The organism is Streptomyces sp. NPDC002328 (assembly GCF_042890065.1).
In the GTDB taxonomy this organism is placed as follows: domain Bacteria; phylum Actinomycetota; class Actinomycetes; order Streptomycetales; family Streptomycetaceae; genus Streptomyces.
This window is the reverse complement of the sequence record NZ_JBIARQ010000006.1, coordinates 113,114-170,784: the sequence shown is the minus strand read 5'-3', so window position 1 is coordinate 170,784 and position 57,671 is coordinate 113,114. Positions and strand designations below refer to the sequence as shown.

Below are 57,671 nucleotides of genomic sequence, written 5' to 3'. Positions count from 1 at the left end.
GCCGCCCTCCCGGCCAACCCCACCGTCGACGACGTCGTCGAGATGAACCGCGCCGCCCACCGCTGAGACACCCGACGCGGCACTCGTGCATGCAACGGACACGAGCGGCAGCGCCGGCACGCCACGAACGAAGACGAACACGAAGAGCGCACAGACCCCCGCGCTGCAGACTGCAGCTTTGGCACGCCGCTGCCTGCGGGCATCCGCAAGCCTGTCGGCACCCGCAGGGTGCGTCCGCAGCCGCGGCGGCCTCCGCGCAGCGCAGCATGGCAGATGACTGCGCGCCACGGAGAGGAACCACCTTGCCCGGCACCGCATCACCCTTCACCGACATCGCACGCTCCCGACGCTCCCCCCGGCGGTTCCTGCCCACCGCTCTGTCCCCTTCGGACATCCGCGGCGTGCTGGAAGACGCACAGACGGCCCCCTCGAACAGCAACACCCAGCCGTGGACGGTGCACGTCGTCTCGGGTGCGGCGCGGGACGCTCTGGGCAAAGAGCTGCTCCGGGCCGAGGAGGAGGGGCGGACCTCCCCGGATTTCACCGACGGCTACGGCGAGGGCCTCTACCTCGAGCGGTCGCGGGCCCTGGGCGCGAGTGTCTACCGGGCCCGGGGCGTCGAGCGCTCGGACCGGGACGGCAGGAGGGCGGCGGTCCGCGAGAACCTGGAGTTCTACGGCGCTCCCCATGCCGCCTTCCTGTTTATGCCGGCACTCGGCGACGGGGTGCGGACGGCCGGCGACATCGGCATGTACGCGCAGAACTTCCTGCTCTCGCTGGCGACCCGGGGGCTGGCCGGTATCCCGCAGACCGTACTCGGCGTCTACGCCGACACCGTCCGCGAGTTCCTGGGCGTCCCCGCGGAGCTCAAGCTGCTGTTCGGCATCTCCTTCGGCTTGGCAGACCCGGCGGCACCGGTGAACACGCTCCGCACGGAGCGGGTTCCGCTGCAGCGGAGCGTGGTCCTGCATGACACCCCGGGAGTCCTCGACAGGCCGTAGTTCCTCCGCCCGCAGGAACCAACCGGTCACCTGGGCGCGGGCCGCCACTCGACCGGCCCGCGCCCGGCGCCCGCACAGCCCTTGACAATACGGAGCGTTCCTCCGAATTGTCGATGAAGTAATCGGAGGAACTCTCCGTTTCCCGTCGCCCGGTCTGGAGGAGTAACCGTGACAAGCCGACAGATGATCCTGGGAATGCAGTTCAGCGGCGGATACGGGTCCGCACCCGGGGCCTGGCGGCTGCCGGGGGCGAACCTGTACAGCTACACGGACATGGACCAGTTCGTGCGTTACGCGCAGGCCGCCGAGCGCGGCAAGGTCCAGCTGCTGTTCATCGCGGACACCCCGGTCCTGGACGTCGACCTCGACCACCATGCCCCGCACCACATGATCGACCCGCTGCTGATCCTGACCGTCCTCGCGCGCGAGACCGAGCGGATCGGCCTGGTCACCACCGCCTCCACCACGTTCACCGAGCCCTACAATCTCGCCCGCCAGTTCAAGGCCCTGGACGTGATCAGCCATGGCCGGGCCGGCTGGAACGCGGTGACCACCTCCGATCCCGCCGCCGCGGCGAACTTCGGCGCGACGATCCCGCCGCGCGCGGAGAAGTACGAGCGTGCCCACGAGGTCATCCAGATCGTGCAGGGGCTGTGGGGCAGTTGGGAGAAGGACGCCTGGCTGCTCGACGTCGACGGCAAGCGGTTCGCCGACATGGAAAAGATCCAGCCGGTCAACCTGCAGGGCAAGCACGCCGCCTCCCGCGGCCCGCTGCCCATCTCCCCGTCCGAGCAGGGCCAGCCGGTCATCTTCCAGGCAGGCGGCGGCAGTTACGGCCTGGAACTCGCGGGCCGTTACGCCAGCGGCGTCTACGCCAACCCGTACACCATCGAGGACGCCCGGGCCCAGCGCCAGGCCCTGCGGGACGCCGCCAAGCGTGCCGGACGCGACCCGGACGAGGTGAAGATGCTCGCCGGCTTCATGCCGACCATCGCCCCCTCCCGCCAGGCCGCCCTTCAGCGGCGCCGCTTCCTGGACGAGGTCGTCGACCTGAACCAACGCGTCCGCTACCTCGGCGCCATGATCGGCCTCCCGCTCGGCCCCGGCCAGCTTGACGAGCCGCTGACCGCGGACCAGCTCGCCGACGCCATACCCAGCCCGCACGACCCGCGCTCCGCCCGCGCCCTCGAAGTGGCCCGGGAAGGCTGGACCCTGCGCGACATGCTCGCTCACGGCGTCATCGACTACCACCCGGTGGTCGCCGGCACCGCCGCCGACGTGGGCGACCACATGCAGCAGTGGTTCGAGGCAGGTGCCTGCGACGGCTTCTCGATCGCCGTCGACAGCTACCACGACGGCTTCGACGCCTTCGTCGACCAGGTCGTCCCGATCCTGCAGGAACGCGGCCTGTTCCACGACGACTACGAAGGCCCCACCCTGCGCGAGAGCCTCGGCGCCCACGACCAGTACGGCCTCGACCCGCGCCTCACGAAGCCGGGCCCGGTTGCTGAGTAGGCCGCCAGAGCATGCGCCGTGAACTGTCGCTTTGCGTAAGTGACTTCGCAAGCTCAACTCGCCATAGTGGTGCAGGTCACATGAAATGCGTCTCGCCATTCGAGACGCCTGGGGGGCGAGGCGTCCGGAGTGGCCCCCCAAGTGGGCGGATGTGGTCGCCGTGCCTCGACTTAGGGCACGCGGAGGGCACGGAACCCCCGAATTGGACTAGACAACAAACAAACCCCAGGCCGCTGACCTGGGGTTTCATCATGGAGCGGGTGACGAGAATCGAACTCGCGCTCTCAGCTTGGGAAGCTGATGTTCTACCATTAAACTACACCCGCGTAAGACGCCGGCCGGGCCGGTGTCCGATTGCCCCGTCACTCTACCCCATGGCAGGCGTCGGGTGCTGGAGCCAGGGAGTCTGAGGGCGTTTCAGGGGTGGGATCCGGGTACACGAGGCCGGAGTTGGGGCGTACGGTGGTGGCCGTCGGTGAGGGGTCCGGCGGGGCTTCCGGGTCCCGGAGTGCCGCCTGTGAGAGCGTCCCGATCGTCCCGTAATGTGGCTTTCGTTGTCCGGCGAGCAACAGCCGGACGCGGCTCTTGGGGAAGGGACTTCAGGACTTGATGGAGCGCACCGTCGTCCGCTGTGCCGATGGGCACGTGTTCAGCACCACTTCGTTCCCGATGCAGCAGGCCGAGCGCCTCGGCCCCGGGCGGCTCGTCCGGTGTCCTCGCTGTGCGCGGCTGCGCAGTGTGGTGCCGGTGGCCCTCCAGGGGGCCGTGGGCAGCGGCAGGAAGCAGTAGGGGAGAACCCCGGGAACAGCAGTGGCTGTCTGGCGCGCGGAGCCGTCCGATTGTGGTCGGTCCGCGCGCCTTGCGTATCCTCGGGGCGTGCTTCTCTCAGACAAGGACATCCGGGCCGAGATCGACGCCGGGCGGGTACGGATCGATCCCTACGACCATTCCATGGTGCAGCCGTCGAGCATCGACGTACGGCTCGACCGATACTTCCGGGTGTTCGAGAACCACCGGTACCCGCACATCGACCCCTCCATCGAGCAGGCGGACCTCACGCGGCTCGTGGAGCCGGAGGGGGACGAACCGTTCATCCTCCACCCCGGCGAGTTCGTGCTCGCCTCGACGTACGAGGTCATCACGCTCCCCGACGACCTCGCCTCCCGGCTGGAGGGCAAGAGCTCCCTCGGGCGGCTCGGGCTCGTCACCCACTCCACCGCCGGGTTCATCGACCCGGGGTTCTCCGGGCACGTCACCCTGGAGCTGTCCAACCTCGCCACCCTGCCGATCAAGCTCTGGCCCGGTATGAAGATCGGGCAGCTGTGCATGTTCCGGCTGAGCTCGCCCGCGGAGTACCCCTACGGGAGCGAGCGGTACGGCTCCCGGTACCAGGGCCAGCGCGGGCCCACCGCCTCCCGCTCGTTCCTCAACTTCCACCGGACCCAGGTGTGAGCGACGGCACGACGGACGCCTCCGCGTCCACCCCCGAACCCGTACGGGAGACCCTGACGTACGAGCGGTTCGGCACCGCCGTCCGTGAGCTCGCGCAGGCCGTGGCCGACGACGGGTACGAGCCCGACATCGTGCTCTCCATCGCCCGCGGCGGCGTCTTCGTCGCCGGCGGGCTCGCCTACGCCCTCGACTGCAAGAACATCCACCTGGTCAATGTGGAGTACTTCGGGCTTGCCGCATAGCATGCGCCGCCCGGCCTTGGCAAATGTGCAGGTGAGACGGGCTGTCAGGTTGATTGGATCTTACTGTTCGTTGGCGTCGATTGCCGCTGATCATGGTTCATGTGCTGAGCAGGTGCTGACCCCTCGGGGCCCCGCGCGTACTGACCGGGGGTCGTGGGTACGGTCGTGCTTGTGTCCGGTGTGCGTCGGGTTGGTCACCCGTGAGCGTGCGCTAGGGAGCTGGTACGGGCATGGCGGTTGACGCTGCTCGCACGGATGAGGGGTTCACGTCGGCTGGGGCCGCGCGGTTATTACGTTCTGCATGCCGGACGGCTGGGCTCGATGACAGAGGCGCTGAGCTGATCCGCTTGGGGGAGAACGCCCTGTTCCGGCTGGCCTCGGTGCCGGTGGTCGTGCGCATCGCGCGAGGCAGGGAATGGCTGTGCACGGCGCGCAAAGAGGTTGCTGTGGCCCGCTGGCTGGCGGCGGAGGGGTTCTCGGCTGCCCACATGGTCGAAGATGTGGAACAGCCGCTCTTGATCGACGGGCACCCGGTGACGTTCTGGCACCTGATCGTCGAGGGTGACCGCAGGGCTACGTACGGGGAGCTGGGCGGCATTCTGCAGGATCTGCACTCTCTCACTATTCCCGCCGGCCTCGACCTCCCATCGTTCGATCCCTTCGGCAAGCAGGAATTGCGGATCGAAAAGGCTGCGATTCCGGAGGATAACAGGGCCTTCTTGCGGAAGCGGTGGCGTGAGCTTCGAGGCAAGTAAGCAGAGCTGCGGTTCGAGTCACCCAAGGGGACCCAAGGGGCCCGTCCACGGGGATGCGCATGTGCAGAATCTCATGGTGGATGACCATGGCCAGGTGATACTGATCGACTTCGAGGCATTCTGTTTCGATCATCCTGAATGGGACCTCATGGTGACGGCGGTCGAGCATCAAAGTCTCGGCTGGCAAACCGATGGGCAGTACGCCGATTTCGTCGCCGCGTACGGGCGGGATTTGCACGACTGGCACGGGTTCGACACCATGCGGGGGCTGCAAGAGTTCGGCATGGCTAAGTGGCTGATGCAGAACGTTGGGGAGAGCGAGGAGACTGCCGCTGAGTACCGGCGGCGTATCGCTGGCCTGCGAGACGATCATGGACCTCGGGATTGGCGTCCTTGGACGCTCTAACGGCTCCTTCGGCCGCCTGCACACCCGTTGATAGTAGCGAGCTGATAATGCACGGAGCGTCTCGTGCTCCTTTAAAGGGCGAGAGGTGGCGAGTCTCGCCGCGGCGGCGACAGCCCGCCGTGACGCCAACGCGGTGGGGGTAGAACGCCAGTGCAGCCGCCAAGAGCGTCACGGGCTTTCAGGATGGCCACACGCACGGACGGACCACCCGGCAAATTGGGTCAAAAGGCTCCTTTCTTAAAGGGTTCAGCTCGGAGAAGCTCATAACTGTCCCGCAAGTTGCGCGAACTGTGCGCGAGGACGTGGGGATGCTGATTCAATGCGTAGGTATGACACTCGCGGCAAGTTGGTATACGAGCTCCGCGCTCTGGGCTCTCTTGGTTCCAGCAGTCGTTGCGGTGGTGGTGGCAGTCTTCCAAGCATGGGCCAACCTGCGCACTGTGCGACCTAAGAGGCGGCTAAGTTACTGCCTCCGAAAGAGCACGCCACTGCTGAATTCGCCGGGAGTTGCTGCAGGGTCGCTTGCCGTGATCCACGGATCAGTACGACTTGATGAGCCTCATCTCGTTGAAATCGAACTTCGGAATGATGGCCGTAAAGCAGTAACTGACGGAGATTTTCACAACGAAGAGCCGATCGCATTTGATGTCGGGGCTCCTATCGTTGCCGTTATAAAAAAGGAATCTTCGCCGGCATCGAGGCGCATTCCCGCCGCAACAACCGTCGGGAACGTCCTTGAAGTGGCACCATGCCTTTTGTCTCCACGCCAAACGGTGTCCTACTCGCTGCTCGTAGATGGCGAAGTGGTTCAGTTGGGCGTGCAAGAGTCGTTAGTTGACATTCCCGTAGTGGAACGTCAGCCGGTCCCGTCGACCCGGCCGAATGATAACTTGCCTATTAAAACGTCGAGTCTTCTCGTCGTCGCGGGCGTTGCGGTTATGTTTGGAATCGTCTGTCTTATGGCGCTTCCCTCGGCCGTCGCAGCTCGGAATCAGGAGACGTATGAGAAGCGGTGTATGGAGAGGGCGAAGACTGAATTTCCTTGCCCGCTGCCGAGTAGTCTCCTGTCTACGCACGCTACTCAGTCCACTCGCTCGCCGTGACTAGAAGTAAAGTGCGGCGGACACGACGCAGGGCATCATCAACTGCTGTCAGTCGTCCTTGTCCAGTCGGGCGAACGCGTCGTTCACTTTCTCGTTGAAGGCGGCCACGGCGGAGCTCGTGGCATGTGCGCCAGCCTCGCGCTGGAAGGCACGCATTGAACCGCGTCGGCATACCACAGGGCGGCTTGCCCGGCCGGGGGAGCCGTCTCGGCCGCGAGGGCGAACCCGCGCTTTCGTAGCTTCGCTCTGCGTCCCCCGATAGCGTCCGCGTACTGTTCGGCAAAGGTCATCGGTCCGGTTCCCTTCCGGGGGATGCAGGCATAGAAAAGGCCCTGGTTGTCCGGGGCCGTTGTGCGGTCTTCTATGCCTAGGTTCTATCCCGCCAGGGGTGGCGGAATCAAGGAGGGTGTTTAAACGGCCAGGGGTCGAGCGGGGAAATGGAAAAGCCCTGGTCGAAGTCCGGGGCCCATGTGGGGGTCAGCATTTCCCCCTCTGTCTATTCCTTGTCAGTCGCTACCAGGTCACCGAGGTGCGCTATCGTTTTCATCGCGTGCCGGTGAATGCTTTGATTGTATTCCTTTGAGGTGTATTCGGTTTTCTCGTCACCAGCATCCTCGGGAGCCATCAGCATGAAGAGCGGTTCGCGGCCGCCAGTACCTACAGGGATCATCCGGAAGCCGGACCGGTACAAGAACGGGCCGCGTTCCTCCCAGGTTTCCATGGTTTGCCACTTCTGCCGGTAGGTCGTTCCAGTGCCGTGCTCTTGCCAGTGACCGGGCTTGTACGGCCCGGCCTCCAGCTCCGGCAGCAGCGTTGCATTTTCTTCCTGAGACTCGACCAGGGAAGCGACGACAGTAGGACTCTTAGCCGTTTTGATTGCGGTCAGTAGGTTCGCGTTGGCCGCTTTGAGTTCCTGGATTTGCTTCCGGTGATCGGTTCCCGGAATCCATACGCGGGTTGTTACTTCTTTGTCTCCGATCCGATGCAGGAACCCCGATTCGAGTTCCGAGAGGAGTAGTTCGCGTGGCCACGATGCTTGGTAATCGCAAGCCTTGCCGTTAAGAATTCGTGAGCCGCACCTGTAGTAGTGGCTAACCCTGGTGCCGACCACCTCGCCCTTGCTGGTTTTTTTGTTTACCCTCTTGTCTGGATAGAGCTTAACTGCGCAGGGGCAGAGAAATAGGCCGGACGTCGGATCGGAGTTCCGCCTAGTTCCACTCTTGGCTTCCTTGTATCCGTCCAGGATCTTTTGGAGGCTTGCGTATTCTTCGTCTGTGAGAATCGGCTCAGCCCACTGGACGGGCCTCCCCTTCTTTAGCAGGGGCTCGCCGTTATGCAATGCGATTCCCTTGAGGGTCGGCTTCCGGAGGATGGCACCCAGAGCCGAGGATGCCCAGACGCTTCCCTTGAGTATGGTTTGAGTGCCCGCCTTCTGCTCGGCGGCGTTCACGGACCGCTGATAGTCCTTCGAGGTGAGTATCCCCCGGTCATTCCAGTCGCGGCAGATCTTTCCCATGGAATCGCCCTGATTGACGATTCGGTCGTATGCCTCTCGAACGAGCTTGGAAGTAACCGGGTCAAGGAAGAGCTTGTATCTGATCTTTCCGTCTTCCATGGGGACCGGAACTGGCCGATACCCGAAAGGCCAGATACCCCCGCCCCAGAGTTCAGCCTGCCGGAAGGACTCAGCTTGCCCTTTTCGCTTCCGAGAAACGGCCTGCCGATACTCGGCGGCCTGGGATGCCTTGACGTAGGCAATTAGACGTCCGGTAGTCGTGTGGATGTCCAAGGCTGGGTCATCAAGGCAGATGATCTCTTTGCCGCCCTGGTGACACTTCTCCGCGAACTGCTCCCAGTGCCACTGTTCCCGAGTGATTCGGTCCAGCGCCGTCACGACAATGGCGTCCCACTCATGCCAGAGGGGTTCTCCCATCCACTGGCCCAGCTTCGGCCGGTCATCGAGGTTCACGGCCCCGGACACGGTGGTGTCGACCACGTCGGCCACGGTCACGGTCCCGGTCCCGGCGAGGGCGTCGTCTATCTCGGTCCTCTGCCTGTCGAGGGCCGAGCTTGTCTCTGTGTCACGGCTGATCCGTCGAGCCTTGAGAACCCTCATGCCGGCTTGTAGACGTGGGTACATCCCTGCCATGCCTGACCTCTCCCTGCGGCGTCCGCTCCCCGGTGGCGCGGACTGGTCGAGAGTCCATGGTAAGTCGTTCAGACCGATGAGTGGATCAATTTTCCGTGGAATGTCTTGCCTCCGCTACATAAGTCCGGGGAAGCGGCCAAGTCGAACACGGAAGCGGTCTGACCTGCGGAAGGCGTTACGCGTGACTCCGATGGCCTCGTGACACCAGCTCGATCTTGATCGGAGCCGCGGTTTCGAGGTCGAGGGTGTCACCTTCTTCCTCTGCTTCTGGATCGTGGGGATGATCGACCGCCAACACGATCAACATGGTGTGGGGCCTCGGAAGCCACCCCACGTCTGCCGGTGGGTCGAAGCGACCGACATCGGTGATCCGAACGAGGGTCTCGGGGATGCCCACCAGGCAGGCGTCGTCGGTTTCCGGGTGTCGTGGGCTCGGGTCGACTCGAAAGAGTCCGCCCCACTCACCGTTGTCGGAGGTATGCGGGATCGCCCTGCGGCCGTTCCACCGGATCTCAGAGTCCGGATCAATCTGTGCCCATGGCCACTCGACCGTGATGTCGAACGGAGTCACCTGGGCGACTCGCATGCGTGTTGGTGGGCAGCTGACCAGTAAGTCGTCGCCAACCTGGAACTGCCGTCGACGGTCGCCTTCGCCCATGGTGTAACGCTGCCTTCACAGGTGGTACCGCCGCAAGCCGCCACGATGGGGCCGCTGGTAGACGCCACAGCCGGCCATCTGCCTACTGAGCACTCCAGTTGCCGGACGGCACTGGAGTGCTCAGTCACCTCGTTGATGACGTTCAGTCGAGCCAGCGGACCTTGTCCCCGATACGGACATGGCCGGGTTTCTCGACCGCCGCGTACACGCCGAGGGTGTTGCCGAGCTCGCGGGCGACCCAGCGCAGCACGGCGCGGTCATGCGGGACCGTCGGAGTCTCCTTGGTGATCATCACGCAGCGGTCGCACCCCTCGGTGAAGCGCAACCGCAGTGTGCCGATGGCCATCCGGCGGCCGATCCAATCGTGCTCGGGGTACCCGGTGGCGTGGTCGCCGGGCATGTCGTCGAGCACCAGGTTGGGCCGGAACCGGCTGGCGTCCATCACACTGTCCGGCAGCGTCGAGCCGAGGCTGCGCAGCGCCGTCGTCGTCAGTACATGGAGCGCGGCGTCAGGCCGGTGCGGCTGGTGCTCGACCAGCGTGACGTTGGCCTGTACAGCCGCACTGAGCCGACCGGCAGCGTCAGGCGCATCGGAGCGGAACCGTCGGCCGTCCGGCAGGACCAGCTCGGCCACGCCCGGCCCGAGGGTGACCGCCCGCAATCGCATGAGCGCCGGAACAGCACCGGCCCAGGTGACCTCTTCCCGCTCGTCGTGGACGGCGATGCCCCGGTCGCCCTCGATTCCGAGCACACCGACCGTGGCCGCGGTCAGTCGCTCACCACCCACCGACTTCACCGGATACCGCCACAGTTGGTCGACCCGCATCCATCGCCCCCTTCATCCCAGCGGTCCGGCGACCGTGGTCGACGGCTGTCCGGGCAAGCACAGCGACGATCACCGTACTGGGGGTCATGCCGTCGTTCCACCGCCGCCTGGCTGTGACGTCTACCAGCGGCCCGCACCCTGGTAAGCAGCATCCGAAGGGATTCCTGAGCAAAACCACTAACAGTTGAAGACCCTGGAGCGTCGAGCCTCCCGTCGTCCGGCGGGACGGCCAGGTCCTCGACGCCTGAGCAGCGACGCCGTCGCCGACCGCCGAGCCGGCGGCCGGGCCGACCATGACGAAGGGGGCTCCCGCCTGCGCGGGCAGCCCCCTTCGCTCACTGCACCTCAAACGCGGCGCGAGCGCCCGCCTAGAACGTCCCCAGCTTCACGATCGACAGCAGGGCCACCAGCTGGATCGCCGACGCCCCCAGCGCCTTCGGCCACGGCAGGTCGTGGGAGCGGCTGACCATCAGGGTCAGCAGGACGCCGCCCGCGACCCACGTCGCCCAGCCCAGCAGCTGGACGAACGACGCGTCGCCGCCGAGGAACATCGCGACGATCAGACGCGGGGTGTCCGTGAGGGACATGATCAGCATGGAGAGGCCGACCGTCGGCTGCCACGCCCCGTCGCCGCCGAGCTGGCGGGCGAGGGTGTGGGTGACGACGCCCAGGATGAAGGCGCTCAGCACCATCGCGACGCCCGTCGTCAGGACGATCGGGATCGCGTTGGACAGCGTCGCGTTGATCGTTTCCTGGCGGGTGTCGTCGAAGCCGAAGACCGCGAGCAGCCCGTAGAGGAAGGTCACGATGAGGGCGGGGCCCCACATCGTGTAGTCCCGCATCTGAAGGAACGTCTGGTTGGGCGACAGCACGACGCCCTTCAGCAGCTCCTTCCAGGGCAGCCGCGGCCCGATCGGAGCCGCCGGGGCGGCGCCGCCGGCCTGGTACGTACCCCCCTGGTTGTACTGGTCATGCTCGTCGATCGAGAACGCCTGGGTGTGACCGGGGTTGTTCGCCGCGTAGGGGTCGTGCGGGGCGCCCGCGCCGCCGTGGGCGCCGTACGGGTCGTCACCCCCGAAGTACTCGGGTTCGCCGCCCTGGCCACCGCCCTGGCCGCCGTACCCGCCGCCCGGACCGCCGTAGCCGCCGCCCTGACCGCCGTACCCGCCGCCCTGGCCACCGGCGTTCGCCGAGGGCCACTGGCCGCCGCCCGCGCCTCGTCCTGCGCCGCCGCCCGGGCCTCCGCCGCCGTAGGGCGGTTGCTGGCCGCCCCCGCGGTACTGCGGCCGCTGAGGCGTCGCGGGGGAGCCGTACGAGGGCCGCCCCTGGGGCGCCTGCTGCCCGTACGGAGGGTCTTGGGGTCGCGCTTGCGCAGCGCGGCCGTTGCGGCCGCCGCGTCCGATCCTGAATCCAGCCACGCTTCGAACGTACCTGGTCCCACGGAGCTACGTGCCGACCCCTACCGTCCGGTACCGGCTTTGCGGCCGACCTGTGACATCCCCTAGGGGCCACCTAGGGGGGTCCCGGGAGGGCCGGCCCCTAGGTGGCCCCTAGGGCGGCGGAGACCCGTCAACAGCCGTGCCCCCACGTCCTCCAGGGGGCGTGGGGGCACGAGCAGTCGCTTCAGATCAGCTCACCGGATGCGTGCGGCTCCGGCTCGCTCACGGGCCGCAGCTCCGGCTCACTTCACCGGCTGCGGCTCCGGCTCGCTCTCCGTCTCCTCCGTGCCCGCCGGGGGCTCGTCGTCGACCGGGGTCTTGACCGACTCCAGGAGGAGCTGGGCGACGTCCACGACCTGGATGGACTCCTTGGCCTTGCCGTCGTTCTTCTTGCCGTTGACGGAGTCGGTGAGCATCACGAGGCAGAACGGGCAGGCGGTGGAGACGATGTCGGGGTTGACCGACAGGGCCTCGTCGACGCGCTCGTTGTTGATGCGCTTGCCGATCCGCTCCTCCATCCACATCCGCGCGCCGCCGGCGCCGCAGCAGAAGCCGCGCTCCTTGTGGCGGTGCATCTCCTGCTGGCGCAGGCCCGGGACGGCGCTCATGATCTCGCGCGGCGGCGTGTAGATCTTGTTGTGCCGGCCCAGGTAGCAGGGGTCGTGGTAGGTGATGATGCCCTCGACCGGGGTGACCGGGATCAGCTTGCCCTCGTCCACCAGGTGCTGGAGCAGCTGGGTGTGGTGGATGACCTCGTAGTCGCCGCCGAGCTGCGGGTACTCGTTGCCGAGGGTGTTGAGGCAGTGCGGGCAGGTGGCGACGATCTTCTTCGCCGACTTCGGCTTCTTCGACTCGGGGGTCACCTTCCCCTCGTCGTCCGTCTCCTCGCCGAACGCCATGTTCAGCGCCATGACGTTCTCCATGCCGAGCTCCTGGAAGAGGGGCTCGTTGCCGAGACGGCGGGCGGAGTCACCGGTGCACTTCTCGTCGCCGCCCATGATCGCGAACTTGACGCCCGCGATGTGCAGCAGCTCCGCGAAGGCCTTCGTGGTCTTCTTGGCGCGGTCCTCCAGGGCGCCCGCGCAGCCCACCCAGTACAGGTACTCGACCTCGGACAGGTCCTCGATGTCCTTGCCGACGACCGGCACCTCGAAGTCGACTTCCTTCAGCCACTCCAGGCGCTGCTTCTTGGCCAGGCCCCAGGGGTTGCCCTTCTTCTCCAGGTTCTTGAGCATCGTGCCCGCCTCGGACGGGAACGCCGACTCGATCATCACCTGGTAGCGGCGCATGTCGACGATGTGGTCGACGTGCTCGATGTCCACCGGGCACTGCTCGACGCACGCGCCGCAGGTGGTGCAGGACCACAGGACGTCCGGGTCGATGACGCCGTTCTCCTCGGCGGTGCCGATCAGCGGGCGCTCGGCCTCGGCGAGGGCGGCGGCGGGCACGCCCGCGAGCTGCTCCTCGCTCGCCTTCTCCTCGCCCTCCATGGTCTTGCCGCCGCCGGCCAGCAGGTAGGGCGCCTTCGCGTGCGCGTGGTCGCGCAGCGACATGATCAGCAGCTTGGGGGAGAGCGGCTTGCCCGTGTTCCAGGCGGGGCACTGCGACTGGCAGCGGCCGCACTCGGTGCAGGTGGAGAAGTCGAGCAGGCCCTTCCAGGAGAACTGCTCGACCTGGGAGACGCCGAAGACGTCGTCGTCGCCCGGGTCGGTGAAGTCGATCGGTTTGCCGCCGGAGGTCATCGGCTGGAGCCCGCCGAGCGCGGTCCCGCCGGTCGCCTCGCGCTTGAACCAGATGTTCGGGAACGCCAGGAAGCGGTGCCAGGCCACGCCCATGTTGGTGTTGAGCGAGACCACGATCATCCAGATGAACGAGGTGCTGATCTTCACCATGGCGGTGAGGTAGATCAGGTTCTGGAGCGTGGTGACGCTGAGCCCCTTGAAGGCGAGGACCAGCGGGTACGAGGCGAAGTACGCGGCCTCGTAGTGCTCCACGTGGTGGATCGCGCCCTCGAGGCCGCGCAGCACGTAGATGGCGAGGCCGATGGTGAGGATGACGTACTCGACGAAGTACGCCTGACCCGCCTTGGAGCCCGCGAAGCGGGACTTGCGGCCCGGGCGGGACGGCAGGTTCAGCAGCCGGATCACGATGAGCACGGCGATGCCCAGGATGGTCATCACGCCGATGAACTCGATGTACAGCTCGAACGGCAGGAAGCCGCCGATGACGGGCAGCGTCCAGTCGGCCTCGAAGAGCTGGCCGAACGCCTGCGCGAGGGTCGGCGGCAGGGTGAGGAAGCCGACGGCGACGAACCAGTGGGCGAAGCCCACGATGCCCCACCGGTTCATGCGCGTGTGCCCGAGGAACTCGCGGACCAGTGTCACGCTGCGCTGGTAGGGGTTGTCGGTCCGGACGCCCGCCGGGACCGGTTGGCCCAGCTTGAAGTAGCGGACGAACTGGCCGATCGCGCGTGCGAGCAGCGCGACGCCGACCACGGTCAGTACCAGCGACACGATGATCGCGGCGAGTTGCATGGGGGCTCCTCGGGCCTGCGAGGGTTTCGTCGGGTGAACTCGGCGTACGGAGTGACGCGTGCGGACGCGTTCGACGCGCGCGATGCGTACGCCGTGTACGACGAGTACCCGAAATTACTAAGCGGTAACTTATGCAGTCCGTCTGAGACTACCCCTATCTTCCGCCGCACTGTAGCCGGGTGCGGGGTGATCTGGATCGCTGAGGGTCACCTCAGAAATCCGCCCCATCCCGACCGTGTTATTCGTACCAAATTGGTACTTTCATGACTAATTTATATCCGTGCTCTACGGGATCGCCGCCGCCACCACCGCCCTGCTCCTCTCCGCCGTCCTCGCCGTGCTGCTGCGCGCGCCCGCGCTGCGTCTCGGGCTGCTCGACCGGCGGCACCGGCAGCGGCGCGTTCCGCTGTCCGGGGGCGTGGCCGTGGTGCTGGCCACGTGTCTGGTCGTGGCCGCCGGGGAGTGGACCGGCTTCGCTCCGCTCCGGGACGGGATGGGCGCGCTGCTCGCCGCGGGCGCCGGGGTCGCCGTCCTGGGGCTGATCGCCGACCTGTGGCGGCTCAAGACGTGGTTCCTCGTCCTCGGTACGGCGGTGGCGGCGGCCTTCGTCGTGCCGTACGGCGACACCGGCACGCTCGCGGGGATCGCGGCCGTCGGCTGGATCGCGTGCGTGGCGCTCGCCTTCCGGGCCCTCGACCACGCCGACGGGGTGGCCGGCACCGTCGGTGTCGTCACCGCCTTCGGGGTCGGGGCGTGCGCCGCAGCCGAGGTGATGGACGGACTGTCGGTGCTGCTCAGCGTGCTGGCTGCCGCGCTCACCGGGTTCCTGATGCACAACTGGCCACCCGCGCGCGTGGCGCTCGGCGGCTGCGGCTCGCTCTTCGCCGGGTTCCTGCTCGCCGCGGCGGCCGTGTCCGCGTGTGCGGGGCAGGAGGCGGCCACCGGCGCGGGCGTGCTGTTCGCGCTCACCGCGGTCGCCGTCGCCGACGCCGTCCTCGTCCTGCTGGCACGGCGCGTCGCGCGCCGGCCGCTGCTGCGGGGCGGCCCCGACCATATGGCCCACCGGCTGCGGCGGCTCGGCCTGACCCCCCAAGGAGTGACGATCGTCATCGGCGTCGCGGCCTTCGCGGGGGTGCTCGTCGGCGTGCTCGTGCACTCCGGCTGGGCGGACGCGCCCGCCGTGCTGTGGGTGGGGGGCGTGACCTGCGTCGTCGTCCTGGGGTTGTGGCGGGTGCCGGTGTACGGGCGGGGCGGGGAAGGGCGTTCCGTGGAGGGGCGTTCCGTGGACGGGCGTTTCGCGGAGGGGCGTTTCGCGGAGGGGCGGGGCGGAGAGGCGCGTTCCCGTGAGAGGCGTTCCGGTGAGGGCGCCGTCCGCCGGGCCGTCCGTCGCGCGGGGGACGGCGCCGCGCGCCGCGCGGGAGGCGGCGCCGTACGCCGCGCGAAGGAGGCCGCGGTGCCCCGCGCGGGTGAGCCGGGACGTCGTACGGGCGACGCGGAACGTCGTGCGGCGGAGGCGGAGCGGCGTGCGGCGGCGGAGGTGGACGGGAAGGGCCGGCAGCGCTCGCGGCGTCAACCTGTGTCCGCGGTGAATCCCCCTCGCAGCTCGGCGGAATCACCCGTGCGTGCACCCCGCCGCGTGGCATCCTCCCAGGTCGGCGGGCCCTTGCGTGTAAGGAACGGATAAGAGTTGAGCCCTCTCGACTCAGGTCTGTTGACCGAGCGGGGAGCCTCGTGCACACTTGAGTCCGTTCCACTCAAGTCAGCTGGAGGAAGATCACCATGGCACGTGCGGTCGGCATCGACCTGGGCACGACTAACTCCGTCGTCAGCGTTCTGGAGGGCGGCGAGCCCACCGTCATCACCAACGCCGAGGGTGCCAGGACCACGCCGTCCGTCGTCGCCTTCGCCAAGAACGGCGAGGTGCTGGTCGGCGAGGTCGCCAAGCGCCAGGCGGTCACGAACGTGGACCGGACCATCCGCTCGGTGAAGCGCCACATGGGCACCGACTGGAAGATCGAGCTCGACGGGAAGCCCTTCAACCCGCAGCAGATCTCCGCCTTCATCCTGCAGAAGCTCAAGCGGGACGCCGAGGCGTACCTGGGCGAGAAGGTCGCCGACGCGGTCATCACCGTCCCGGCCTACTTCAACGACTCCGAGCGCCAGGCGACCAAGGAAGCCGGCGAGATCGCCGGCCTCAACGTCCTGCGCATCGTCAACGAGCCCACTGCGGCCGCGCTCGCGTACGGCCTCGACAAGGACGACCAGACGATCCTCGTCTTCGACCTCGGTGGCGGCACCTTCGACGTGTCCCTCCTGGAGATCGGCGACGGCGTCGTCGAGGTGAAGGCCACCAACGGCGACAACCACCTCGGCGGCGACGACTGGGACCAGCGCGTCGTCGACTACCTGGTGCAGCAGTTCAAGACCGGTCACGGCGTGGACCTCGCCAAGGACAAGATGGCGCTCCAGCGTCTGCGCGAGGCCGCCGAAAAGGCGAAGATCGAGCTGTCCTCGTCCACCGAGACCTCGATCAACCTGCCCTACATCACGGCGTCCGCCGAAGGCCCGCTGCACCTGGACGAGAAGCTCACCCGCGCCCAGTTCCAGCAGCTGACCGCGGACCTGCTGGAGCGCTGCAAGACGCCGTTCCACAACGTCATCAAGGACGCCGGGATCAACCTCTCCGAGATCGACCACGTCGTTCTCGTCGGCGGTTCGACCCGTATGCCGGCCGTCGCCGAGCTCGTCAAGGAGCTGACCGGCGGCAAGGACGCCAACAAGGGCGTCAACCCGGACGAGGTCGTCGCCATCGGCGCCTCGCTCCAGGCCGGTGTCCTCAAGGGCGAGGTCAAGGACGTCCTGCTCCTCGACGTCACCCCGCTGTCCCTCGGCATCGAGACCAAGGGCGGCATCATGACCAAGCTGATCGAGCGCAACACCACGATCCCGACGAAGCGCTCCGAGATCTTCACGACGGCCGAGGACAACCAGCCGTCCGTGCAGATCCAGGTCTACCAGGGCGAGCGTGAGATCGCGGCCTACAACAAGAAGCTCGGGATGTTCGAGCTGACCGGTCTGCCGCCGGCGCCGCGCGGCGTCCCGCAGATCGAGGTCTCCTTCGACATCGACGCCAACGGCATCATGCACGTGACCGCGAAGGACCTGGGCACGGGCAAGGAGCAGAAGATGACCGTCACCGGCGGCTCCTCGCTGCCGAAGGACGAGGTCGACCGCATGCGCCAGGAGGCGGAGCAGTACGCGGACGAGGACCACCGCCGCCGCGAGGCCGCCGAGGCCCGCAACCAGGGCGAGCAGCTCGTCTACCAGACCGAGAAGTTCCTCAAGGACAACGAGGACAAGGTCCCCGGCGAGATCAAGACCGAGGTCGAGGAAGCCGTCGGCGAGCTGAAGGAGAAGCTCAAGGGCGAGGACACCGCCGAGATCCGCACGGCCACGGAGAAGGTCGCCGCCGTCTCGCAGAAGCTCGGTCAGGCCATGTACGCCGACGCCCAGGCCGCGCAGGCCGCGGGCGGTCCCGAGGGCGCCGCGGCCGGCGGCGCCAAGGCGGCCGACGACGACGTCGTCGACGCCGAGATCGTGGACGACGAGCGCAAGGACGGTGCCGCGTGACGGAGGAGACCCCGGGCTTCGACGAGAAGCCCGACGTCCCCTCCGGCGCCACCCCCGACGACGCCGAGCCGAAGGCCGACTCCCCCGCTGCGGCGGAGGGGGCGGCCCCGGCCGGGGACGCGAACCAGACCGCCGGTCTGGTGGCCCAGCTGGACCAGGTGCGCACCGCGCTCGGAGAGCGCACCGCGGACCTCCAGCGGCTCCAGGCCGAGTACCAGAACTACCGCCGCCGGGTCGAACGCGACCGGATCGCGGTCAAGGAGATCGCCATCGCGAACCTCCTGACCGAGCTCCTGCCCGTGCTCGACGACATCGGCCGCGCGCGGGAGCACGGCGAACTCGTCGGCGGCTTCAAGTCGGTCGCCGAGTCGCTGGAGACCGTCGCGGCGAAGATGGGCCTCCAGCAGTTCGGCAAGGAGGGCGAGCCCTTCGACCCGACGATCCACGAGGCCCTGATGCACAGCTACGCGCCGGACGTCACCGAGACGACCTGCGTGGCGATTCTCCAGCCCGGGTACCGGATCGGCGAACGCACCATCCGCCCCGCGCGCGTGGCGGTCGCCGAACCGCAGCCCGGCGCCCAGACGGTCAAGGCCGAGGACGCCGAGACGGCCGACGACAAGGAGAGCGGTGGCCCGGACGAGGGCTGAGCTTGAACCGATGAGGAAGGAGGGACGTCGAGGATGAGCACCAAGGACTTCATCGAGAAGGACTACTACAAGGTCCTCGGCGTCCCCAAGGACGCCACCGAGGCCGAGATCAAGAAGGCGTACCGGAAGCTCGCCCGCGAGTACCACCCGGACGCCAACAAGGGGAACGCCAAGGCGGAGGATCGCTTCAAGGAGATCTCCGAGGCGAACGACGTCCTCGGCGACCCCAAGAAGCGCAAGGAGTACGACGAGGCGCGCGCCCTCTTCGGCAACGGCGGCTTCCGCCCGGGGCCGGGCGCGGGCGGCGGCTCCTTCAACTTCGACCTGGGCGACCTCTTCGGGGGCGCCCAGGGCGGCGGCCAGGGCGGCGGAGCCGGCGGCTTCGGCGGCGGGCTCGGCGACGTCTTCGGGGGCCTGTTCAACCGCGGCGGCACCACGGGAGCGCGCACCCAGCCCCGGCGCGGGCAGGACATCGACACCGAGGTCACCCTCAGCTTCACCGAGGCGATCGAGGGTGCGACGGTCCCGCTGCGCATGACCTCCCAGTCCCCGTGCAAGGCCTGCTCCGGCACCGGCGACAAGAACGGCACACCGCGCGTGTGCCCGACCTGCGTCGGCACCGGCCAGGTGGCGCGGGGCTCGGGCGGCGGCTTCTCCCTCACCGACCCCTGCCCCGACTGCAAGGGCCGCGGGCTGATCGCCGAGCACCCCTGCATGGAGTGCTCGGGCAGCGGTCGCGCCAAGTCCTCCCGCACGATGCAGGTCCGCATCCCCGCGGGCGTCACCGACGGGCAGCGCATCCGGCTGCGCGGCAAGGGCGCCCCCGGCGAGCGCGGCGGCCCGGCGGGCGACCTGTACGTCGTCGTCCATGTCGACGCCCACCCGGTCTTCGGCCGCAAGGGCGACAACCTGTCGGTGACCGTGCCGGTGACGTTCACGGAGGCGGCTCTCGGCGGCGACATCAAGGTGCCCACGCTGGGCGGCCCTTCGCTGACCCTGAAGCTCCCGCCCGGCACGCCCAACGGGCGCACCATGCGCGCGCGGGGCAAGGGCGCGGTCCGCAAGGACGGCACCCGCGGTGACCTTCTGGTCACCGTGGAGGTGAGTGTCCCGAAGGACCTCTCGGGGAAGGCTCGTGACGCGCTGGAGGCGTACCGCGAGGCGACCGAGGGCGAGGACCCGCGCGCGGAGCTGTTCGAGGCGGCGAAGGGAGCATGAGAGGCATGGACGGCCGTCGACGCAACCCGTATGAACTGACCGAGGAAACCCCGGTCTACGTCATCTCGGTGGCGGCCCAGCTCTCCGGCCTGCACCCGCAGACGCTGCGCCAGTACGACCGCCTGGGCCTGGTCTCTCCCGACCGCACGCCCGGCCGGGGCCGGCGCTACTCGGCCCGCGACATCGAACTGCTGCGCACCGTCCAGCAGTTGTCGCAGGACGAGGGCATCAACCTGGCCGGCATCAAGCGGATCATCGAGCTGGAGAACCAGGTGGCCGCGCTCCAGTCCCGGGTGGCGGAACTCCAGTCCGCCCTGGACGGCGCCGCGGCGGCGATGCAGCAACGGGAGGCGGCGGTGCACGCCTCGTACCGACGCGATCTGGTGCCGTACCAGGAGGTACAGCAGACGAGCGCGCTGGTGGTGTGGCGACCCAAACGCCAGCAACAGGCCGACTGAAAGGGCCGGGAGGCATGACGCCTCCCGGCCTTTTCGCTGTTCGAGCGGCGCTTCGGACAGCGCTACCGCGGCCCACCGCCCGGGTGCTGCCCCGGCCAGTTCGGAGACGGCCCCTGGACCCAGCCGTTCGGCGGCTGCTCGGAGGGCGGCGGCGCGGACTGCTGCTGGGGCCAGCCCCAGGTACGTCCGTCTGCCGCGGGGCGGGCCTCGGACCCGGAGGACGGCCACCCGGGCTGCTGAGGAGCTGCCGGCTGGGGCGGCGGCGCGTACCCGGGCTGGGGCGGTGGTGCGTACGCCGGCTGGGTCACCGGTGCGTGCGGCGAGTGCGTCTGCGCCGCGGGTGCCGTCGTCGCAGGGGCTGACGCCTGCGCCGGCAGCTGCGGCTGGGCCGACAGCGCGAACTGCGGCAGAGGGCTCATGCTCACCCGGTCGAGCAGCACGATGTTCGGGTTGCAGTCGCCGGCGTGCACCGACACGGAGCCGCCGGGCTGCCGTTCCACCACCAGGACGCTGAACTCGGCGAGCGCCTGAAGCTGTGTGGGCTCGACGGCGTACTCGTACACGCGCTGTCGCCCGGTCGCCAGACTGGTGCTGTCGCTGTCGCCCGTGGTGTGGGTCGTGGACTCGTTGGTGGTGTACGTGACGCTGGTGGAGGTGCCCGTCGTCTCGCTGTAGCTGCCACCGGAGCTGGTGGAGCTGGACGACGAGAACGGATTGGCGCCGCCCTGGTAGCTGGTGGAGCTGCTGCTGCCCCAGTTGTGTCCGCGGGTGACGGACTCGTTGTACGTCGTGCCCCTGCTGACGGACGAGCCGATCGTCTTGGCGACCGAGGTGTTGACGGTCCTGCCCTCGGTGTCCGTCAGCGAGTGCATGACGAAGGAGTGGTGTCGGCCGAGGAAGTCGGCCGCGACATTGGCTTCCTGGTGGTTGCCGAGTCGCATGAACGCCACCGTGCCGCCGCCGATCATCTGCTCGGCGGCGTCCCGCAAGTGCGGGTGCAGCACGGTGAGATGGGCGCCGCGGCGCTCGCAGACCTGCGCCATGTGCTCAAGATGCCGCCGCTGCATGCCCTGTTCGCCGAGCGCCACGACCACCGACGGCGCGGTCTCCTGGAAGGAGGACAGCCGCCGCATCACGCTCTGCACCGCCAGGTCCGCCAGCAGTTCCGTGCCGGCCGACATCGCGCCGAAGTCCAGGGCGAGGCAGGTGAGGTAGCCCGGTCCGCGCTCCCCGCGGGCGGTGCCGAGCTGCTCCAAGGGGTGCACGAACGACGACAGGCGGAAGAGACTGTCCCGTACGTGGTCCTTGTTCTTGTCGTTGAGCAGGTCGTCCGCGATGCGGTTGCGTTCATCCCGGCTGAGGGCCTTGGTGTCGTCGGTTTCGCCCAGCAGGACGCGCAGGCCCGCGCCCAGCCGGGCCAGGGAGACGTCATCGCCGAGCGCCCCGCACAGCTGGGTGAGGATCCGGGTGTCGACCGCCCGCTCGGCCCGGCCGGCCTCCGGATTGTCGCCGTGCGCCGCCTCCACCAGGGCGTGCACCAGTTCCTGGGGTGCGAGACCGCCGACGATGCCGCTCTCCGCCATCCGGCTGGGCAGCAGCTGCACGTCGACGGGCACCCCGGCGGCCTCGGCGAGGACGGACAGTTCCCGGCACACCAGGGCCTGGGTCAGATCGACGACGATCAGCGGACGTTCGCGCAGCGTGGACGTGCCGAAGACCGTGAGGAAGCCCTCGCGGCCCCGCTGGCTGCCGCCGAACACGTCCAGGCGGCGGGTGTCCGTGCCCACCGGCAGCGCGCCCCATGCGTCCAGACCGCCGACCCACTGCGTCTGCTGGGTCTCGTGGTGCTGCCGGCGCTGCTGCCACACCTGCCAGGACGACTGGAACCGCTGCTCCAGGTCGCTCTGCCGGGTCGTCAGGTCTCCTGTGGCCACGGTGTGCCGCCGTGAGGCCAGGGAGATCCGGATCAGGGCGACGCCGATCGCCGCCACACCGGCGACCACCATGACGGTGCCCGCGAAGAAGCTCAGCAAGAGGCAGACGGCCGCGACACCGCCGCCGATCTTGAGGGAGGAGTTCCGGCTGTCCTCGCGGTCGAGCCGGGCGGCCTCCGCGCGGTTCGTGTACCCGACCGCCACCTGCTCGCGCTGGGGCTCCGGTTCGACGAACGGCTGACGCAGCGACTCGGGGTCGCGGTAGGCCCAGCCGATACGCCGGCCGGAATCGAAGAGACGCAGGTAGCGGCCGAGCCGGCCGGCTTCGGTGCTGTCGACAGTCATGGGTGAGGGGCCCCCGGCCGGTCAGGAGACGAAGGTCTCGAGCGCGCGGATGCGCTGGTGGAGCGGCGGATGCGTGGACATGAGCCGGGCGACCGGACTCGCCTTGCGGGCGGCGTCGTCATGCCCCTCCGCCTGCCAGCCGGTGAACAACTCGATCATCAAGGGGCCGTACCCGAGCCGGCCGGCGAACCGGTCGGCGCGCAGTTCGCTCTGCCGTCCGGACCAGGCGAGCAGGAACGGAATCGTGTAGAGGGCGACGGCGGGCGGGAAGGCGAGGAAGGTCGCCACGGCGAGGGAGCCGAAGATCAGGACGAAGACGCCGACAGCCAGACAGGAGAGCTCGGCGGTGAAGTAGAAGAGGAAGCGCAGCACGAACTTCACGACGGTCATCAGCATGCGGACCGGTACGGCGTACCAGTGGCCGAGCAGCAGGGCCCAGGAGTGACCGCCGACGTGATGTCCCAGCTCATGGGCGAGCACGGCCGACAGGTGCTGCGGCGGCTGCCGCATCGCTCCGCGCGTCACGCCGACGAGGTGCCCGGCGGCGGCGGAGGCGTTGAGCTCGTCGGTGTCCTCCATCCACAGTTCGTACCGCGAGCCGTCGACTCCCGCCCGCCGGGTGACGTCGTCCCAGAGGGGCTGGAGCGCGGCCAGTTCGGCGCCGGTGGGCCGGCGCATCTTGAACAGCAGTCGTGCGAGGCCGCGTTCGGTGGGCCGGTGGAAGACCAGTGCGCCCGAGGCGAGCCAGGCGATGACGAAGGCGGTGTCGAGACCGCTCGGCATCATGCGGGAGATCAGCCAGATCACCAGCAGACTGCCCAGGAAGAGCGGCAGGTTGAGAAGCAGGCTGACCACCGACGTGACGTCCGCGCCGCGACGCACCTGCGGGCTCGCGCCGGCATCCGGGACCACCACGAACTGCGGCTGCTGCTGCTGCGGTTGCGTCAACGGGGGTGCCTGCGGCGGCGCTTGCTGCGGATACTGCGGCGGCGCGAACGACTGCTGCGGTCCGTAGGCGGGCTGCTGCGGCGCGAAGGCCGGCTGTCCGGGCTGGAACTGGGCCTGCTGGGGCGCGGTTTGATACGGCGGCTGCTGGGGCGGCGGTCCGGCCTGGTGGGGTGGTTGCTGGTACGCCGGCTGCGGGGGCGGCGGCGCGCCGTACGGCTGCTGCGGCGGTCCGGCTTGGTACGGCGGCTGGGGCTGTCCGGCTTGGTACGGCGGCTGCGTCGGAGGCGCGCCCTGGTACGGCGGCTGCTGCGGAGGCGCCGGCTGGTACGGAGGCTGTACCGGAGGTGCGCCCTGATAAGGCGGCTGGGACGGCGGTGAGGCAGGCGGCGCCGCATGGGGCGCCTGATGCGGCGGCCCTGGCGGGTACGCGGGGGCCTGCGGCGGGCCGGCCTGATGGTTGGGGTCGCCGGGGCCGCCGTAAGGATTCTGCGGCTGGCGCGGGTCGACGGGATAGGTCATATGAGTTCGCCCTGAGAGACATGAGCACCGTGAAGGCGCTCAAATGTGGACAGGTGAGAAATGACCGTCCCGAGGGCGGCAGAAAAGACGCCTCTGATGATTGAACTCGCCCCCGTACCCGCCGAAGCGGGTGTCAGTCATTGATCAGCAGCCGGAACATGGTGCATGAATCGGCATCCCAAGTCCACCTGGTAGTGGGAAAGTCGACGTTACAGTTGCAAGGCTTGGCCCCGCTCCGTGGTGCCTCTAGGGTGGGGCGCAAGATCGACAACGGGGGAGACGTTGCGAACCACCTTGCTCGCGCCGGAGCTTGCCCAAGCCGAGGACGCCGCCCAGTTCTTCATGCCGTCGCGCAGATCGTCACCACGGACGGAATCACACGTTCCCCGGAGCGAACTCCGCGACTGGGCAAGGGATTTCAAGCGTCCCGGGCGGGCTGACGCCGACCCCGCTCCCAGCGCGCCCGCGGGGCGCGGCCCGGAACGGTCCGGGCAGGCATGACGGACGCCTCACCCGGCGCGACCTGGCAGCGGTTCGCCAGCCTTGAGACCTCGTTGCTGCGCGAGGTCCCGCGCCAACGCCCCACTGAGGACCGGCCCGTCGGCAGCGAGGACGAGTTGCGGGCGCAGCGCCTCGCCGCCCTCGTCGCCGCCCACCATGCGCCGCACCCCCACGATCCGGCCGGCGGCGCGGTGGCGGTCGGCTGGGCGCGCCGCACGGCGGACGGTCCGCTGGACGTCGTCATCGGAGGCGGGGCCCTGCACGGCGGCCGCACGGACGAGGACGGCGGTGCCACCGCCCTGCTGCGGCTGCCCGCGGGGGCGCGGGGACAGCGGCAGCAGCAGGGTGCGGCAGCCGCCCTGATGGCCGCGTTCCCCTGCTGGAGCGCGGTCGCCGGGGTGACCGACGGACTGCTCGTCGACGACGAGCCGAGGACCGCGAACCCCGCGGGCGCCGTACAGCGGCCCACGCTGGAGGACTGTCTCCTCGGCGTCTGGCAGGAGCCGTTCGCCTGGCTCGCCTTCGCCGAACCGGTGCCGGCCGCCGAACTCGACGAGCTCACCGGCGACGTGGCCGACGAACGGCGCAGAGCGCAGACCAAGGCCGAGGGGTCACCCGAGTACGCCATCGCCGCGGCCAGGCTGGAGCGCAGGCACAGGGAACTGGCCAAGGCGGCGGCCACCGGGCTGTGGCGCATACGGCTGCTGGCAGGCGGGCGCACCCCCGAGGAGGCGACCCGGGTCGCCTCCCTGCTGTGCGCATCGGCGGACCTGGAGGGACTGCCGTACGCGCTCCGTCCGACCGGGCGGGTCGGCGACCTTCCCACGGCGCTCGGCGGCGTCCTGCCCGCGCCCGAGGAGTACCCCTTCCACGCCGGTTCGGACCTCCTGGCGGCTCTCGCCCGGCCCCCGGCGCGGGAGATACCCGGCGTCCGGTTCGCTCTGCGGCCGGAGTTCGACGTCACGCCCGAGACCGCCGGCCGTCCGGCGCCGGCCGGAGCCCCTCCGGTCCGGCTCGGCTCGGTCCTCGACCGCAACCGCAGCCCCGTCGGCGACCTCGAACTGACCCGCTCCACCCTCAACCGGCACACCTTCGTGTGCGGAGCGACCGGCGGCGGCAAGTCGCAGACCGTGCGCGGGCTGCTGGAGGCGGCCACACACGTGGGCATACCGTGGCTGGTGGTCGAGCCGGCGAAGGCCGAGTACCGGTTCATGTCCGCGCGGTTGGGCGACACGAGCGAAGTCGTGGTGCTCAAGCCCGGCGACCCGGACGCCCTGCCGGCCGGTTTGAACCCGCTGGAGCCGTCGGCGTACGCGAACGGGGAGCGCTTCCCGCTCCAGACCCACCTCGACATGGTGCGGGCACTCTTCCTGGCCTCCTTCGACCCGCAGGAGCCGTTTCCGCAGGTGCTGAGCGCCGCGCTGACCCGGTGCTACGAGGACCTGGGCTGGGACCTCACACTCGGGGAGCCGACGTTCCCGGGCGTCGAGCCGCGCTATCCGACCCTCGAGGACCTGGAGCACACGGCGCTCCAGGTCGTCTCGGACATCGGCTACGGCAAGGAGGTCGCCGACAACGTCCAGGGCTTCATCAAGATCCGCCTGGCCAGCCTGCGGCTCGGCACGACGGGACGCTTCCTGGAAGGCGGCCGACCGCTCGACTTCGGTGAACTCCTGCGCCGCAACGTCGTCTTCGAGATCGAGGACGTGGGCGACGACAAGGACAAGGCGTTCCTGATGGGCACCATCCTCATCCGGCTCGTCGAGTACCTCCGCATGGAGCAGCGCGTAACCCGGCAACTCTCCTTCCCTCTACGCCATTTGAGCGTTTTCGAAGAGGCGCACCGGCTGCTGCGCCGGGCGGAGGAGGGCGGCGCGAGCGCGCACGCGGTCGAGATGTTCGCGGGACTTCTGGCCGAGATCCGGGCGTACGGCGAGGGCCTGGTCATCGCCGACCAGATCCCGAGCAAGCTGCTCCCGGACGTCATCAAGAACACCGCGGCCAAGGTCGTCCACCGGCTGCCGGCGCAGGACGACCGTGAGGCGGTCGGCGCGACGATGAACATCACGGCCGCGCAGTCCGAGTACCTGGTCACCCTGCGTCCGGGTGAGGCGGCCGTCTTCACGGACGGCATGGACTATCCGCTGCTGGTGCGGATGCGGGACGGGACGGATCGGGAGGACACGGGGGCCGTCCGGCCGGCGTCCGCGGCTGCCTTGACGGGCGCCCGCAGCTCCGCGTGCGGCGCGGACTGTTCGACGGCTCCGTGCACCCTGCGTGAACTGCGCAGGGCCCAGCGGCTGACGGAACGCACCGAACTGCGCGTCACGCTGTGGGCGGAGATGGCGGTGGCGGCCCATCTGCTGGGCTGGACGACTCCGCTGCCGGGCGAGGAGATGCGCCGCGATCTGGAGCCGTACCGGGGCCGCCTCCTCGACTGCGCGATCGGCCAGGCCGCCGACCGCGCCGTCCACAGCCGCGTCGGCGCCCCCGACGACCCGGTCGGCCTGGCCGGACACGTCGCCGCGATGATGCGCGCCCAACTCGACGGCCACGACCCGTGCCCGGTGGCCGAACCACGGTTCAGGGCGCGCAAGGGGACGAAGACGCGGGTGTACTACCACGGGCGGTACGAGCCGTCGGTGTTGGAGGGGGTGGTGGGGTGCCCTGATGCCTCGGAGGAGTGGGCCAAGCGCTTCTCCCAGACCTTGTCGTGCTTCGACCGCAAGATCCGGAAGCCTGTCGTGCCCGAGTCGCCCACTGGGGGTTGAGATTGAACGAGTTGACCACCGCGGAGGCGCAATCCGAGGCGGCGTCGGACCACAGGATCTCGGCTCCCGAGTTCCCCGACTCCAAGGACACGCGAGCGGAGCCCGAGGCGCCTGAGGAGCATCAGGGGGTCGAAGAGGCCGAGGAGCACGGGGATGTCGGGGATCCCGAGGAACCTCAGGAATTCCAGGAAGCCGAGAAGCCCGAAAGGCAAGTGGAGCTCGAAGGGCAGGAGGAACCTGAGGAGCCCGGCGTTCGGGGGGAACACGGCGGTTCGGCGGACGCCTCAGGCGACAGAAGTCATCGCGGCTATGCCGAGGGTGTTGAGCCCGCCGAGCCCGCCGAGCCCGCTGAAGTTGCTGCGTCCGCCGAGCCTGCTGCTGAACCCCCAGAATCCCCAGAACCCGCTGAACCCACAGAGCTGGAAGAGGCCGAGGAAGCGGTCACGGCGTCCGCGGACGACGTTCTGGTGCGGGGAGAGTTTCTGGATCGGGTGAAGAGCGTATTCGGTGGCGGTGGCGCCGACCGGGTGCGGGAGATTTCAGACTCCGTCGACAAACCTGATTTCCAGGTACCCGAGAAGATGTACCCACCAGACCGCTACGGCACCCCGTTGGACCGGCCGGACGGCACACGGACACCTCTTTTCGAGGGGGTGCCGACGCGGGAACAGAGCAAGCAGGGCGAGCTCGGGGACTGCGGTGTCATCGCGACGCTCGGCGCAGTCGCGGGACATCGTCCACAGGACATTATGAACTGCGTCAAGGAGAACGAGGACGGCACCTACGAAGTGCTCTTCCATGAGGCGAAGAGTGTGGGCGTCGGCAGATATGAGCCGACGGGGAACGTCGTCAGACTGACGGTGACCGCTGATCTCCCTGTGCACGACGAGATACCCGACAGACCCGCCTTCGCCGACTCGGTGGACACGGGGGCGGCCTGGGCTCCCATCCTCGAGAAAGCGGTCGCCGGAGTCGACCAGACGTGGTCCGAGGAGCGCGGCGCGTCATGGAAGATGACCCACAACCGGCCGGATGAGCTGCGCGCCGGCTACGTACGGTTGGACGACGGCACCAAGTCGGGCGAACGCGCGGAACTGATGGTGCAGTTGACCGGCCAGCCGGCCGAGACGTGGGATCTGCCCACGGGCTATGACTACGAAGGTCGTAGTGTCAGGCGACAGGTCATGGACCACTTCGCCGAACAGCTCGACGCCGGCTGTCCCATCGTGGTCGGCACGCGGAAACCGTCGAAGGAGGAGATACCGCTGCCGAAGGATCTCATCGGCGGCCATGCCTATGAGGTGACTGAAGTGGACGACCGGGGGTTCATCCACTTGCGGAACCCCCACAACAGGGACCATCCGCAGCCGTTGACCTTCAAGGAATTCAAAGACAGCTGTCTTCCCCTCTACACCACACTGGATCCGAAATGAGCACTCGGGAAATCGCCCTCACGCCCAACGCACAGGCCAACCGGGACATCGGTAGCTTCAGCGTCATCCACGTCTATGCCCCTGCGGGCCAGGCACCGACGGTCAGGCTTTCCGTCGGTGCCGGAGGTACGGACACGCGTCACTCCCTGGTGCCCGGCGACGTTTTCCCTGTTCGAGATCAGGAATGGAAGCTCGACCGGATCGAGAATCTCGATTCACCGACGGGCGACTGGACGGTGGTACTCGCTCGGGTCAAGTGACCTTCTGTCTGCCTCAGTTCAGTTGTTCCGTTGCTCCGTCCGGGTGGACCAGGAGGCGGATTGCGCCGCCGTAGCGGTTGTCGGTGACTGTGGCGGGGGTGGGGGCGCCCAGTTGTTGGGCGCGTTGCTGGAGGATCGCGAGGATGACCTCCTGGATGTCGCCGTAGGGCGGTGCGGTGATGGGGACGCCGTCGATCAGACCGGCGTTGGGGGAGAAGACGTGCACCTGGGCGTCCGTCGCTGCCGGGGGCGGGGGCGGGGTGGTCGGTTCGGTCATCGGGGTTCCGGGTTCCTTCCGGCTCAGGCGCTCTTGGCCTGGTCCTGCTCCGGCGGGGCGGGCAGGTTCGGCAGGGTGGGCAGAGCGTTGTCGGGGACGTCGACGGTGCGAGCGTACGTGCCCCGGGCGAGGCGTTGAAGGCGGCCCGACTTGACCATGGAGGAAAGGACGTTGCTGATCGTCTTCGAGGGGTCGCCGTAGACGCCGGGCGGCAGGGCGCGCAGGACGTCGCGGGCGGAGAAGGGGCCGGGGAAGGTGGAGACGGCCGTCTCGACGGCGGCGCGGATGCTGGGCGCGGTGGCCGGGCGGCGGGGCGTGGGCGCGGCGGGGGTGGCCGACGCCGTGGCGGCGCCGGCGTCGAGGCCGGTGCCGGGCGGCGGCAGGTGGTCGTGGAGGTGGCGCAGGGCGGTGCGCAGGGGCTCCAGGTGGGTTTCGTCGGCGTCCTCGGTGGCCGCCAGCATCGTCGCGACCTTCTCGATGTTCGTGACGGAGGCGGCCAGTTCGCGCAGCAGGGGTTCGAGGAAGTCGCGGCGCAGCGCCGCCACCGGGTCGGTGGCCGCGAGTTCGACGGAGACCGAGCCGGTGAGGGTGCGCAAGGGGGCGGGGAGCGCCGGGCCTTCGGGGCCTTCGGGGTCGTCCGCCGGGTCGTGGGGGGCCAGTTCCTCGACGGCGTTCCGTACGGCGCGTACGTCCCGCAGCAGTTCGGGGGTGACGTCGCCGCCGGGGACGCTCGTCAGCATCGTGGCGAGCTGTTCGAGGCTGGTGAGGGCGGGCAGCGCGGAGCGGATCAGCGGGCCGAGCAGGGTCTGTCGTACGGCCTGGGCGGGATCCTCGTACGAGAAGGCGATCCGTTGCCCGGACTCGGCCGCTGCCATGTCCTGTGTCCTGCTTTCGAGTTGGGGGGTCGGGGGCGGGGTGTGTCTGTGGGGTCCCGGTGTGCCGGTGTGCTCGTGCAACGGGGACGGGATTCCGGTCAGGTGGCGGCGCAACGCACGTCGCTGAGCTGCGAGTTGTTCCTGGCGGATGTCGAACGCGTCGAGTACGGCGGCGATTTCGGGCCAGCCGTGCTCGGCGGGGTGGCGGGCCGTCGAGCCGGCGGTGCGGGAGCGCAGGCGCAGCAGCCGGCGGGAGGGGTCGCCGGCGCCGTCGGCCGCCGGGTGGACGGGGAGGTCGCCGGCGGCGTCGCCGATGCCGAGCGTGCGGCGGATCCAGCGGCGGTCCTCGAGGGTGGTCGCCGCCGCGTAGCCGTACGGCTCGGCGTGGACGACGGCGTCCTCAAGGCATTCCGCCCACAACGGGCAGGAGGCGCACAGGTCGCGGGCGGTTCGCAGCAGGACGAGGTGCTGGCGGCGCAGTTCGGGCGAGTCGTCGGGCGGATCGGTCGGCGCCTCCAGCAGAGGGTGCTGGAACACGTCCGGGCGGCGCTGGCAGGGCAGGGCGGCGTCGGATGTGTGCGCCCCCCGTGCCGGCCCGCGCGGTGGACGCGCGGGCAGCGCCGTATGGCTGGCCATACGCATGTGTGTAGTCCCCCGTGGTAATGCCTGATCCGGGTGGACTGTAGTTCGATCCGTCAACCCCGTGCAACGCATCTGCAAAGCACGTACGGATCTGGCACAGTGACGAGACCAAACGTTCACACGGTCCTCAACTGTCCGCCGAGTCAGGGGCGTTGCGTCGGCGGAGGTGGGCGAAGGCCCGGCGGACACGGGTCGAAACCGCTTTCGCGCCGTTGCCGCGGGCCGCCAGCACGCCGAGGACACCGAGGAAACCGAGCGGTACGCCCGCTTCCGGGACGAACATTCCGACGGCGGACGCGATGACGAGGATCACATCCGCGAGGCATACGGTCACGCCGCGCCGGCCCGGGTGCTGCTTCACCATCCAGGCGCCGAGGAGGGCCATCCCGGCGAGCGCCCAGTAGCCGAAGGCGGCCTGGCCGGTGACGACCGTGCTCGTGCTCATCCGGGCCGAGTCGCCCACCGCGGAGAAGTAGCCGGTGAAGGCGGCGGTGAGGACCGTCGCACCGAGGGCGAGGAGCAGCTGCGCACGGTGCCGGAGCAGCCAGAGGACCCCGCCGAGGGCGAGCAGGACGCAGACGGTGACGAAGCTGGAGCCGCTCTGCGAGGCGATGGCGAAGAGGGTGTAGGCGGCGGCCAGGGCGAAGACGAGGCGGGGGAGGAGGCGGGTGGCCCAGGGGTCGGATTTGTCCTGGTGGAGGAGACGGCGGACGAGGTGGGCCCGGCTCTCGGAGGGGGGAGCGGTCCGCTGCGTGGTCCTCCTCTTCGTGCTCATCCCAGCCCCGTGCCGGTGGCTTGCTTGCCGAGGTCGGGGGAGGGCGGGGCCTTCGACTCGGCGGGAGCGGTGGAGGCGGGCGTCGCGACGACCGGCTTGGGGGTGAAACCGAGCTGCCACACCGGGGGCGCGGCCGGCTCGGGGGTGTTCTGGGTTTCGGCTTCGGCGGCGGCGGTTGTCGCGGGGGCGGCTGCTTCGGCGGCCGGCTTTGCCGGGGTGGCTGCTTCGGTGGCGGGTGTAGCTGGGGTGGCTGCTTCGGTGGCGGGTGTCGCTGGGGTGGCTGCTTCGGCGGTCGGCTGAGCAGTCGTCTCCGCTGCCTGCGCGGTCTCCTGCTCCGCCCTCTTGCGGGCCGCGCGTTCGGCGCGTTCGGCCGTCACCGCGGCGAACTCCGTTTCCAGGGCCGCCTGGCGCTGTGCCGGGTCCTGGGTCGGGTAGACGGCGGGGTCGACGAAGTGCGCCTGGGTGGGGTCGTTGAACTGGAGGACGGCGCGGGCCGCGTCGGTGCCGAGTTCGGCGCGCGTCTGCTGCGGCCAGGCCTGCGGGGCCTCGTAGGCGAAGTGGATGTTGTCCAGGCCTACGTCTGTGTTGGCGTGGAGGGTGGGGAGTTCGCGGTTGTAGAGGATCGAGCGGGTGTCGGCGTACTGGGCGAAGACGGCGACGGGGCCCTTGGCCGCGGTGGCGTAGGTCTCGGAGATGTCACCCCAGCACTGGCGGGTCCAGTCGATGGTGAAGCCTTCCTTGGCTCCGCCGAGAGCCTCCAGGACCTCCGTCTCCCAGAGGTACATCCCGTTCAGCCTGCGGCCTGCCGCCGACGTTTCGAGCGTCTGGGCGGTGCCCGACTCCCGCTGGTTCTGAATCTCGGCCCAGGCCTCGGCGATGTACCGGTTGTCCAGCCACGCGTTCGGCGCGCGTTCGTCGTTGATACCGAAAGACCAGAACGCGCTCGTGGGGTTTGCGCCCTCCGGGGGGCGGACGCCCTCCTGGTCTTTGGTCAGCGCTTCGATGTACTGCTTGACATGCAGGCCTTGTGCCGCGGCTTCCTCACGCAGTTCGTCGGCGATCGCTTCGGCCCCTTCCGGAGTTCGCGCCTTCGCCGCCCGCTCCGCCTCCTCCTTCGCGAGACGGAGCGCGAGTCGTTCGACTTCCTCGGGTATGCGGGGAGCGCTCACAGTTCTCCGGTCTCCAGGGGTCGGGGATAGAACTTCACGGCCATGTTCGCGGCGCCGGGGAAGCGCCCCTGCGCGGTCCCCGAAGCCAGAGTGATCGTCATGACGGCGAGCGGACCGCCGCCTTCCCGCCGCATCCAGTAGGCCAACCGGTAGGGGTTCTTCCGCGTGAGCCGGAATTCGCGTGAGCCCAGGGGGTGCGTGCCGAGCGACTCGGGGAAGTCGTCGGCCTCCCAGGTTCCTTCCCACGCCGGTTCCCCGAGGACGGAGCAGACGGCGGTCAGGTACACCGGCCACGCCTGGTCCGCCGCTTCCAGGACGGCGGGGTTGTCCTCGACGGCCTCGGCACCGGCCCCCCAGATCCAGTGGCTGAGGTTGTCGACGGGAGCCCAGCTGCCGCCGGAGGCGTTGAGGTCGAGCTCGCCGCCCGTGTCGGTCCGCACCTGAAGCACCCGTTCGAAGCTGAGCGGAGTCCAACCGAACTGGGCGCACCACATGTCCAGGCCCTTGCCCGGGTACGGCGGGCCGGCCCAGACGGTCGGCCAGTCCACGTCGGTCAGTCCGCGCAGCTCGGTGACCAGTTCCTGCGGGGTCCGGTCCTGCGGACCTGAAGTGAGTCCCATGATCAGTTCCTCTGGTTCCTCGTCGTCACAACAGCCAGCCGGGGCCTTCGTCCCGAGCGTCGGCCGGCCCATGGCAGGCGAGAGAGATCGTCGCACTGCCCGGCCCCCAGCCCGCCGCCGTGCCCGGCGAGAGGCCCGCCCTCAGCACGAACAGCGGAGCTCCCGGGGTGCGGAAGGACCAGACGGCCAGGCGGTACGGATCACGGTGTTCCCGGCGCCACTCGGCGTCCCCCCAGTGCGCGGGGCCGGGTGGGTCCGGAAAGCCGGGCGTGTCCCATTCGCCGCTCCAGGTGGGGACGCTCAGGACCGCCTTGACGGCGTCCAGGTACGCGGGCCACTTCGCCGCGGCCAGCGAGGACACGGCCTCGTTCTCGGACGCCGAGGCGGCTCGCACCGACCACAGGACGTGCTCGACCCGCGTCACCGGACGGCCAGGTGCGGCTGAGGCCAGGTGCAAGCGGCCGCCCAGCTCCGTACGGACCCGCAGCCCCGCCTCGAACCACAGCGGCCGCCACCCGAACCCCGCGCACCAGCGCCCCCGCTTCTCCTCGTCCTGCGGGACGCCGGCCCACACCGTGGGCCAGTCCACGCCGATGAGCCGCTCGAGTTCCGCGACCAGTTGGCCGGGGGTGCGGTCGGCGGTCAGGGCGGGCATCGTGGGCTCCTCAGGAGGTGTGGGCGGGGTGGGCTAGACGCGGCCGCTGGGGCCTCGGGGGTCCCGTGGGGGGCCGGTCGGGGGCGTCTGCTGCCGGGGCGGGGCCGGTGGGGCCGGCGGCCGGGGGGCGGACGGCGGTTCGGGGGCAGGAGCGGGGCGGGGGCGCGGGGGCTGCGGCGCCGGGGCCGGGGCCGGCACCGCGGCGGGGGCAGTGGCGGGGGCGGGGGCAGCGGCAGCGGTGGGCGCCGGGCGGGGCTCCGTGGAGGGTGTCGGCTGCGGGGGCGGGGCGGTCGTGGAACCGCTCACGCGGCGGCCGCGCTTCGGCGACGGCTGCTGCTCCTGCGCCTCCTCCGCCTGCTCCTTCTCCCGCAGCTTCTGCTCGTGCGTGATCTTCGCCGTCCCGGCCTGACGGTTCGCCGTCTGCCGCTGCTCGCGCTTGGACTGCCCGATCCAGCCCCACTCCTGCAACTTGGCGCGGCCCTTGCCGCCGGCGACGACCCGGTCCACCGTCCAGGCGGTGCCCCTGGCGGTGGAACTCGCGACGCGGCCCGTGGTCTTGGCCGCGCCCGCGGCGACGCCCGGGGCCATGGCCAGCGCCTTCGCTCCGGTCGCGTTCGCCGCGTCCCGGACGCCGAGGAGGTCCTCGCCGCCCGCGACCTGCGGGGTGAAGTTCCCGGCGAGGAGCTTCTTCAGCATCATCACGATGGCGACGGTGACCAGGAGCAGCATCAGCAGCTGCGTACCGAGGGCGATCTTGGCCGGAAGGATCATCTGGTACAGGACGAGCAGGACGGTAAGGATCACGCCGAAGCCCGCGCGCAGCACGAAACTGTGGATGAACGTCTCCAGCCAGCTCTTCATCAGCTTCTGCTGGGAGGGGTGGATGCCGATCGTGGCCACCAGGGGCAGCAGGATGACCAGGATCAGCGTGACCGCGTGCCAGAGCAGGGTCAGGGCACTGAGGACGACGACCATCAGGCCGACGATGAGCGCGGCGATGAGGGAGTAGAAGGCGAGCCCCACCCGGCCGCCGGCGCTCTTGCCCGCCCAGTCGTTGAAGGCGACCGGATAGACGTGCATGTCCGGGACGTCGTCGCCCTTGTCCTTGCCGCCCGCGATCTGCTGCCGGATGGGGATCCAGTCGTTCTTGAACTTGTCGAGGTTCTTGCCGCTGAACGCGTCTTTGTTGGTCTTGGACTGTGCGACGAGCTGGATCACCCGCAGGTCCTCGCAGCGGGCTCCCTTGCCCCACTCGCACGTCTTGTTGTTCTCGGCGGGCAGGCAGACGCCGTTCCTGACCTCGCCGCCGCCCTCCTTCTTGAAGATGCAGTTCTTGCCCGGGTCGCCGAACTGGCCCAGCGCCCAGGGCCGGAAGACGAGCGTGTCGTACATGGCGCAGCTGGAGATGCGCAGGCCGCGGTTGTAGGCGCCCTTGTCCAGGTCGCACGGGGACTGCGTCTCACCCGAGACCCCGGCGAGGACCGTCTCCGTCAGGGCGGAGTTCGCCCGCGCGATGTAGGAGTCGGAGGTGCTCACGAACTTGTCGTAGTTGCCGCCGGTCAGGAACGCCGTGACGGCGACGATCGTCAGCGCGGACCAGGAGACGCCGGCCCACACCTCGCGCATGTCGCCCTTGCGCCACTTGGTGAACACCCACAGACCCACCAGCACGATCATGACCGGCACGGCCGGGCGCAGCACGTTCTCCTTCAACGTCGTCACGACGCTGTCGCGGCCCTCGTACAGGCCCGCGAGCGGGCTGGGGTTGGACGCGGACTCCTTGATGGAGATGGCGGCCCGCGTGAAGATCTTCGTGCCGTTGAGGACGGAGTCGGCGACGCCGTTGTTGACGTAGGACATCACCGAGCAGTCGTCGGCGCCGCTGCCCACGTTGCCGTTGTCCTCGGAGGCGTCGCCCCGGCCCTTGAAGGTCTGCGACCAGTTCATGCCGCGCATGCCGTCCAGCTCGTACATCGTGTACTTGTCCGGGCTGTCGGGCATCTTCACGGCGCCGGTGGTCGTCCCGGAGTCGTCCATGAGCGTCGTGGACTTCTTGGTGTCCCTGTCCCACTGCATGACGGCGGCGAACACGGACTCGCCGTTCGTGCCGGGCGTGTCCATCTGGTAGCTGTCGTCGCCGGTGAAGTCGCAGGAGAAGCCCGCGTACGCCGGGGTAGGCATGGCCAGGGTCAGGGCCGTCAGGGTCAGCGCCACGAAGAGGAGGGCGCGGACGGCCGTGCCTGCCCTGGTGAGGGCGCGGCGCAGCGCTGTGCGCGAGGGCATCTGTATTCCCTTCGGGGAACGCGGGTGCGGGCAGAGGGACGAACGGGGTGTCGGGGTCAGTCGGCGAAGTAGTCGCTCAGCACGCACCCGTCGACGGCTGCGGCCTCCTTGGTGAATCCGCTGGGCGCGGAGAAGTCCGGGTCGCAGGTGAGGAAGCGGAGTTCGGACTTCTGGAGTTCCTGGATCGTCCTGTCGCCGACGGGGACGACGGCGAAGTCCTGGCCGACGAGGAACTTGGAGCCGTCCTTCTTGACGGCGGTCTGGAAGGTCTTCATGTCGGCCACGGAGAGCAGCGCGACGGGCCGGCCGCCCTGGTCCGAGCAGACGCCCCGCTCCTTGATGCCCCAGGAGGGGTCCTCGGCCTCGTCCGAGCCCCAGGCGCTGTCCTGGCTGTCGTGGCCGGCGTCGTACTTGTCGCCCGTCGTCAGGTCCAGGCAGGCGGTGTACTTGTTGAGGTAGTACGCGATGGACGCCATGTCGGCGGCCTCGGGCAGGGTGCTCGTGGCGCCCTGGCCGCTGCTGCTGGTGCTGTTGCCGCCGCCGGCGGTGCTCTTGCCGTCGCCGGCCGTGCCGCCGTCGTCCTCGCTCCCGCACCCGACCGCCGTCGTCAACGCGACGAGGGTGGCGGCTGTCGCGAAGGCTCGCTTGGTTCGCATGGTGTCCGTCCTCTGTGCTGATGGGGTGGCCGGGTCGGCCGTCACACGGGCTGGGCGGCCGGTTCCGGTTCGAGGGCCGGTGCCGGGTCCTCCTCCGCCTCCTGGAGGAATGTCCAGTCCCACACGCTCAGCGGGGGGTTGACGCCCTGGCGGGCCGGGCGGGTGGTGCCGTTGGTGTCCGTGGCGGCGAGGATCTCCTTGAAGACCAGGTCGACGGCGACCGTGCCCACGCGCTTGTCGGCGTCGCGCTGGAGGCAGACGCCCGTGCGCAGGTCCTGGAGCGCGGCGATGACCTTCGGGTCGTCCTCGGGGCGGCCGAGCAGCGGGGCCACCAGCGACGCCTCCTGGGCCGACTTCTGCTTGAAGGCGAAGACGGTGTGGATCTGGTTGGCGCCGCCGCTGCGGGCCTCGGAGTCCTCGATCTGGACCAGGTCGATGGCCTGCTGGGTGATGAGGACCGTCACGGCCAGGTAGGAGCGGCCCTGCTTCAGGGCGCGGCGCATCAGGTCGCGGCCGGACTCCGTCGCCGTGACGACGTACGCCTCGTCGACGAAGAGCGCCTTGGGGCGCAGACCGACCTGGCCGGTCACCGGGTTCTTCTCGTAGCCGACGTCCAGCATCTGGCTGCCCAGTTCGACGACCGCCATCAGGGCCGTCGCCGCGAGGCGTTCGGCGGGGTTCCAGTTGCGCGGGTCGGAGGCCGCCGGCGACTGGAAGCCGCGCAGGGTGATGACGGTACGGCGCTTGCGCATGCTGGACAGCGGCTGCGGGCGCTCGGCGAAGGACAGCCGGGCGTAGGGCAGCGTGCGCAGCTCCGTGAGGAGCATCTGCGCGAGCTTGAGGTCCTTCTGCGCCTCGCGGTCGCCGGACGCGATCGCGTGGTCGTACGCCGCGACGACCTCGTCCACCACCTGCCACAACGTCGGCCGCGGTACGGCGAGTTCGGCGTCGCGGGCGGTGTGGCCCTGCTCCACGGCCTGGCGGATCGCGGAGTTGTAGCGGCCGATGACCGTCGCCATCGCCTCGATCACGGGGAGGCGTACGCGCTGGTAGTCCTCGTCGCCGAGGAAGCCGCGCAGCATCGACTCGGCGAGCAGGCGGCCCGCCGGGACGTCCCGGGCGATCACCCACGGGTCCAGGACGCCCGCCTGGCCCTTCAGGAGGTCGACGACCTCCGTCTCGGCCCAGAACTCCGGGTTCACCGGCTGGAATCGGCTCTCCGGCGTGCCGAGGACGCCGGACTCCGCGTCGCCCGCGAACGCCGGGTCGTTCACCTGGGCGCCGAAGGCCAGGTAGTAGCACAGCTGGGCGAAGTCGGTCTTGGGGTCGATGACCAGGCAGCGGACGCCCGCCTCCGACTCCTCGTAGAACTTCTGGAGGGCCAGGGAGGACTTGCCGCCGCCGGACGCGCCGACGATGGCGAGGCCGCCGCCGTCGTTGCGGGCGGGGCCCACGTGCAGCGAGTAGTGGACCGGCATCTTGCCCGCCCAGCCGACCAGGTTGCCGACCCAGCCCAGACGCTTGCCGGAGCGGGTCTCCGGGTTGTCGCCCAACTCGGTCCCGGCGGTGGGCAGTCCGGCGCCCAGCTGCTCCACCTCCTGGAGGCGCAGATACGGCGCGATCGGCAACTTGGGAGCGTCACCCGGAAGTTGCGACTGGAGCAGCCGCCACTGCTGGCGGGTCGGGCGCAGCAGCGTGACCTTCAGGTCCTGCTTGAACTGCATTTCCAGGACCCGTCGCCTGCGCTCCAACTCCCGTACGTCCGGGGCCGAGATGGTGAAGCGGATCTGCGCCTCCATGCCCGGCATCTTGTGCTCCTCGATGTCGTCGACGAGCTCCTGGGCGCGGGTGACCTGGCTGGCCAGCTTGGTGTCGGGGGTGCGGCCGGAGTTGGCCATGTCGTTCATCTCGTCGACGAGGTTGCCGCGGATCTTGTCGGCGCGGTCCTTGAACCTGAGATACGGCACGAGCGTGAACCGCATGTCGATCTCGACCGGGAACTCGACGTGCTGGGCGGCGTAGCGGGCCCATGCCGTGGACTGCCGGAAGCGGGTCTCGGCGGGCCAGTTGGCGGCGACGAGGGTGGTGGTGTAGCTGGTCTGCTGCTCGCCGGTGACCTCGTCGTACTGGTGCAGCACGATGTGCGTCTTGCGGTTCTCGCCGGAGAAGTCGACGACCAGGTCGAACTGGTCGGGGCCCCAGGCGCGCGAGCCGAGCACCGGCTCCGGCGGCACCGGGAGGTCGCCGTGCAGCGGCTTGCGGATCAGCCAGACCAGTTCCTCGCGGGTGAGCGGGGAGCCCTTGAGGCCCTCCAGGCTCTCGTGCACCTCCAGGGCGACCTGCGCCCACTCGGCGACGACGTGCGGGGCCAGGTGCTCGTCGGCGACGCCGGTCGCGGTGGCGGCGGCCTGGTCGGCGGCGCCGCGCACGCCATGGAGCAGTCCGGGCTCGTCGTACGGCTCGTCGTCCTGGGCCAGGACACCGGAGCCGCCGCTCGCGCGCTTCAGCGAACCGAGCTTCACCAGCAGGATGTTGCGCTCCCGCTTGGCGCCGATGCGCTCCTGGTACTCGGCCTTGCGCAGGTTGTACGCCTTGTAGTTCTCCGTCGGGTCCCAGGCGACCGCGTTCAGCTCCTCCGCCCAGGTCAGCGCGGTGATCGGCTGGTACACCTTGCGGTAGTGGCACTCGACGCCCCGGTCGCCGCGGGCCAGGTTGAGCAGACCGCGGGCCGGGCCCTCGGCCATCGCCTGGAGCTCGCCGGCGTTCAGGTACTCGTCGATGGCGTTGGGCAGGACGAGACCGGTCCACACCGAGTCGCCGTGCACGAAGATCATGTCGTCGGCGTAGCGGTAGGGGAGGCGGAGGTCCTCGCGGCGGGTGGCGGCCGAGGAGCCGGACCCGCCCGACCGCCTGGCGCGGGAAGCGGACGAACCCTTGCCGCCGCCCTGACCGTTCTTCTTGCTCGACGTGGCGGCCATGATCATGGCGACCACGAAGAAGGCGGCCGCCCCGCCCAGAAGGATCAACATGAACATGGAGGACTCATCCTGCGGTAGTCGGTGGTCGACGTAAGGGAGTGGTGGCGGGTGCGGGGGCGGGTGCGGTGGCGGGTGCGGAAGCGGTGGGCGGTGGCGGAAGCGGTGGGTCAGCGCCTGGACGCGGCGAACGCGCTGCCGCGCTCGGCGGCGGCCCGGCGGGCGGCGTCGTAGCGGGCCTGCCAGCGCGGCGAGCCGGGGGTCCAGAGGATGACCTGCCAGTGCAGCTCCTCCGGTTCCTGGTCGGCGGCGAGGCCCTGGAGCCGCTTGGGCTGGAACCACCAGTCGGTCCACACCACCAGCTGCTGGCTCAGGGTGAGCGCCGAGGGCAGCGGCCGTCCCCAGACGAAGTAGACGGCGAACGGCGGGCCGAAGTAGAGGACCGACGTCCACATCGACATGGCGAGGAAGGGGAGGAACGCCGAGAGGGTGAACAGGGCGATGAGCCAGACGAGGCCGAAGCCGAACGCCGCTCCCAGCGCCGGCAGCAGCAGACCGGGCAGCGGGATGTTGCCCCAGTTCCAGATGCGCTTGGGGCGGTTGACCAGGTCGGTGTGGTCGTAGGCGACCAGCTGCTCCGGTGCCTCCTGACTCATGTCTGCTGAACTCCCCTCTGGCAAATAATCAATGACGGATCGTCAACTAAACGACTAGAAACCCTAGTTGTTGCCGCCGCCGATCTGGCCGCCGAGGTCGATGAGCAGTCCGGCGAGGCCGGTGGCGCCGCCGATGATCAGGGCGGCGAGCGCGATCATGCCGAAGCCCTGGAAGGCCTCGCGCATGCCGTCGCCGCGCTTCATCGACAGGAGCATGCGGATGCCGAGGATGAGCAGGGCGATGACGGCGACCATGGTGCCGGCGTTGCGGAGGATCGTCTCGATCTCTCCGAACATGTCCTCCATGGTGGTGGCGGCCAGATACACGGTGATTCCTCTCGGGTGGTGAAGCGGTGGTGGTCGGTGGTCAGGGCTTGCCGGGCTTCTTGGCCGGGGCCGACGGGGAGGTGGCGGGGGCCGCGGGGGCGGAGGCGGAGGCCGAAGGGGCCGTGCCTGCGCCGGAGGGGGCGCCCGAGGGGGCGGCGGAGCCCGTTCCCGTTCCCGCGCCCGTGTCGTCGCTGTCGGCCCGGCCGCCCTGCGCGTCGAGCACGCCACCGCGGATGTCCTTGATGAACCAGCCCTGCGCCGTGTTGACCACCGTCATCCGGTAGGCGCGGCGCACCGTCCGGGCCTTCGGGTCGCCCCAGTCGACGACCACGCGCACCTGCACGGCCTGTCCCGCCGGGTACGTGTACGGGTCGGTGTTCCGCACGTTCGCCGGGACCAGCGCCACGACGTCGTTGACCGTCGGGGCGGCCAGCCGGCCGGAGAGGCCGGAGGTCGCGGCGAGCGTCGCGTCGGGTGTGGTGAAGCGGGCCATGGCGGTCTTGTCGGACGCGCCCCAGGCGACGAAGTAGCCCGGCAGGACCTGCTGTTGGAGCTGCCGGGACAGAGCGTCGTCGACGATCTCGTCGTCCTGGTCGATCTCGGGCACGTCCGCGCGGGCCGGCAGCGGCATCTGGCCGACGTCGCCTGCGACGCGCATGCCGTCGCCGGTCCTGAGGTCCTTCACGTAGACCGGGACGGTGAGCGTGGTGAGCTCGCCGTCCTGCGTGCGGACCTGGATCCCGATGTACCGGCCGTGGTCGCCGTACTCGGGAAGCTTCTCGGAGGTGCCGTCCCAGGCGGCGGAGACGGCCGTGCTGGTGCCTTGGCCGCTCCAGCCGCACTCGGCGTCGACGCCGGAGGAGGCGTAGCGGGCGAGGTTCTCGCGGCGGGTGGACGCGGTCTCCGGGGAGAACGTCATGCACAGCAGCGCGTACTGCTCCGCGAAGGTCGCCGCCTGCTGGGTCGGGAACTCGCTCAGCCGGTAGCGGTCCGCGTCCGCGGCGTCCAGGCCCGCGGTGGAGGGGCCGGACGACTTGCCGATCACCAGGCCCATCACACCGCAGGAGCCGAGCGCGAAGACGCAGGTGGTGATGAGGAGGGTGGCGCGCAGGGCCACGTGCGTACGCCTCCCGCCACTGCCGCTGCCGCCGCCGGAGGCGCGGGCGCGGGAGCCGGGGCGGGGCACGTCGAAATCGCGGGGCGGGGCGGGCGCGTGGGACGCCGGGGAGGTGGGGGAGCCTGCGGCGGGGACGGGGTGGCCGGCGGCCGGGGCGGTGGGGCTGCTCGCGGGCGTCGGGGTGCTCGTGGCGGGGGGCTGGTGGGTGTGCCGGGGCGCCGGCTGGGCCGCCGGTGCGGCCGTCGTGGCGGTCGTTGCGGTGGTGGCGGGCGTCGGCACGGTCACCACCACCGGCGCCGAGGCCGTCGCGCCGCCCCGCTTGCGCTGCTCCTTCTCGGCCTTCTTCTGCTCGTACGCGGCCTTGCGCTCCGCCCGCTCCCGCTCGCGCTTGTCCTTCTTCGACTCGCCCTGGGGGCGGGTCTCGCGCGGCGGCAACGACGGTACGGCGGCCTGCCCGGCGCGGGGGGCGTTGCGCACCCAGGCGGCGGCGACCTGGGCGCGGGCCGCGTCGGTGGGGAGCTGCTGGGGGTGGGACGGCTGCGGGGCGTCGGGCTGCTGGCCCTGGGCCGGGGGCTGCTGGCCTTGGGCCTGCCACGCCTGCTGGTGTCCCGCTTGCGGCTGCTGCGGCTGCTGCGGCTGCTGCGGCTGCTGGGAAGGACCGAAGGACCCGGGCTGCCCGGAAGGCTGGCCTCCGCCGACCGCGCCAGCAGGGCTGTTGTGGTCTGTCATCGAGTCGGTTACTCCAGCGAGTCGGTTCCCCGTCCGCCTGGGCGGGGCGCGACCGCACCCACGACGGGCCCTGGCCCCAGCCAGGTGCGCTGGCAGTGTGACAAAGTCCCGTCACGCGGCCGTCGCGCTTTTCCCTGCCGGGAGTCGGGGAATTCCCGGCGGGCCTCCGGGAGGAAAGAGGCCGGGAAAAGTGTCAGGGACGCGTCGGGAGAGTGGGGTCGTCGCGCCGGCCCGCCCTCGGCGCACAATGCGCTGGGCGCGTCTGCCCGACGTACCCCGCACCACCCCCCCTGGACCCCACGGACCCGGCGAAGGACGAGAGTTGAGCGACCACTACGGGCAGCCGCACCAGCCCGACCCCGCCACGGGCATCCCCCGACAGCCGCAGCCGGTCGAGCCCGTTCAGCCGGTCGAGCCTGTCCAGCCGGTCGAGCCCGTCCGGTCAGTCGAGCCCGTCCCGCCGGCCGCGCAGGCCGTGCCGCAGACCGAGCAGGTCTTCCAGGCCGAGCAGGTCTGGATCGACGGCTACGAGCCCGGCAACCCCTGGCAGTCGCGCCTGTGCGTGCGGACGCCGTACGGCACCTTCGTCCATCCGCTCACCCCGAACACGATCCCCGAACTCCTGGAGCCGATGGTGCTGGTGGCGCAGGAGCAGCAGGGGCTGCCGGTCGGTTTCGACGAGGAGCCGGGACCGCGGCGGGAGGACGCCGAGGACGACGAGGAGCAGCAGGCTCCCGCCTCCGACATTCACAGCGGCCGCGCCGCGCGGATGACCGGCTGGGCGGTCGTCCACGACCTGTGGGAACGCGAGGATCCGACCGCGCGGATCGTGATGGGCGCGGTGGTCGTGGCGCTGCTGCTGCTCGGCATCTTCCTGACCTGACCGCACGCCGGGTCGTCCCGCCCTCGAGCCCGAACGCCCCCGAAAGCCTGCCCCGACACGCCGCACCCCGCAGGAGCGCACCGATGACCGGCACCGGCGCCGACGCCGTCGTCTCCGAAGAACCGGAGTTCTTCTTCCCGGACGTCTTCGTCTTCGTCTCCGACTACCTGTCCCAGGTGATCCGCCGCAGGGTCAACGGCTCGTCGGCCACCTGGTGCCCGAAGTGGTGGGAGCACCCCGAGGCCGGCGCCCGTCTCTCCGCGCTCTGGCTGGCCTGGGAGCATCTGCGCCAGGACCCGGCGCTCGGCATGTCGACGTGGTGGCTGCACCACGCCGACCCTCACCTGCGCGTACTGATGGACCCGGACATGGGCCCCTTCGCGGCCTGTTCCCCGAAGGACGGCCACACGGCATACCCGTTCGACCCACTGCCGGTGGATCCCCGACCGGAGTGACGCCCCGGCCCGTCGACACGGGCACCGACTTCGTGCCGCCGGCCGGGTACCGGTACGAGCAGATGGTCGACGGCTGCGTCCTCACCGACTGCGTCGACTGAGCCGCCGTCCCCTCCGATCGGCATCTCCCGGGCTCCCGGCGGCTTTTCCCGAACATTCCTCACCGGGAAAACCCGGCCCTCCCTCGCACCCCCTCCCCCTACCGTGTCCCGGTCACCCCGCGCTGCCGGGGACCGGCTCGGAACAAGGGAGGCGCGGGAACGTGGAGTTGCCTGCCGAGAACAAGCGCGCGGGCCTGCTCGCCCTGGCGGTGCTCGGTGTCCTTCTGGTCGCCGTGCTCACCGTGTTCACCGTCTTCGACGGAGACGAGAAGGGCGGCGACGCCGGCGCCGCGACACCCGCCGCCACCAACGGCGCCCAGGCCGCCGGGAACACGGACAGGGACACGGGAGCGGACGCCCGGAGGCCGAGCGGCGGCGCGACCCCGATCGTCCCGCTGGCGGAAGTCGACGAGGCCCACGGCGTCATGGCGGCGTACATGGCCGGCCTCAGCACGTACGACCACACGAGCAAGGCGGCGGCGTGGAGCGATCCGCTGCTGCGGCTCACCACCGGCGACCCGCAGATGAAGCAGGCGACCGTGCTGCCCACCGGCCGGGCCTGGGAGGCCTGCGTGGCCGAGAAGTGCGCGTCGAAGGGCACTGCCACGGTCGTGCGCGACGCGGTGATCTCGGACGACGTCGTCCGCGGCAGCGGCCGTTCGATCTCCAGCGTGGTCGACGTGAAGGCCGCGCGCACCGCGAACGGCGCGACCGCCACCGAGTCCAACGAATGGCTGGTGACCGTCACGGACCAGAGCGGCCAGTGGGTCGTCTCCGGCTTCGACGTCTTCGGCCTCGGCGACGTCGGCGCTTCCGACGAGTCGGGGGAGTGAGCCGGCCATGGTGGCACCCGCCGTGCTGGCGGCCGCTCAGCAGGCCGCGAAAGTCGCCAGGAACGCCAAGCGGGCCCGTCAGGCCGCGGCCGGGGGAGGCGGTCAGGGCGGCGGCAAGGGCAAGGACAAGAACAACCTCAAGCTGTGGCTCATCCTCGGCGGCAGCGGCGGCCTGCTGACCTTCGGCGGCGCTTCCCTGGTGACGGTCCTGCTCATCGGCATGATCGGCGGGGCCGGGAACGGGGCCGTGGCCGCCGGCTGCGGCGACTACGCCGACAACGCCCAAGCCGGGAACACCGGTGACGCCGCGGCCACCAACCCGGTCATGCCGGCCGGCAAGATGTACATGCCGAGCGAGACCGCTCGGAATGAGATTCCGCCCAAGATGATTTTGGCGGCCATGCGTGCCGCCGCCCGCTACGACGGGCTCGACTGGACGCTCATCGCCGGGCAGATGTACCAGGAGACCAAGTACGGCCAGGACAAGTCGGCCGCGCCCGGGGGCAAGAACTCCCTCGGCTACATGGGCATCCTCCAGTTCGGCACGCCGGCCTGGACGGACTACGGCGCCGACGGCAACGGTGACGGCGAGAAGGACCTCTACAACATCGACGACGCCGCCTGGGCCGCCGCGAACTTCCTGCACGCCAAGAAGGCCGAGACCGAGCCCTGGAAGGCGCTGCTGAACTACTCCGGTTCCACCGCCTCCAACACGATCTACCCCCGTGTCGTCCTCACCCAGGCCGCCCGCTACCGCGGCACCCTCACCGGCGACCAGGACCTCATCAAGCGCTGGTACGCGCACCTGAAAGAGACCATCGAGAAGAACCCCGGCTTCCCCACCCTCGGGCAGCAGTCGGACATCCCCGAGCCGGTCGGCAACAACGCCCAGCCCGGCTCCGCCCTCAACATCGCGGCCACCTCGCCCCGTTCGTGGTCGACGCCGCCGCTGGAGGGCGCGGGCAGCACGACGGCCATGGCTCCGGCCGCGTACTCCACGACCGTCCTCGCCCCGACCGCCACCGCCACCGCGTCCGCCTCCGTCCTCGGATCCGCGGACGCCGTCGCACCCGTCTCCTTCCCGCTCGCGCCGCCCGCCACCGGCAAGGACTGGCAGTGGCCCATGAAGGACGGCAGCTACCAGATCGGCACGCCCTACCACAAGAGCGGCAACATGTGGAGCCTCGGCTACCACACCGGCCTCGACCTCGTGGCCGCCAGCGGTGTGCCCATCTACGCCCCCGCCGACGGCAAGGTGATCGTCGCCGGACCGGGCGGCTCGTACGGCAACATGACGCAGCTCCGGCACGCGAACGGCGTCATCACGCTGTTCGCCCACCAGACCTCGATCAAGGTCTCCGTCGGCCAGACCGTCACGCGGGGCCAGCAGATCGGCACGGTCGGCGCGACCGGCAACGTCACCGGTGCCCACCTGCACTGGGAGGTCCGGGTCCCCGGCGTCGACAACCCCTTCGTCGGCGGTCAGGACCAGGGCCCCGGCATGGTCGACCCGCAGGCGTGGATGGCGGGCCGGGTCACCGCCAACCCGGACTACGGCACCGTTCCCGGCTCCGAGGACGACGGCGGGGAAGCCCGGGACGCCCAGTACGCCGAGTGCGCCGAGGGCGGCGGCGGAGCCAACGTCGCCCCCGACGGCGCCGGCGCCTCCGGCGTCCTGCCCGACTCCGACGACCCGGTGATCCGCGCGGTCCTCGGCTGGGCGCAGCGCGGCGTCGGCGTGCCGTACGTGTTCGGCGCGCCGCGGTTGCAGGGCCGCAACCCGACCAGCTTCGACTGCTCCAGCTTCACGCAGTGGGCGTACTACATGGCCAGCGGCGGGAAGATCAACATCGGGACGACGACCCACACCCAGGAGCCGTACCTCAAGAAGTACGAGGTGCCGCTGGCCGAGGCGCAGGCCGGCGACGTGATCTTCTTCCGGCCGGAGGCCGACGGCACGTCCGGCCATGTGGGCCTGGTCTGGGACCCCAAGGGTCACAAGATCATCCACGCGCCGCGTCCCGGCAAGACGGTCGAGTTCAGCAACTGGGACCACCAGGACAAGATCACCGGCGTCTATCGCGTCCCGATCCCGCAGGGCACCAACGCGGTCGAGGGCGACGGCAAGACCGAGGCCGAGGGCGCCTGAGCCGTGCCGCCGACCCCCTGCCCCACCCCACCCCACCCCCAGAAAGGCCAGCCCCGCCGGTGACCGCAGAGCAGCAGAAGAAGCCCCGCGCCGAGGACGACTGGACGCTCGAGATCGTCATCGCCGTCGTGATCGTCCTCCTGTGCGGCGCCGGCGCCTGGCTGGCCGCGAAGGTGGGGGCGTCCTACGCCGACGCGCCCGCGCCGCCGTCGAATCCGCTGTCGTTCCTGGTGGCCGTCGTCAAGGGCGACTACAGCTGGCCGGGTTCGGCGGCCAGCGCGGTCGCCGCCGGGGAGGCCGTGGTGGTCGGCGTCCTGGCGCTGGCCGCGTACCGGGTGCGGGAACGGCTGCGCAACAAGCCCAAGGTGGACGGGGCCGCCCAGCACCTCGCGCGGGGCGAGGAGCTGGGCAAGCTCACCATGAAGGGCGCGGCGGCCACCGCCGAGCGGCTCGGGGTGAAGGCGCGCACGCCCGGCGTGTTCATCGGGCGGTCCGTGAAGGGCCGACAGCCGCTGTTCGGGTCGTACGAGGACATGCACGTCGACATCTGGGGCCCGCGCACCGGCAAGACGACCCGGCGGGCGATCCCGGCGATCCTCGACGGGCCGGGCGCGGTGCTCGTCACCTCCAACAAGCGGGACATCGTGGACGCCACCCGCGGTCCGCGCTCCGCCCGCGGCCCGGTCTGGGTGTTCGACCCGCAGCAGGTCGCCGCCGAGCCGCCGAACTGGTTCTGGAACCCGTTGACCTACGTCACCGACGTCGCCAAGGCCCGCAAGATGGCCGACCACTTCGCGAGCGGGTCGCGGGACGCGAACGCCTCCACCGACGCCTTCTTCGACCCCGCCGGACAGGATCTGCTGGCCAACCTGCTGCTCGCGGCGGCCTGCGGAAAGCTGCCGATCACGCAGATCTACACCTGGCTGTCGAACCCCAAGGACGACACCCCGGAGCGGATCCTGCGCGGCGCCGGGCACACCATGGCAGCCGACGGTCTCGCCGGCGTCATCAGCGCCCCCGACAAGCAGCGCAGCGGCATCTACGGCGTCGCCCAGCAGATGGCGTCCTGCCTGATCAACCCGGAGGTCAACCGCTGGGTGACCCCGTCCGCGGACCCGAACGCGCCGCAGTTCGACCCGCACGCGTTCGTCCGCGGCGGCGGCACCCTGTACTCCCTCTCCCGGGAGGGCCGCGACTCCGCCGGGCCGCTCGTGACCGCGCTCACCGTCGCCGTCGTCGAGGCCGCCGAGGAGTACGCCACCACCCAGCGTGGCGGCCGGCTCCCGCTGCCCCTGGTCGGCGTGCTCGACGAAGCCGCCAACGTGTGCCGCTGGCGCTCCCTGCCCGACCTGTACTCGCACTACGGATCGCGCGGCATCATCCTGATGACGATCCTTCAGTCCTGGGCGCAGGGCATCGAGGTGTGGGGCGAGCGCGGCATGGAGAAGCTGTGGTCGGCCGCGAACGTCCGCGTCTACGGCGGCGGCGTCTCCGACACCCGCTTCCTGGGCGACCTGAGCGAGCTGGCCGGCGAGTTCGAACTGCGCGAGTACCAGACGAGCCGTGAGTCGGAGTTCGGCGGCTGGTCCGGCAACCGCACGGTCAGCGAGTCCACGCGCCGCGAGCGCGTCCTCGGCGTCTCCGACCTCGGCGCGCTGCCCCCGGGCCGGGCCCTGGTGCTGGCTTCCGGCACCAAGCCGGTCCTGGTGGAGACCATTCCGTGGTGGGAGGGCGCGTACGCGGCCGAGGTGCAGGCGTCGCTGAAGCAGTACGACCCCGGGGCGCGTTGAGCCGGGTCCAGCCGGGCCGGCCCGGTTGTGCGTTTCTTTTCCCGTTCGTGAACTCCTGTGGGAACCGGAGTCCGTAAAGACTGTTTGGAGGCGGTTGCGTACGCCCTTCGCTTCGTCTCCATGCGTCTTCACATGCTAAGCGGAGTGTGATGTTGTTACTTCGTTAAGTAGTTCGGCTTGACGCCGACGGCCGCCGCCGCGTTGGCTTTTCAGACACCTGGGTCAGCATGTCGCACCCATGTCCGGAACGCACCTGAAGTGAGCCCCCGAATGCGTCGTATCGCCATAGCCGTGGCCGCCTCCACGCTGTCCCTCTCGCTCGCCGGATGCGGCATGCTGGGCGCGACGGACGAGCCGGGCGAAGCGACACCGACCAAGGGCGACGACGTCACCGTGGGCCTGCTGATGCCGGAGGAGACGAACACCCGCTACGAGCAGTTCGACTACCCCATCATCAAGGCCAAGGTCGCCGAACTCACCAACAACAAGGGCAAGGTCGAGTACGCCAACGCGGCCGCCAAGAGCTCGACCCAGGTCACCCAGATGGAACGGATGATCGAGGACAAGGTCGACATCATCCTGCTGGACGCCGTCGACTCCAAGTCCATCGCGGACACGGTGAAGAAGGCCAAGGAGGCGGGCATCCCCGTCATAGCCTACGACCGGCTGGCCCAGGGCCCGATCGACGCGTACGTCTCCTTCGACAACGAGCTCGTCGGCGAGGTCCAGGGCCGCACCCTGGTGGAGGCGCTGGGCTCGGCCGACCTGAGCGACAAGGTCGTCATGATGAACGGCTCGCCCACCGACCCGAACTCCGCCCAGTTCAAGCAGGGCGCGATGTCGGAGCTCAGCGGCCGGGTGACGATCCCCGCGTCCGCGTCCTTCGACACCAAGGACTGGAGCCCGGTCGAGGCCGAGGCCAACATGACCAAGGCGATCGCTGCGATCGGCGCGAGCAAGATCTCCGCCGTCTACTCCGCCAACGACGCCATGGCCGGCGCCATCATCAAGGCCCTGAAGAAGGCGGGCGTCAGCGACAGCGAGATGCCCCCGATCACCGGCCAGGACGCGGAACTGTCCGCGGTGCAGCGGATCGTCAGCGGCGAGCAGTACATGAGCGTCTACAAGCCCTACCCGCAGATGGCCGCCGCCGCCGCGGAGATGGCCATCGCCAAGGCCCGCGGCCGGGACATCCAGTTCGAGTCGCTGACCCGCGACGAGGTCGACAGCCCCACCGACAAGGGCATCCGGGCCAACCTGGTCACCGTGGTCGCGCTGACCAAGAGCAACATCAAGGACACCGTCATCGCGGACGGCATCTACAAGGTGTCCGACATCTGCACCGCCGAGTACAAGACGCCCTGCCAGGCGATCGGCCTGCGGTAGTCGGTCTCAGGTGGTCGGCCTGCGGTAGTCGGTCTGAGGTAGTCGGCCGGACGTCCGTAAGGGCTTGAGGAGTCCGAGGGGGCACGCGTATCGCGTGCCCCCTCTCGTTGTTGCAACGCGAGCGGCGGAGGCCGGGAGAAACCCGTGGATAGGGGTGGTTTTCCACGGCCCCGGCGGGGGGAGACGTGTTGCGGAGCCGGTCCGGGCCGCGCATAGTTGCGCTGCGGAACACGCGGACTGCGGGGGGTGGGATGGACGATGGCCGGGCACGGGGCGCAGGACCATCCACACGGCGCCGACCGACTGTGCGAGGCCGGGGACCGCGTCTACTCGCGGGCCGTGCGCCGGGGCCGGGTGCCCCGCCGTGACGCCGAGCCGGTGCCCTGTCTGCTGGAGCTCGCCCTGCTCCACCCGGACCCCGACGACATGGACTGGCTGGTGCCGACCTCCCCGCAGGAGGTCATGACCCGGCTGCTGCACGGCCTGTACGACGAGGTGAGCGCGAGCCGGCGGCGGATGGGCTCGGCGGTCGCCGCCTTCGAGTGGTACGCGGGCCTGGGCGGGCCGGCCCCGTCCGCCGCCGTCGCCGAGGGCGCGGCGATCCGCGTCCTGGACGGCGACGCCCGCATCCAGGCGGCCCTGGACCAGGCGACGGAGGCGTGCACCACGGAGGTGCTGACCGTCCAGCCGGGCGGCATCCGGCGCGAGCACGAACTGTCCGAGGGACTGCACCGGGCGCTCGCCCTGCGCGGGCGGGGCGTGCGGATGCGCGACCTGTACACCCATGTCGCCCGGCACGGCCAAGGCCTCCTGAACTACCTGGAGTTGATGGGCGAGGCGGTGGAGGCGCGCACGCTCGACGAGGTCATCGACCGGCTGATCCTCTTCGACCGCACGGTCGCCTTCATCCCCGCCAACACCGACCGCACGATGGCGCTGGAGCTGCGCCACCCGGCGCTGATCGCCTACCTGGTCACCGTCTTCGAACGGCTGTGGCGGCTGGCGATCCCGCTGACCGCGCCGCTGCCCGACACCCGCATCGAGGGCATATCCCACCGCGAGCAGTCCATCGCGGCGCTCCTCGCGGAGGGGCATCAGGACGCGGTGATCGCGGAGCGGCTCGGCATCAGCGTCCGCACCTGCCGGGCGCACATCGCCCGCCTCTCGGAGACCCTGGGCGCGGCGAGCCGCACCCAACTGGGCGTGCGGATAGCCCAGGTGGGCCTGGACGGACCGCTCGGCGAGACGACGACCCCCGTCGGCGTCCCCGGTGGCCCGAGTGCCCCCGGTGGCCCGAGTGCCCCCGCTGCTCCGGGCGCTCCGGGCGTTCCCGGCCAAGGGTCCCCGACCGCCCGGTGAGAAAGCCGGGCCGCGTCCGGCTCCCGCTCGGTTCTGCCGCTCGGTTCTCCGACTCAGTTCTCCCGCTCCAGGATCCCCGACTGCGCTATGAGGAAGCCGAGTTGGGCGCGGCTTCCACTGCCGAGGATCGCCGCGAGCTTCGCGATGTGGGCGCGGCAGGTGCGTACGTTCATGCCGAGGCGGCGGGCGATGGCCTCGTCGACATGGCCCTCGACGAGGAGCTTGGCGATGGAGTGCTGGATGTCCGTGATGCCGCCGGGGGCCGTCTCGTAGGGGGCGCCGGCGCTGAGCGGGACCGAGCGGGCCCACATGAACTCGAAGACCTTCACCAGGTAGCGGACCAGGCCCGAGTGGCGCAGCTCCAGGGCGACCTGCTGGTCGTCGCGGGCCGGGATGAAGGCGACGGTCTCGTCGCAGACGATGAGCCGCTCCACCACCTCGTCGATCGTGCGGTACTCGACCTTGCCGTTGGCCAACTGGGCCACGTAGCCGAGCTTTTCGGGGCTGTAGCGGGCGGTGTGCTGGTACAGGGTGCGGATGCGCACACCGCGTTCGATCATGGGGCGGTCGCGTTCGAGACCCAGGGCGAGGCTGCGCTCGGAGAAGCGGTCGTCGCTGGGCTGGATGGTGAGCATCTCCGAACGGCACTGCGCCGTGGCGAGGTTGAGGGCCGCGTTGATGCGGGCGGGGCCCTCCAGCACGGTGATCGAGTGGTCGGTCGTCGTCGACTGGGCGCTCAGCGCGAGGAACGGCTCGAAGACGTCAGCGAGTTCGACGGACAGCCGGCGGCGTTCGGTGATCTCCTTCTCGATGGGGTGCAGCCGCTGGGCGAGGGCGACGCCCGGTGGAACCGGACGCAGCCAGTCGGCGTCGTCCGGGTCGGGGAGGAGAAGGGCGAGGTCCACCAGACAGGGTGCGGACTCCGCGTCCACCCGGGCGACCCTCCCCGTGCGCAGGGCGTTGGCGTAAAGTCGGCCACCTTCCTCGCACAGTTGGGTCACCGCATGGGGATGCGTTGCTTTAGTCTGATTTGCCACGAAATCTCCACCCCCCAGGGTCCTGAACATGCAGGAACATGATGCATCGATCCTGTGGTCATGACGTGCCCGAATGAGCCATCGTCTTTACCGACGGGGGAAGAGGAGACTTTCAAGTGAGGACGAGGCCGACCATGTGCCACAGAATGCTTCGCTCGGTGCTTGTTGCCGCCCTCTCCGCCGTGGTGGCCTTCGGGGTGCTGAGCGGCCATTCCGACGCGAAGGACGGGGTGTCGGCGGACAGCCACTGGCCGTCGTCCGTCGAGTCCGTGACGCTGGCGGACAGTCACTGGCCGGTGGTCGTCGTCGACGGCCCCGAACCCGAGGCCCCGACCTCCGGCGCGGCGGACGGATCCGGAGCCTGATGTGACCACTCCACCCGACGACCGCTCCTTCCGCCGCGAGATGGCCACGGCCTACCGCTCCGGCTGGCACTTCATCGACCTGGTCACCGCCATCCCCCACAGCGGTGACTCCCTGATGGTGGCCGTGTTCGGAGAGCCGGTCGTGGTGACGCGGGACGAGGAGGGCGACGTACGGGCGTACAAGTGCCTGCGGCGGCCCCGGGGGGCGCCGCAGCCCGTGAGGTGTGCCATCCGGTACGGAATGATCTTCGTGAACCTGGACCAGCGCGACCACCAGCTGGCGGAGCCGGCGAGTCCGGCGGCCCCCAGGACCATCTCAGCCACCCCCCGCAGTGCCTGACGCGATTCCCCCGTCGTAACAGATCGCCTCAGGTGCTTCCCCCCGCAGCGGCGTCACCGTGACCTGAACACGGTGACGCCGCTGCAGTTTGCGCCGACATTTCCGGACTCGTGACCTCCCGCCCAGCGGCTGAAAACCGCCCCTGTCCGACGGGTGGACGGCCCTCGCGCCGACCCGTTCCCGGGGTCCGCTCAGCCCCGGCCCATGGCACGTGTCAGGTGGATCTCGATCACCGCGCGCGTGGGGTTCGGGCGCGGGGGATGCCCGTAGCGCTGCTCGTAGCGGTGCTCCGCCTCCGCGACCCGGTCCGGGTCCGTGTGGGCGAAGGCGACGCCCTCCAGGGTGGCCCAGCGGCGGCCGTCGACCTGGCAGACGGCGACCCGGGCGCCCTCGGGCCCCGCCGTCAGCACGTTTCGCACCTTTCTGCTCGCCCGGTCGGCGATCACCCGAGCCAGACGGGCCTCAGGGTCGTATGTCACTCCGACCGGAACGACGTGCGGGGAGCCGTCCGGACGTGGTGTGGTCAGGGTGCACACATGCCGTTCACGCCAGAAGGCGAGGTACGGCGCGTCGGGAGAGCCCGGGTTCTGGGGGTATGCGGCCATGGAGCGGAACTTAGCGGCTCCGGAGCGCCCCACCGTACCTTGAGTGGAATAGACTCAACTTTGTGTACGTTGTGTGAGTCAGTGCTGTGTGAGTGAGTGCCGACGGCTGACGCAAGGAGGAGACAGCGAACGTGGACGCCGAGCTGACCAACCGGAGCCGGGACGCCATCCAGGCGGCCGGCAACGGGGCCCTGTCCGGGGGCCACCCCGACCTGACCCCCGCGCATCTGCTCCTGGCCCTTCTGGAAGGCCAGGACAACGAGAACATCGTCGATCTGCTCGCCGCCGTGGACGCCGACCAGGCCGCCGTACGGGCCGACGCGGAGAAGGTGCTGGGCTCGCTGCCCAGCGTGGCCGGCTCCACCGTCGCGCCGCCGCAGCCCAACCGCGAGCTGCTCGCGGTGATCGCCGACGCGCAGGCGCGGGCCAAGGAGCTCGGGGACGAGTACCTGTCGACCGAGCACCTGCTCATCGGGATCGCCGCCAAGGGCGGCCAGGCCGCCGACGTGCTCGTCCGGCACGGCGCCGCCCCGAAGAAGCTGCTGGACGCCTTCCGCAAGGCCCGCGGCAACCGCCGGGTGACCACCGCCGACCCCGAGGGGCAGTACAAGGCGCTGGAGAAGTTCGGCACGGACTTCACCGCCGCCGCGCGGGACGGCAAGCTCGACCCCGTCATCGGGCGCGACACCGAGATCCGGCGCGTGGTGCAGGTGCTCTCCCGCCGCACCAAGAACAACCCCGTCCTCATCGGCGAGCCCGGCGTCGGCAAGACCGCCGTCGTCGAGGGTCTCGCCCAGCGGATCGTGAAGGGCGACGTGCCCGAGTCGCTGAAGGACAAGCGGCTCGTCGCGCTCGACCTGGGCGCGATGGTGGCCGGCGCGAAGTACCGCGGCGAGTTCGAGGAGCGGCTGAAGACCGTCCTGGCCGAGATCAAGCAGTCGGACGGGCAGATCATCACCTTCATCGACGAGCTGCACACCGTCGTGGGCGCCGGCGCGGGCGGCGACTCCGCCATGGACGCGGGCAACATGCTCAAGCCCATGCTGGCCCGCGGCGAGCTGCGCATGGTCGGCGCGACCACCCTCGACGAGTACCGCGAGCGCATCGAGAAGGACCCGGCGCTGGAGCGCCGCTTCCAGCAGGTGCTGGTGGCGGAGCCGACCGTCGAGGACACCATCGCCATCCTGCGCGGGCTCAAGGGCCGCTACGAGGCCCACCACAAGGTGCAGATCGCCGACAGCGCGCTGGTCGCCGCCGCCACCCTCTCCGACCGGTACATCACCTCCCGCTTCCTCCCCGACAAGGCCATCGACCTCGTCGACGAGGCCGCCTCCCGGCTGCGCATGGAGATCGACTCGTCCCCCGTCGAGATCGACGAACTCCAGCGCTCCGTCGACCGGTTGAAGATGGAGGAGATGGCGCTAGCCAAGGAGACCGACGCCGCCTCCCGTGAGCGCCTGGACAAGCTGCGCCGCGATCTCGCCGACAAGGAAGAGGAGTTGCGCGGCCTCACCGCCCGCTGGGAGAAGGAGAAGCAGTCCCTCAACCGGGTCGGCGAGCTGAAGGAGAAGCTCGACGAACTGCGCGGCCAAGCCGAACGCGCCCAGCGCGACGGCGACTTCGACACCGCCAGCAAGCTGCTCTACGGCGAGATCCCCACCCTGGAACGCGACCTGGAGGCCGCCTCCGAGGCCGAGGAGGAGGCTGCCAAGGACACCATGGTCAAGGACGAGGTCGGCTCCGACGACATCGCCGACGTCGTCGCCTCCTGGACCGGCATCCCGGCCGGCCGGCTGCTGGAGGGCGAGACGCAGAAGCTGCTGCGCATGGAGGACGAGCTCGGCCGGCGCCTCATCGGCCAGACCGAGGCCGTGCGCGCGGTCAGCGACGCCGTGCGCCGCTCCCGCGCCGGGATCGCCGACCCCGACCGGCCCACCGGTTCCTTCCTCTTCCTCGGCCCGACCGGCGTCGGCAAGACCGAACTGGCCAAGGCGCTCGCCGACTTCCTCTTCGACGACGAGCGGGCCATGGTCCGCATCGACATGTCGGAGTACAGCGAGAAGCACAGCGTCGCCCGCCTGGTCGGCGCCCCGCCCGGCTACGTCGGCTACGAGGAGGGCGGACAGCTCACGGAGGCGGTACGCCGCCGGCCGTACAGCGTCGTCCTGCTCGACGAGGTGGAGAAGGCCCACCCGGAGGTCTTCGACATCCTGCTCCAGGTGCTCGACGACGGCCGGCTGACCGACGGCCAGGGCCGCACGGTCGACTTCCGCAACGCCATCCTGGTGCTGACCTCCAACCTGGGCAGCCAGTTCCTGGTCGACCCGGTCACCAGCGAGGCGGAGAAGAAGGAACAGGTCCTGGAGGTCGTCCGCACCTCCTTCAAGCCGGAGTTCCTCAACCGGCTCGACGACCTGGTCGTCTTCTCGGCCCTGTCGAAGGACGAGCTGAGCCGGATCGCCCGGCTCCAGATCGACCGGCTGGCCCGGCGGCTCGCCGAACGCCGGCTCACCCTGGAGATCACCGACGCGGCCCTGACCTGGCTCGCCGACGAGGGCAACGACCCGGCGTACGGCGCCCGGCCGCTGCGCCGACTGGTCCAGACGGCCATCGGGGACCGCCTCGCCAAGGAGATCCTGTCCGGCGAGGTCAAGGACGGCGACACGGTCCGCGTGGACGCCTTCGGCGAGGGCCTGATCGTGGGCCCGGCGACGGCGACGGCGACGGCGACGGCGGAGGCCGGGACGCCGGACTCCGGGACGGCGGATCCCGGGACGGGCGGCCCCGCGAAGACGCTCTGACCCCTGCTTCCGGGTACCCGGGAACGTCCCGCTTTCTGGGTACTCGGCAGGTTCGACGGCCGGATCCTGTCAGCCCACGGCATACAGACCGAGCCGGGGTTGCCATTCCCCGCCCCTCCTGGGGGAGGATGGCGGGATCCGTACGAAGGGAAAATCACGGTGAGCATCGACCCGTCCTCGATTCCGAACTTCGGGGGCCAGCCCGAGCCGCAGCCTGAGGGACCGGCCGGCCCCGTCGTCCCGGATCAGGACCTGGTGAAGCAGCTCCTCGACCAGATGGAGCTCAAGTACGTCATCGACGACGAGGGCGACCTCGCGGCGCCGTGGGAGGAGTTCCGCACGTACTTCATGTTCCGCGGTGAAGCGGAACAGGCGGTCTACTCGGTGCGGACCTTCTACGACCGCCCGCACAAGATCGACGACAAGCAGCAGCTGCTGGAGTCGATCGACGACTGGAACCGCCGCACCCTGTGGCCCAAGGTCTACACCCACACCCACGACGACGGCACCGTCCGCCTCATCGGCGAGGCGCAGCTGCTGATCGGCGCCGGCGTGAACATCGAGCTGTTCGTCTCCTCGACGGTGAGCTGGGTGCGGGCCGCCATCGAGTTCGACAAGTGGCTCGTGGAGCAGCTGGGCCTCGAGCAGGAGGTCAACGACGCGGAGAAGCCCGAGGAGGGCGACGAGTAGCACCCGGCGACACGAGAGCCCGGCCAGGGCCGCGCCCCACAGGGACGCGCGCCACTGCCGGGCTCTCGCCGTTCCCGCACCGTCCCCGCGCTACTCCGGCAGCCCTGACACCCCTGACAGCCCTGCCAGCCGCTTCACCGCCTCCTCCAGCACGCCCGTCTGCTTGCAGAACGCGAACCGCACGAACGGCGCGCCCGCCTCGCGGTGGTCGTAGAACACGGCGTTCGGGATGGCCACCACCCCGGCGCGCTCGGGCAGCGAGCGGCAGAAGGCGAAACCGTCGCTCTCGCCGAGGGGGCGGATGTCGGTGGTGACGAAGTACGTGCCCGCCGGCCGGTAGACCGTGAAGCCCGCCGCGGCCGGCCCCGCCGACA

Annotated in this window: 48 protein-coding genes, 1 tRNA gene and 2 pseudogenes (2 of these 51 running past the window's edge); 28 read left to right on the top strand and 23 right to left on the bottom strand. The window is 69.9% G+C overall.

Annotated elements, in window-relative coordinates:
- From ACFYX4_RS18110 to ACFYX4_RS18100, 3 genes are all read left to right on the top strand, one after another.
- A protein-coding gene (locus ACFYX4_RS18110; RefSeq protein ID WP_389333488.1) for an NADPH-dependent F420 reductase crosses the window boundary here: on the top strand, positions 1-66 show its 3' portion. 675 nt of this gene lie to the left of the window's left edge; only the last 66 of its 741 coding nucleotides appear in the window; its start codon lies beyond the left edge, outside the window; the stop codon is at positions 64-66.
- A 236-nt stretch (positions 67-302) separates the two neighbouring features.
- On the top strand, positions 303-1,001 hold the full coding sequence (locus ACFYX4_RS18105) for a nitroreductase (RefSeq protein ID WP_389333485.1): 699 nt from the start codon (positions 303-305) through the stop codon (positions 999-1,001).
- A gap of 168 nt (positions 1,002-1,169) precedes the next feature.
- Positions 1,170-2,516 (top strand): NtaA/DmoA family FMN-dependent monooxygenase, encoded by a 1,347-nt coding sequence (locus tag ACFYX4_RS18100; RefSeq protein ID WP_389333482.1) that lies wholly within the window; start codon positions 1,170-1,172, stop codon positions 2,514-2,516.
- A gap of 252 nt (positions 2,517-2,768) precedes the next feature.
- On the opposite strand, the gene ACFYX4_RS18095 is transcribed toward ACFYX4_RS18100, so the two are convergent.
- A tRNA-Gly gene (locus ACFYX4_RS18095) sits at positions 2,769-2,842 on the bottom strand.
- A gap of 283 nt (positions 2,843-3,125) precedes the next feature.
- On the opposite strand from ACFYX4_RS18095, the gene ACFYX4_RS18090 reads away from it, so the two are divergent.
- From ACFYX4_RS18090 to ACFYX4_RS18070, 5 genes and pseudogenes are all read left to right on the top strand, one after another.
- Positions 3,126-3,305, top strand: a complete 180-nt coding sequence (locus tag ACFYX4_RS18090; protein ID WP_389334190.1) for a hypothetical protein — start codon at positions 3,126-3,128, stop codon at positions 3,303-3,305.
- Positions 3,306-3,392: 87 nt separating this feature from the next.
- Positions 3,393-3,968 carry a dCTP deaminase gene (gene dcd / locus ACFYX4_RS18085; protein WP_389333479.1) on the top strand — a complete coding sequence of 192 codons (576 nt, stop codon included), beginning with the start codon at positions 3,393-3,395 and terminating at the stop codon, positions 3,966-3,968.
- A pseudogene (locus ACFYX4_RS18080) lies at positions 3,965-4,195 on the top strand (phosphoribosyltransferase); the annotation flags it as partial. The gene dcd and the pseudogene ACFYX4_RS18080, both read left to right, overlap by 4 nt.
- Positions 4,196-4,440: 245 nt before the next feature.
- Positions 4,441-4,965, top strand: coding sequence for a hypothetical protein (locus tag ACFYX4_RS18075; RefSeq protein WP_389333476.1), 525 nt, complete (start codon positions 4,441-4,443; stop codon positions 4,963-4,965).
- A 61-nt stretch (positions 4,966-5,026) separates the two neighbouring features.
- Positions 5,027-5,371, top strand: coding sequence for a phosphotransferase family protein (locus tag ACFYX4_RS18070; protein ID WP_389333473.1), 345 nt, complete (start codon positions 5,027-5,029; stop codon positions 5,369-5,371).
- Positions 5,372-6,970: 1,599 nt separating this feature from the next.
- Here the strand turns inward: ACFYX4_RS18070 and ACFYX4_RS18065 are convergent.
- From ACFYX4_RS18065 to ACFYX4_RS18045, 5 genes are all read right to left on the bottom strand, one after another.
- Positions 6,971-8,623: a recombinase family protein gene (locus tag ACFYX4_RS18065; RefSeq protein ID WP_389333470.1), complete on the bottom strand. Its 1,653-nt coding sequence runs from the start codon at positions 8,621-8,623 to the stop codon at positions 6,971-6,973.
- A 175-nt stretch (positions 8,624-8,798) separates the two neighbouring features.
- Positions 8,799-9,281, bottom strand: a complete 483-nt coding sequence (locus ACFYX4_RS18060) for a hypothetical protein (RefSeq protein WP_389333467.1) — start codon at positions 9,279-9,281, stop codon at positions 8,799-8,801.
- Positions 9,282-9,423: 142 nt separating this feature from the next.
- The gene (locus tag ACFYX4_RS18055; RefSeq protein WP_389333464.1) at positions 9,424-10,107 is read right to left on the bottom strand and encodes an MOSC domain-containing protein; all 684 of its coding nucleotides are present in this window, start codon (positions 10,105-10,107) and stop codon (positions 9,424-9,426) included.
- Positions 10,108-10,475: 368 nt separating this feature from the next.
- Positions 10,476-11,525 carry a Yip1 family protein gene (locus ACFYX4_RS18050; protein ID WP_389333461.1) on the bottom strand — a complete coding sequence of 350 codons (1,050 nt, stop codon included), beginning with the start codon at positions 11,523-11,525 and terminating at the stop codon, positions 10,476-10,478.
- A gap of 263 nt (positions 11,526-11,788) precedes the next feature.
- Positions 11,789-14,080, bottom strand: coding sequence for a heterodisulfide reductase-related iron-sulfur binding cluster (locus tag ACFYX4_RS18045; RefSeq protein WP_389333458.1), 2,292 nt, complete (start codon positions 14,078-14,080; stop codon positions 11,789-11,791).
- Between the two features lie 280 nt (positions 14,081-14,360).
- Here ACFYX4_RS18045 and ACFYX4_RS18040 point away from each other — a divergent pair, with 280 nt between their 5' ends.
- The 5 genes from ACFYX4_RS18040 (at position 14,361) to ACFYX4_RS18020 (ending at position 20,036) form a co-directional block, all read left to right on the top strand.
- Positions 14,361-15,764 (top strand): MraY family glycosyltransferase, encoded by a 1,404-nt coding sequence (locus ACFYX4_RS18040; RefSeq protein WP_389333455.1) that lies wholly within the window; start codon positions 14,361-14,363, stop codon positions 15,762-15,764.
- A 95-nt stretch (positions 15,765-15,859) separates the two neighbouring features.
- On the top strand, positions 15,860-17,710 hold the full coding sequence (gene dnaK, locus ACFYX4_RS18035) for a molecular chaperone DnaK (protein WP_389333452.1): 1,851 nt from the start codon (positions 15,860-15,862) through the stop codon (positions 17,708-17,710).
- The gene (grpE, locus tag ACFYX4_RS18030) at positions 17,707-18,360 is read left to right on the top strand and encodes a nucleotide exchange factor GrpE (protein ID WP_389333449.1); all 654 of its coding nucleotides are present in this window, start codon (positions 17,707-17,709) and stop codon (positions 18,358-18,360) included. Before dnaK ends, grpE begins: the two co-directional genes overlap by 4 nt.
- 33 nt (positions 18,361-18,393) lie before the next feature.
- Entirely contained in the window at positions 18,394-19,578 is a 1,185-nt protein-coding gene (gene dnaJ / locus ACFYX4_RS18025; protein WP_389333447.1) for a molecular chaperone DnaJ, read from the top strand.
- 5 nt (positions 19,579-19,583) lie between these two features.
- Complete coding sequence (locus tag ACFYX4_RS18020; RefSeq protein WP_389333444.1) at positions 19,584-20,036, top strand: heat shock protein transcriptional repressor HspR; 453 nt, start codon at positions 19,584-19,586, stop codon at positions 20,034-20,036.
- Positions 20,037-20,098: 62 nt separating this feature from the next.
- Here the strand turns inward: ACFYX4_RS18020 and ACFYX4_RS18015 are convergent, their stop codons facing one another.
- A complete protein-coding gene (locus ACFYX4_RS18015) occupies positions 20,099-22,315 on the bottom strand; it encodes a hypothetical protein (RefSeq protein WP_389333441.1) in 2,217 nt (738 codons plus the stop codon).
- 21 nt (positions 22,316-22,336) lie between these two features.
- A complete protein-coding gene (locus tag ACFYX4_RS18010) occupies positions 22,337-23,263 on the bottom strand; it encodes a M48 family metalloprotease (RefSeq protein WP_389333437.1) in 927 nt (308 codons plus the stop codon).
- Between the two features lie 21 nt (positions 23,264-23,284).
- Here ACFYX4_RS18010 and ACFYX4_RS18005 point away from each other — a divergent pair, with 21 nt between their 5' ends.
- The 4 genes from ACFYX4_RS18005 (at position 23,285) to ACFYX4_RS17990 (ending at position 28,747) form a co-directional block, all read left to right on the top strand.
- The gene (locus ACFYX4_RS18005; protein WP_389333434.1) at positions 23,285-23,641 is read left to right on the top strand and encodes a hypothetical protein; all 357 of its coding nucleotides are present in this window, start codon (positions 23,285-23,287) and stop codon (positions 23,639-23,641) included.
- Between the two features lie 638 nt (positions 23,642-24,279).
- Positions 24,280-27,054 carry an ATP-binding protein gene (locus tag ACFYX4_RS18000; RefSeq protein ID WP_389333431.1) on the top strand — a complete coding sequence of 925 codons (2,775 nt, stop codon included), beginning with the start codon at positions 24,280-24,282 and terminating at the stop codon, positions 27,052-27,054.
- Positions 27,055-27,065: 11 nt separating this feature from the next.
- On the top strand, positions 27,066-28,487 hold the full coding sequence (locus ACFYX4_RS17995) for a C2 family cysteine protease (RefSeq protein WP_389333428.1): 1,422 nt from the start codon (positions 27,066-27,068) through the stop codon (positions 28,485-28,487).
- The gene (locus ACFYX4_RS17990) at positions 28,484-28,747 is read left to right on the top strand and encodes a DUF6406 domain-containing protein (protein WP_389333425.1); all 264 of its coding nucleotides are present in this window, start codon (positions 28,484-28,486) and stop codon (positions 28,745-28,747) included. Before ACFYX4_RS17995 ends, ACFYX4_RS17990 begins: the two co-directional genes overlap by 4 nt.
- 13 nt (positions 28,748-28,760) lie before the next feature.
- Here ACFYX4_RS17990 and ACFYX4_RS17985 read toward each other — a convergent pair whose 3' ends face one another.
- The 12 genes from ACFYX4_RS17985 to ACFYX4_RS17930 form a co-directional block, all read right to left on the bottom strand.
- Positions 28,761-29,024 carry a hypothetical protein gene (locus tag ACFYX4_RS17985; RefSeq protein ID WP_389333422.1) on the bottom strand — a complete coding sequence of 88 codons (264 nt, stop codon included), beginning with the start codon at positions 29,022-29,024 and terminating at the stop codon, positions 28,761-28,763.
- A 23-nt stretch (positions 29,025-29,047) separates the two neighbouring features.
- Positions 29,048-30,535 (bottom strand): WhiB family transcriptional regulator, encoded by a 1,488-nt coding sequence (locus tag ACFYX4_RS17980; RefSeq protein WP_389333419.1) that lies wholly within the window; start codon positions 30,533-30,535, stop codon positions 29,048-29,050.
- 133 nt (positions 30,536-30,668) lie between these two features.
- Positions 30,669-31,316, bottom strand: coding sequence for a hypothetical protein (locus ACFYX4_RS17975; protein WP_389333416.1), 648 nt, complete (start codon positions 31,314-31,316; stop codon positions 30,669-30,671).
- Positions 31,313-32,485, bottom strand: a complete 1,173-nt coding sequence (locus ACFYX4_RS17970; RefSeq protein ID WP_389333413.1) for a hypothetical protein — start codon at positions 32,483-32,485, stop codon at positions 31,313-31,315. Before ACFYX4_RS17970 ends, ACFYX4_RS17975 begins: the two co-directional genes overlap by 4 nt.
- Complete coding sequence (locus ACFYX4_RS17965) at positions 32,482-33,105, bottom strand: hypothetical protein (protein ID WP_389333410.1); 624 nt, start codon at positions 33,103-33,105, stop codon at positions 32,482-32,484. The genes ACFYX4_RS17970 and ACFYX4_RS17965 overlap by 4 nt, the downstream gene beginning before the upstream one ends.
- Positions 33,106-33,130: 25 nt before the next feature.
- Positions 33,131-33,760, bottom strand: coding sequence for a hypothetical protein (locus ACFYX4_RS17960; RefSeq protein WP_389333407.1), 630 nt, complete (start codon positions 33,758-33,760; stop codon positions 33,131-33,133).
- A gap of 33 nt (positions 33,761-33,793) precedes the next feature.
- The gene (locus ACFYX4_RS17955; RefSeq protein WP_389333404.1) at positions 33,794-36,043 is read right to left on the bottom strand and encodes a hypothetical protein; all 2,250 of its coding nucleotides are present in this window, start codon (positions 36,041-36,043) and stop codon (positions 33,794-33,796) included.
- 56 nt (positions 36,044-36,099) lie between these two features.
- Complete coding sequence (locus ACFYX4_RS17950; RefSeq protein ID WP_389333401.1) at positions 36,100-36,699, bottom strand: hypothetical protein; 600 nt, start codon at positions 36,697-36,699, stop codon at positions 36,100-36,102.
- 41 nt (positions 36,700-36,740) lie between these two features.
- Complete coding sequence (locus ACFYX4_RS17945) at positions 36,741-39,734, bottom strand: ATP-binding protein (RefSeq protein ID WP_389333398.1); 2,994 nt, start codon at positions 39,732-39,734, stop codon at positions 36,741-36,743.
- 110 nt (positions 39,735-39,844) lie between these two features.
- Complete coding sequence (locus ACFYX4_RS17940) at positions 39,845-40,330, bottom strand: hypothetical protein (protein WP_389333395.1); 486 nt, start codon at positions 40,328-40,330, stop codon at positions 39,845-39,847.
- Positions 40,331-40,393: 63 nt separating this feature from the next.
- Positions 40,394-40,657: a hypothetical protein gene (locus ACFYX4_RS17935; protein WP_389333392.1), complete on the bottom strand. Its 264-nt coding sequence runs from the start codon at positions 40,655-40,657 to the stop codon at positions 40,394-40,396.
- A 40-nt stretch (positions 40,658-40,697) separates the two neighbouring features.
- On the bottom strand, positions 40,698-42,503 hold the full coding sequence (locus ACFYX4_RS17930; protein WP_389333390.1) for a conjugal transfer protein: 1,806 nt from the start codon (positions 42,501-42,503) through the stop codon (positions 40,698-40,700).
- Between the two features lie 322 nt (positions 42,504-42,825).
- Between ACFYX4_RS17930 and ACFYX4_RS17925 the strand changes: the two genes are divergently transcribed.
- The 7 genes from ACFYX4_RS17925 to ACFYX4_RS17895 all read left to right on the top strand — a co-directional run bounded on the left by ACFYX4_RS17925 (position 42,826) and on the right by ACFYX4_RS17895 (position 51,459).
- Positions 42,826-43,386, top strand: a complete 561-nt coding sequence (locus ACFYX4_RS17925) for a hypothetical protein (RefSeq protein ID WP_389333387.1) — start codon at positions 42,826-42,828, stop codon at positions 43,384-43,386.
- Positions 43,387-43,469: 83 nt separating this feature from the next.
- On the top strand, positions 43,470-43,841 hold the full coding sequence (locus ACFYX4_RS17920; protein WP_389333384.1) for a DUF4913 domain-containing protein: 372 nt from the start codon (positions 43,470-43,472) through the stop codon (positions 43,839-43,841).
- A 262-nt stretch (positions 43,842-44,103) separates the two neighbouring features.
- Positions 44,104-44,775, top strand: a complete 672-nt coding sequence (locus tag ACFYX4_RS17915) for a hypothetical protein (RefSeq protein ID WP_389333381.1) — start codon at positions 44,104-44,106, stop codon at positions 44,773-44,775.
- 7 nt (positions 44,776-44,782) lie between these two features.
- Positions 44,783-46,924, top strand: coding sequence for a peptidoglycan DD-metalloendopeptidase family protein (locus ACFYX4_RS17910; protein WP_389333378.1), 2,142 nt, complete (start codon positions 44,783-44,785; stop codon positions 46,922-46,924).
- 59 nt (positions 46,925-46,983) lie between these two features.
- Positions 46,984-48,714 carry a type IV secretory system conjugative DNA transfer family protein gene (locus ACFYX4_RS17905; RefSeq protein WP_389333375.1) on the top strand — a complete coding sequence of 577 codons (1,731 nt, stop codon included), beginning with the start codon at positions 46,984-46,986 and terminating at the stop codon, positions 48,712-48,714.
- Between the two features lie 270 nt (positions 48,715-48,984).
- Positions 48,985-50,100: a sugar ABC transporter substrate-binding protein gene (locus ACFYX4_RS17900; protein ID WP_389333372.1), complete on the top strand. Its 1,116-nt coding sequence runs from the start codon at positions 48,985-48,987 to the stop codon at positions 50,098-50,100.
- Positions 50,101-50,358: 258 nt separating this feature from the next.
- Positions 50,359-51,459, top strand: a complete 1,101-nt coding sequence (locus ACFYX4_RS17895; protein WP_389333369.1) for a LuxR C-terminal-related transcriptional regulator — start codon at positions 50,359-50,361, stop codon at positions 51,457-51,459.
- Between the two features lie 53 nt (positions 51,460-51,512).
- Here ACFYX4_RS17895 and ACFYX4_RS17890 read toward each other — a convergent pair whose 3' ends face one another.
- The gene (locus ACFYX4_RS17890; RefSeq protein ID WP_389333366.1) at positions 51,513-52,526 is read right to left on the bottom strand and encodes a helix-turn-helix transcriptional regulator; all 1,014 of its coding nucleotides are present in this window, start codon (positions 52,524-52,526) and stop codon (positions 51,513-51,515) included.
- Between the two features lie 128 nt (positions 52,527-52,654).
- On the opposite strand from ACFYX4_RS17890, the gene ACFYX4_RS17885 reads away from it, so the two are divergent.
- Complete coding sequence (locus ACFYX4_RS17885) at positions 52,655-52,861, top strand: hypothetical protein (RefSeq protein WP_389333364.1); 207 nt, start codon at positions 52,655-52,657, stop codon at positions 52,859-52,861.
- A 1-nt stretch (position 52,862) separates the two neighbouring features.
- Positions 52,863-53,201, top strand: coding sequence for a hypothetical protein (locus tag ACFYX4_RS17880; protein ID WP_389333361.1), 339 nt, complete (start codon positions 52,863-52,865; stop codon positions 53,199-53,201).
- A gap of 191 nt (positions 53,202-53,392) precedes the next feature.
- On the opposite strand, the gene ACFYX4_RS17875 is transcribed toward ACFYX4_RS17880, so the two are convergent.
- Positions 53,393-53,806 (bottom strand): pyridoxamine 5'-phosphate oxidase family protein, encoded by a 414-nt coding sequence (locus ACFYX4_RS17875; RefSeq protein WP_389333358.1) that lies wholly within the window; start codon positions 53,804-53,806, stop codon positions 53,393-53,395.
- A gap of 131 nt (positions 53,807-53,937) precedes the next feature.
- On the opposite strand from ACFYX4_RS17875, the gene clpB reads away from it, so the two are divergent.
- Both clpB and ACFYX4_RS17865 read left to right on the top strand, forming a co-directional pair.
- Positions 53,938-56,607: an ATP-dependent chaperone ClpB gene (gene clpB, locus ACFYX4_RS17870; protein ID WP_389333355.1), complete on the top strand. Its 2,670-nt coding sequence runs from the start codon at positions 53,938-53,940 to the stop codon at positions 56,605-56,607.
- 159 nt (positions 56,608-56,766) lie between these two features.
- Positions 56,767-57,297 carry a YbjN domain-containing protein gene (locus tag ACFYX4_RS17865; RefSeq protein ID WP_389333352.1) on the top strand — a complete coding sequence of 177 codons (531 nt, stop codon included), beginning with the start codon at positions 56,767-56,769 and terminating at the stop codon, positions 57,295-57,297.
- A gap of 90 nt (positions 57,298-57,387) precedes the next feature.
- On the opposite strand, the pseudogene ACFYX4_RS17860 reads toward ACFYX4_RS17865, so the two are convergent.
- A pseudogene (locus ACFYX4_RS17860) lies at positions 57,388-57,671 on the bottom strand (aminotransferase class I/II-fold pyridoxal phosphate-dependent enzyme) (its annotated part continues 172 nt past the right edge of the window); the annotation flags it as partial.

Bases quoted from the DNA above. Each gene is read 5' to 3' on its own strand.
- ACFYX4_RS18090 (WP_389334190.1), top strand. From the start codon at position 3,126: ATGGAGCGCACCGTCGTCCGCTGTGCCGATGGGCACGTGTTCAGCACC.
- ACFYX4_RS18075 (WP_389333476.1), top strand. From the start codon at position 4,441: ATGGCGGTTGACGCTGCTCGCACGGATGAGGGGTTCACGTCGGCTGGG.
- ACFYX4_RS18065 (WP_389333470.1), bottom strand. From the start codon at position 8,623: ATGGCAGGGATGTACCCACGTCTACAAGCCGGCATGAGGGTTCTCAAG.
- ACFYX4_RS18060 (WP_389333467.1), bottom strand. From the start codon at position 9,281: ATGGGCGAAGGCGACCGTCGACGGCAGTTCCAGGTTGGCGACGACTTA.
- ACFYX4_RS18055 (WP_389333464.1), bottom strand. From the start codon at position 10,107: ATGCGGGTCGACCAACTGTGGCGGTATCCGGTGAAGTCGGTGGGTGGT.
- ACFYX4_RS18045 (WP_389333458.1), bottom strand. From the start codon at position 14,080: ATGCAACTCGCCGCGATCATCGTGTCGCTGGTACTGACCGTGGTCGGC.
- dnaK (WP_389333452.1), top strand. From the start codon at position 15,860: ATGGCACGTGCGGTCGGCATCGACCTGGGCACGACTAACTCCGTCGTC.
- dnaJ (WP_389333447.1), top strand. From the start codon at position 18,394: ATGAGCACCAAGGACTTCATCGAGAAGGACTACTACAAGGTCCTCGGC.
- ACFYX4_RS18020 (WP_389333444.1), top strand. From the start codon at position 19,584: ATGGACGGCCGTCGACGCAACCCGTATGAACTGACCGAGGAAACCCCG.
- ACFYX4_RS18015 (WP_389333441.1), bottom strand. From the start codon at position 22,315: ATGACTGTCGACAGCACCGAAGCCGGCCGGCTCGGCCGCTACCTGCGT.
- ACFYX4_RS18000 (WP_389333431.1), top strand. From the start codon at position 24,280: ATGACGGACGCCTCACCCGGCGCGACCTGGCAGCGGTTCGCCAGCCTT.
- ACFYX4_RS17990 (WP_389333425.1), top strand. From the start codon at position 28,484: ATGAGCACTCGGGAAATCGCCCTCACGCCCAACGCACAGGCCAACCGG.
- ACFYX4_RS17985 (WP_389333422.1), bottom strand. From the start codon at position 29,024: ATGACCGAACCGACCACCCCGCCCCCGCCCCCGGCAGCGACGGACGCC.
- ACFYX4_RS17980 (WP_389333419.1), bottom strand. From the start codon at position 30,535: ATGGCCAGCCATACGGCGCTGCCCGCGCGTCCACCGCGCGGGCCGGCA.
- ACFYX4_RS17975 (WP_389333416.1), bottom strand. From the start codon at position 31,316: ATGAGCACGAAGAGGAGGACCACGCAGCGGACCGCTCCCCCCTCCGAG.
- ACFYX4_RS17965 (WP_389333410.1), bottom strand. From the start codon at position 33,105: ATGGGACTCACTTCAGGTCCGCAGGACCGGACCCCGCAGGAACTGGTC.
- ACFYX4_RS17960 (WP_389333407.1), bottom strand. From the start codon at position 33,760: ATGCCCGCCCTGACCGCCGACCGCACCCCCGGCCAACTGGTCGCGGAA.
- ACFYX4_RS17955 (WP_389333404.1), bottom strand. From the start codon at position 36,043: ATGCCCTCGCGCACAGCGCTGCGCCGCGCCCTCACCAGGGCAGGCACG.
- ACFYX4_RS17950 (WP_389333401.1), bottom strand. From the start codon at position 36,699: ATGCGAACCAAGCGAGCCTTCGCGACAGCCGCCACCCTCGTCGCGTTG.
- ACFYX4_RS17945 (WP_389333398.1), bottom strand. From the start codon at position 39,734: ATGTTCATGTTGATCCTTCTGGGCGGGGCGGCCGCCTTCTTCGTGGTC.
- ACFYX4_RS17940 (WP_389333395.1), bottom strand. From the start codon at position 40,330: ATGAGTCAGGAGGCACCGGAGCAGCTGGTCGCCTACGACCACACCGAC.
- ACFYX4_RS17930 (WP_389333390.1), bottom strand. From the start codon at position 42,503: ATGACAGACCACAACAGCCCTGCTGGCGCGGTCGGCGGAGGCCAGCCT.
- ACFYX4_RS17920 (WP_389333384.1), top strand. From the start codon at position 43,470: ATGACCGGCACCGGCGCCGACGCCGTCGTCTCCGAAGAACCGGAGTTC.
- ACFYX4_RS17910 (WP_389333378.1), top strand. From the start codon at position 44,783: ATGGTGGCACCCGCCGTGCTGGCGGCCGCTCAGCAGGCCGCGAAAGTC.
- ACFYX4_RS17900 (WP_389333372.1), top strand. From the start codon at position 48,985: ATGCGTCGTATCGCCATAGCCGTGGCCGCCTCCACGCTGTCCCTCTCG.
- ACFYX4_RS17895 (WP_389333369.1), top strand. From the start codon at position 50,359: ATGGCCGGGCACGGGGCGCAGGACCATCCACACGGCGCCGACCGACTG.
- ACFYX4_RS17890 (WP_389333366.1), bottom strand. From the start codon at position 52,526: ATGTTCAGGACCCTGGGGGGTGGAGATTTCGTGGCAAATCAGACTAAA.
- ACFYX4_RS17875 (WP_389333358.1), bottom strand. From the start codon at position 53,806: ATGGCCGCATACCCCCAGAACCCGGGCTCTCCCGACGCGCCGTACCTC.